The following is a 56,652-nucleotide window of genomic DNA, read 5'->3' as shown; positions in this document are numbered from 1 at the left end:
CGTATCGGCGTTGGCGATGTTGTCGGCGATCGCCTGTTGGCGAAGCGCAGCGTAGCGAAGCCCTTGTTCAAGCCAACCGATCGTCGCTGAAAAGAGCGCCAATGGAATCCCCTCTTTTCTCCTATTTTTCGACAATTTCTGCTAATTTTCATTTTACGGGAAAGAAAACCTAATGTATAGACGGAACTTGGTACTATTTTTCGAAGATGCCATGACAGAAAAACGATGCCAAAGATGTTTGTCAACAACAAAAAACCCGCCGGGACAAAATACCCAGCGGGCTTAGGCAGCTATGCCGTTCAGCTTGATTTCAATTTTTCCAGTTCGCTTAAAAACTTGTCATTCAATACTTTAATGTACGTTCCTTTCATGCCGAGCGAGCGCGATTCGATGACGCCGGCGCTTTCAAGCTTGCGCAGGGCGTTGACGATCACCGAACGGGTGATGCCGACGCGGTCGGCGATTTTGCTGGCGACAAGCAGCCCTTCCGTTCCGTCAAGCTCTTCAAAAATATGTTCAATCGCCTCAAGTTCGCTGTAAGAAAGCGAGCTGATCGCCATTTGCACGACCGCCTTGCTGCGCGCTTCCTCTTCGATTTCTTCCGCTTTTTCACGCAAAATTTCCATGCCGACGACCGTTGCGCCATACTCGGCCAAAATCAGGTCATCGTTATCAAACTCGCGATCAAGGCGCGACAAAATAAGCGTGCCGAGCCGTTCGCCTCCGCCGTTGATCGGAACGATCGTCGTCAAACCGGTTTTGAACAAGTCACGATTTTCCACTGGAAACGCCGTATATTCGCTATTAATATCGATATTAGGGGACGTTTCCGTAATGTTGAACAAGTTTTTCGTGTATTCTTCCGGAAACTGGCGCTCCTCAAGCATCCGTTTCATCCGTTCGTTTTCAATCGACTGTTTAATGGCGAAGCCAAGCAGTTTGCCGCGGCGGCTGACGACGAACACGTTCGCTTCAATGACATCGCAAAGCGTTTCCGCCATCTCTTTGAAATTGACCGGCCGCCCGGCTGCCTTCTGCAGCATGGCGTTGATTTTTCGTGTTTTCTCTAGCAAGTTCATCGAGTCCATCTCCTCCTCATAAAATAAATTCGCTCAAATCTTTGTTTTTGACGATGCTGCCGAGTTTTTGCTCAACGTATTGCGGCGTGATGACGACTTTGTCGAGCCCGATATCGGGCGCTTCAAACAGCAAATCCTCAAGCAGTTTTTCCAAAATCGTATGCAGCCGGCGCGCGCCGATGTTGTCGGTCGTCTGGTTGACTTCGAAGGCCACTTCGGCAATCTTACGAATAGCATCGTCAGAAAATTCAAGACTTATACCTTCTGTTGCCAAAAGTGCCTGATATTGTTTAATGAGCGCATTATTCGGCTCGACCAATATACTTACGAAATCGTCAACCGAAAGTTTCGCCAACTCGACGCGGATCGGAAACCGGCCTTGCAGCTCAGGGATCAAGTCGGACGGCTTCGCCATATGAAACGCGCCGGCGGCGATGAACAAAATATGGTCCGTTTTGACCGGTCCGTATTTCGTCATGACCGTCGATCCTTCGACGATCGGCAAGATGTCGCGCTGCACCCCTTCGCGCGAGACGTCGGCCGAGCCGGACACCGCCCCGCTGCGGGCAATTTTATCAATTTCATCGATAAAGATGATGCCCGACTGTTCGGCGAGGCGGACCGCCTCTTGCGTCACTTCATCCATGTCGATCAGTTTTTGCGCTTCTTCATTGATGAGCACTTTGCGCGCTTCACTCACTTTCAGGCGCCGCTTTTTGCGTCGCTTCGGCATGAGGCTGCTCAAGGCGTCCTGCATGTTCATCCCCATCTGCTCAATGCCTGCCCCTTGCAAAAAGTCAAACCATAACGGCGTCTGTTCCTCGATTTCAATCGTGACCATCTCATTTTCGAGCTGGCCGTTTGCCAGCTGCCAGGCGACTTGACGCCGTTTTTGCTCGATTTGTTCGTCCTCATGGCCGTAGCTGTTGTCCGACGGATTCCCTTGGCCGCCAAACAACAGCTCGAGCGGGTTTTTGATCGTTTGTTTTTGTTTGCCCGGAACGAGCAGTTCAACGAGCCGCTTGTTCGCCTGTTGTTCAGCTCGGTCTTTCACCTCGTTCATTTTTCGTTCTTTCACGATCCGAACTGACGTTTCCACCAAATCGCGCACCATCGATTCGACGTCGCGCCCGACATAACCGACTTCCGTAAATTTCGTCGCCTCAACCTTGATAAACGGCGCGCCGACGAGCTTCGCGAGACGGCGGGCGATCTCCGTCTTCCCGACCCCGGTCGGGCCGATCATTAAAATGTTTTTCGGCATTACTTCATCGCGCAGTTTTTCATCGAGCAAACTGCGGCGGTACCGGTTGCGAAGCGCGATCGCCACCGCCTTTTTCGCCTCTTTTTGTCCGACGATAAACTGGTCGAGCTTCTCAACAATTTGCCGTGGAGTCAACGATTCCGCCATCATCGGCCTCCTCCTTTTTACAGCTCTTCGACAATAATATGGCTGTTCGTATAAACGCAAATGTCAGCGGCGATCTCCAGCGCCGCCTTGGCAATCTCCTTGGCGGTCATCGAGCCGCCGGCGTACTTCTTCAACGCACGCCCAGCAGCCAACGCATACTGACCGCCCGAGCCGATGGCGAGCATGCCGTCATCCGGTTCAATCACTTCCCCTGTGCCGGAAATCAGCAGCAAATGTTCCTTATCCATGACAATCAACATCGCCTCAAGGCGGCGCAGCACTTTATCGCTCCGCCACTCTTTCGCCAGCTCGACGGCCGCGCGCGGCAAGTTGCCGTTGACCTGTTCCAGCTTGCCTTCAAACATTTCAAACAGCGTAAACGCGTCCGCCACTGAGCCGGCAAAGCCGGCTAGCACTTTGCCTTGAAACAGGCGCCGCACTTTTTTCGCCGTATGCTTCATCACGACGGCGTTGCCGAACGTCACTTGGCCGTCGCCAGCCATCGCCGCTGCGCCGTTATGGCGGATGGCAAAAATCGTCGTTGCATGAAAGCGTTCCATCGCTTTCCCCTCCTTACATGCGGGCTATGCCCGCGGATGCGCCTGCAAATAAATACGCCGCAACCGGTCTTTCGTTACATGTGTATACACTTGCGTCGATGACAAATGCGCATGTCCGAGCAGTTCCTGCACCGAACGGAGATCGGCCCCTTCGTTGAGCAAATGAGTCGCAAACGTATGCCGAAGCACATGCGGGCTGATGTTTTGCGTCAGCGCAGCAGCTTCGACAATCCGATCCAAAATATGGCGCACTCCCCGAGGCGTGAGCGGATTGCCTCGGGCGTTGACAAATAAATAGCGGTGATCCGCCCGCAGCTTTCTGGTCAGCTCGCGTCGGCCCCCATGAATATACCGTTCAAGCGCTTCGCGGGCCGGACGGCCAAACGGAACGTAGCGCTGCTTGTTTCCTTTGCCGTGAATGAGCACAGTTTCCGCAACAAAATCGACATCAGACAGCTGTATGTGACAACATTCACTAACCCGAGCGCCAGTCGCGTACAACAACTCAAGCAGCGCCGCATTGCGCTGGCCGAGGGCCGTATTTTCATCATTGACAAGAAACAATGCTTCTAATTCTTTCGGGTATAAAAAATTAGGAATTTTTTGCTCTTTCTTCGGCAGTGTCGCAAGCGCAAACGGATTTTCGGCCGCCCGCCCTTCGCGCATCAAAAATTTGTAAAAGCTGCGCAAACTGGAAATTTTACGGGCGACCGAACGGCTGGCCAAATGCTGGCCATACAGTTTCGTCAAATATAAGCGGACGTCGCTGTAGGCGACTTGGTCAAGCTCATTGATCCCTTCTTCGTTCATGAACTGGAAAAACTGCTCAATATCGCGCCGGTAGCACGCAATAGTATATTGTGAATAATTTTTCTCGATTTGTAAATATTCCATGAACAATTGTAACGCAAATGTCGCATTTTTCATCGCCTCACCCCGCAATGCCTCTACATCGTACCATATGATTGGTTGCAGCGCAACTATTTTTTTCTAAAATTCTGAATTGTGTTCAACACTCCGTTATGTTTCCGGCTGTTCTTCATAATCGCAGGCCGTGCATTGCACTTGCACGCCTTTTTTTAACTTTTTCTCGACAAGCAGGCCGCCGCATTTCGGGCATGGGCGGGCAAGCGGCTTATCCCAGGAGACAAAATCGCACTCCGGAAAGCGGCTGCAACCGTAAAAGATCCGCTTTTTCTTCGTGTTGCGCTCGACAATCTCTCCTTCATGGCACTTCGGGCATTTGACGCCGATTTGTTTGACGATCGGCTTCGTATGGCGGCATTCGGGAAAATTGGAGCAGGCGATAAACTTGCCGAAGCGGCCCATTTTGTACACCATCGGGCTGCCGCATATGTCGCAGTCGATCCCGGCCGGCTCGTCTTTAATCTCCACTTCGCGCATTTCTTTTTCCGCCACTTTCAACCTTTTCTCGAACTCGCGGTAAAACTCATCGACGACTTTGATCCATTCCACTTTTCCCTCTTCAATTTCATCCAGCTCTTTTTCCATTTTCGCCGTAAACTCGACATCGATGATTTCCGGGAAAAACTCTAGCATCAGCTCGACAACGATTTCCCCGAGCTCCGTCGGGACGAACCGTTTGTTTTCCAACACGACGTAGTTGCGTTTTTGGATCGTATCGAGCGTCGGGGCGTAGGTCGATGGGCGGCCGATGCCGAGCTCCTCCAACGTTTTGACAAGGCGCGCTTCCGTATAGCGCGGCGGCGGCTGGGTAAAGTGCTGCTTCGGGTCGACCGCCTCGCTCTTGACCGTCTCCCCTTCCGTCAAGTCCGGAAGAAGCCGGTCTTGCTCTTCCGCTTGATCGTCCGTCCCTTCAATATACACTTTCATAAACCCCGGAAACTTCACCGTCGAGCCGCTCGCGCGGAACACGACGCCGTTGTTTTCCAGCTCGACGCTCATGGTGTCGAGCACCGCCGCCGCCATCTGGCTGGCGATAAACCGTTCCCAAATGAGTTTATACAACCGAAACTGGTCGCGCGTCAAATATGGCTTCACGTTCTCCGGATCGCGAAACGCCGAGGTCGGGCGAATCGCCTCGTGGGCGTCTTGGGCGTTCGCGCTGTTCTTTTCTTTCCGCTTCTCCTGACTGACGTACGCCGCGCCGAATTTGGCCTCAATGTACGCTGCCGCCTCTTGCTGCGCCGTTTCGGCGATGCGCGTCGAATCGGTGCGCATGTACGTAATGAGCCCGACCGTTCCTTCGCTGCCGAGGTCGATCCCTTCGTACAGCTGCTGGGCGATCATCATCGTCTTTTTCGTGCGGAAATTCAGCTTGCGCGCCGCTTCCTGCTGCAGTGACGATGTGGTAAATGGGGGCACCGGGCTGCGTTTTCGCTCCCGCTTTGTCACCGTTTTCACCGTAAACGCGGTCCCGCTCAAGCGGGCGAGCACCGCTTTGACGTCCGCTTCCGTTTTTAATTCCCGCTTTTCGCCGTCCATCCCGTAAAACGAAGCCGCAAACGCCTCATCCCCTTTTTGAAACGTCGCTTGAATCGTCCAATATTCTTCCGGCTGAAACTGGCGAATTTCTTTTTCCCGGTCGATGATGAGGCGCAGCGCAACCGATTGGACGCGGCCGGCGCTCAACCCTTTTTTGACTTTTTTCCATAAGAGCGGGCTGATGTTGTAGCCGACGAGGCGGTCGAGCACGCGCCGCGCCTGTTGGGCGTCGACAAGATTCATGTTGATGGAGCGCGGCTGCTGGAACGACTGCTGAATGGCATCCTTTGTAATTTCATGAAAAACGACGCGGCAGTCTGAGTGAATGTCTAAATCGAGCATGTGGGCCAAATGCCAGGCGATCGCTTCCCCTTCCCGATCCGGGTCGGCGGCAAGAAACACTTTTTTCGCCTTTTTGGCCGCCGTTTTCAGCTCCTTAATCACCTGGCCTTTGCCGCGAATCGTAATATATTTCAATGCGTAGCCGCGGTCTATATCAACGCCCATCTGGCTTTTTGGCAAATCGCGAACGTGTCCCATCGAAGCTTTGACCGTATATTTTTTTCCTAAGTACCGCTCGATCGTCTTCGCTTTCGTTGGCGATTCGACGATAACCAAGTAGTCTGACATCCATCTTCCACCCCTAGGAAGTAAATTGAAATCTTCATTATTATTAATGATTATTGCCGCATTTGTCAAACATGATCATTATACGTACGGGAATTCGACGATGATGTCTTCCGCTTCCTGCACTAGTTTTGCCCCGTGCTGAATAAGCGTATTCGGCCCGGCTGCCTCGGCCGCCCCGATCGGACCGGGGACGGCAAACACTTCCCGCCCTTGCTCGAGCGCATACGCGGCGGTGATGAGCGAACCGCTTTTCCGTTTCGCTTGCACGACGAGCGTGCCGAGCGACAGTCCGCTGATGATGCGGTTGCGCGCCGGAAAGTGCCATGCCTGCGGCTTCGTTGCCGGCGGATGTTCGGCGATGACAAGCTGTTCATTCATCAAATAGCGGGCGAAGGGCCAGTGCGCTTTCGGGTAAACATGATCCAGCCCGCCGGCGATGACGGCGATCGTCGTTCCGCCGTACTTGACGGCAAGTCGATGGGCATGAATGTCGATGCCGGCAGCCAGCCCGCTGACGATCGTCCATCCGGCGGCCGAAAGGGGCGGAACAAGCTTGTCAAGCGCTTCGAGCCCGTCTTTGGTCGGGCGCCGCGTGCCGACGATGCTGATCAACTTTGTTTGTTGAAGCAAGCCGGCGTTCCCTTTTGCATACAGCACCCATGGCGGCGCGTAAATATGCTTTAACAGCGGCGGATAGTGATCATCGAACACGGTTATGACGTGAATGCGGCGAGCTTGATACGTTTTGATGAGCCGGTGAAGATCAATGGAATGCAGGTCGCGGAAAAAAGCGGCGAATTGTTGAGAAGTAAGCGGAACGAGCGGGCGAAGGGATTGAGGGGGCATGAAAAATGGAGCGGCAAGCGTCGGGTCCGCGTCAAGCAGAGAGCGGATCGTCTTCCAGCCGGCTCCGCGGCAATGGTGAAGATGAATGAGCCGGTCGCGAACTGTATCGTACATACCATTCTCCTTTCTGCGTCAATGGCAAACAGCGCCCCGCACGGCAACGTGCGGGGCCCCATGTTAATGCGTTTTGCATTTTTCGTATAAACCGCGCTCTTTCAAGACCGAAATGAGCGTTTCGCCGATGACGGCCGGCGTTTCCGCTACTTTGATGCCGCATTCGGTCATTTTCTTGATTTTTTCCGCCGCCGTGCCTTTGCCGCCGGAAATGATGGCGCCGGCATGGCCCATCCGTTTGCCCGGAGGCGCCGTTTGCCCGCCGATAAAGCCGACGACCGGCTTCGTCATGTTCGCTTTCACCCATTCGGCCGCTTCTTCTTCCGCCGTGCCGCCGATTTCGCCGATCATAATGACCGCGTACGTCTCCTCGTCTTCGTTAAACGCCTTCAGCACATCGATGAAGTTCGTGCCGTTGACCGGGTCGCCGCCAATGCCGACCGCCGTCGATTGGCCGATGCCGGCTTGCGTCAATTGGTGAACCGCTTCATACGTCAGCGTGCCGGAGCGCGAGACGATGCCGACGTGCCCTTTTTTATGGATGTAGCCCGGCATAATGCCGATTTTGCACTCTTCCGGCGTAATGACGCCCGGGCAGTTCGGGCCGATGAGGCGAGTCTTTTTCCCTTCCATGTACCGCTTCACTTTCACCATATCGAGCACCGGAATGCCTTCGGTGATGCAGACGACAAGATCAAGCCCGGCGTCGACCGCTTCCATAATGGCGTCTGCAGCAAACGCCGGCGGAACGTAAATGACCGAGGCGTTCGCGCCTGTTTTTTCGACCGCTTCGGAAACGGTGTCAAACACCGGCACGCCTTCGACTTCCGTGCCGCCTTTGCCCGGCGTAACGCCGCCGACAATGTTCGTGCCGTATTCAATCATCTGTTTTGTATGAAACAGCCCTTGCGAACCGGTAATCCCTTGTACGATCACTTTCGTATCTTTATTGACAAAAACGCTCACGTGTCTCCCTCGCTTTCTTAACGTACTAGCTCGACGATTTTTTGCGCGCCGTCCGCCATCGATTCCGCCGCTGTAATGTTCAAGCCCGATTCTTCTAAAATCTTTTTCCCGAGCTCGACGTTCGTGCCCTCAAGACGGACGACAAGCGGAAGCGTGAGGCCGACTTGCTTCGTCGCTGCGACGATGCCGCTCGCGATGACGTCGCATTTCATAATGCCGCCGAAAATGTTGACGAAAATGCCTTTCACGTTCGGGTCCGACAAAATGATTTTGAACGCTTCCGTCACTTTTTCCTCGCTGGCGCCGCCGCCGACATCGAGGAAGTTGGCCGGCTCGCCGCCGTAATATTTGATGATGTCCATCGTCGCCATCGCCAAGCCGGCGCCGTTGACCATGCAGCCGATGTTGCCGTCAAGGGCGATGTAGTTCAAGTCGTATTTCGATGCTTCAACCTCTTTCGGATCTTCTTCGTCCAAATCGCGGTATTCGAGCACGTCCGGGTGGCGGTACAACGCGTTCGAATCAAAGTTCAGCTTCGCGTCAAGCGCCATCACCTTGCCGTCGCCGGTGACGACAAGCGGGTTGATTTCGGCGATCGAGCAGTCTTTGTCGACAAACACTTGGTACAAGCCCATCATAAATTTGACCGCTTGGTTGACGAGATGCTTCGGAATGTTGATGTTGAACGCCAAGCGGCGCGCTTGGAACGCCTGCAGCCCGACGGCCGGGTCAATGTACTCTTTGAAAATTTTCTCCGGCGTTTTCGCCGCGACTTCTTCGATTTCCGTGCCGCCTTCTTCCGAGCCCATCAACACGACGCGCGAGGTGGCGCGGTCGACGACAAGGCCGATATAGTATTCTTTTTGGATGTCGCACCCTTCTTCAATCAACAGCCGTTTCACTTCTTTTCCTTCCGGGCCGGTTTGGTGGGTGACGAGCACTTTGCCGAGCAGTTCGCTGGCGTATGTACGGACTTCCTCTAAGCTTTTCGCCACTTTCACCCCGCCCGCTTTGCCGCGCCCGCCGGCATGAATTTGCGCCTTGACAACGCATACCGGCGTGCCGAGCGCTTTGGCGGCTTCCACTGCTTCATCAACCGTGAACGCGACGCGGCCGTTCGGCACGCTTACGCCATAGCTTCGCAAAATTTCTTTTGCTTGGTATTCATGAATGTTCATGCGCCAACCTCCTATGTATGAAACTGAAAAAGTCTTAGCGCTTTCATTTTATACCTAACATTTCCCGCTTGTCCACCGTTTCGCCGCAAAATTGAGAAATTAGGAGATTGGAAAATCATCCCTTTTCCCCCTCCGTTTCCTGTTTCGCCGCCTGATCCAGCTGATAAAGGAACGCAAACAACTCCGCCACAACCGCATACAGCGCTTCCGGAATCGTGTTATCGATTTCCACTTTGCTGAGAAGTTCAACGAGCGACGGGTCCTTTCGAATCGGCACGCCATGCTGTCGGGCGGCAGCGATGATCGCTTCCGCCGCCGTTCCCGCTCCCTTCGCTTTCACGACAGGCGCTTCGTGAACCGCCGCGTCATAGGACAGGGCGACCGCTTTTTTCCGCTCCTCGCTCATACGCGCCAATCCACCTCGCTGCTGCAGCCGGCAAACGGCAGCACGGAAGGGGCCGGGGGACTAGCTTCGGCCGCTTTCACATCAATGCCCGACAGCAGATAACCGTGCGCCTGAAGACGCTCTTTCACCAGCGGGGCAAAGCGATGAGCGAGCTCCGGCAGCCTCGGATCATCGTGAAAAAGGGAAATGTGGACGATCCGCCGCTGCACACGCATATCGATCAAAATCCCGCCCAGTTGTTCGAGCGTGACGCTGCAAACGATGCGGCTATAATCGGGATCAAGCGCCCCTCCATCCTTCCGCCGCCCTTGCCAATAAACCGAAAAATCGTGGTTGCGCCCGCCCAGCGGCAAAGGAAAAGAAATCCAAATGTGCCCGACAGGCCCATCGCTTCCGGCGATGACGGCCATTCCGTCAAGGCGGTCAAGAAACGCTTCCGCCGCGGCTTCTGCCTCTTTGCTTCCCGCTCCGCCGAGCAGATGAAGAAGCAGCCGTCTCAACGAAGGAGCCATCGGCGGCGCGCCTCTTGTTTTCAACGCTTCGGCGAGCATCGCCTCATCCTCAAGCCCGAGGCGGCCAGCGATCCGCCTCAACCAATGAAACAGCGACAGCGCCGGGTCGCCGGCCGTGCGGACAGACGTCCACAGCTTCGCTTCCGCCTCTGACAGCGCACCGCTTTTGTAGGCGGCATCGACAGCGGCAAAGCGCGCGAAAAACGCTTCCTCGTCCGTCAGGCCGAGCAGCTTCCCGACTTCAGCAAACTGCCGCTGCTGCATGGCGTTCTGAATGGCGGCCATCCGTCCTGCCGGCAGCGGAACAAGCCCGAGGCGGAAAAGAAGCGCATGAGCCGGCCCCTCCGCTCCTTCTTCCGCTGTCAACAACAGGCGCACCGCTGCCTCATAGGCGAACAGCGGCGGCGAAAGAAGACGGTCGGCCGCCTGCTTGAACACCGGCGCCATCGGGCCTGAAGAACGTTCAGTGAACACCGCTTTTAGCCTTTCAAGCTGCACTGCGAGCGGCTCTCCGGTCCGCGCCGCCCACAGTGCGCGAAATACGGCGGGAGACGGCGGGAGGCGGCGGTGGAACAAATAAGCAAGCACCTCCTCCGCGTCGGCCGGCCGGCCGGTTTTCCGCACCGCTGCGGCCAGTTCCGCCGCTTCTTCTTTCGTTACGGCCGCGCCTGCCTTCAGCGCTTGGCGAAGCACCGGGAGCGCGGCCTCGGGCAGCTTCCACGCCTGCTGCCATCGGCGGACGACATCTTCACGGGGAACCGCCTGCTCCGGTTCGGAAAGCGCGACCGCTTTCCAGTAAACGTTGCTGCCGCTTTCCTTGATTTCAAACAAGTACGTGCGCCCGGCGGCAAGCGGCGCCTCGAGGCGGGCGCGCACGAGGCGGCCGCCGGTGCGGACAAGCGCTGTCCGCTCCCCCGTCTCCGCCTCTTCCACCCGCTCGATTCGGCCGACAACCGCCTGCCCCGGCCGAAACTGTCCGCTTGACGCCGCATCACGGACGGCGGCTACAGGAACGGTTCGTTCCATCCGCTCCACCATTTTGCTTTCCCCCTTTCGTCCCGGCCCGCATCCCAGCCGTGGGGCCGGCTAATTTTCAACGCCCGCCGCTTCCTTTACCGGCGCGAACGAGCGGCGATGCTCCGGCGTTATGCCGTAACGGCGGATCGCCTCGAGATGCTCCGGCGTCCCGTAGCCCATATGGCGGGCAAACCCGTACTGCGGATAGCGGCGGTCGAGCTCTTTCATCAGCCGGTCGCGCGTCACTTTGGCCATAATGGAAGCCGCGGCGATCGAAGCGCTGTTGGCATCGCCTTTCATCAGACGCCGCTGCGGCAGCGCGCACGGCACCGCCATCGCATCAACGAGCAAGTAGTCAGGCGGCGGCGACAGCGCGCTGACCGCCTTTGCCATCGCCTGTTTCGTCGCCTCGTAAATATTCCGCTCATCAATTTCCGCCGCACTGACAATGCCGATGCCGACCGCAACCGCACACGCCTCGATTTGCGCAAACAACGCCTCGCGCTTGGCTGCTGTCAGCCGTTTCGAATCGTCAAGCCCTGGCAAGTAGGCGTCAGGCGGCAAAATGACCGCCGCCGCGACGACCGGGCCAGCAAGCGGCCCGCGCCCGGCCTCGTCAATGCCGGCGATTCGTTCGATGCCGGCGGCGTACAGTTCACGCTCATAGCGCATCAACTCCTCCCAACGCCGCCGCATCGCTTTTTCCCGCTCTTTTTGTTTCACAAAACGGGCAAGCAGCGCCTGCACGCTTTTCCGTTCATCGCGCCGCAGCATCTCCCAGCGCGGGTCATCCTCGCCGCCAAGCTCCGGAAGCAGCGCTTCGATTTCTTTTACCGTGTACTCCTTCATGTTTCTCTCCCTTTTCTACTTATACTATCGGCCATGTTCAGCCGGCTGTGAAGCAAAAAACGCCCGCCGGACGCCATTACGTCCAGGAAGCGGGCGTTTCAAAACTCAACCGTCCTAATTTTTCGGTGCGAATGTCGTATAAGACAATGTCAGCGACCTTGTCATAGTCAATGCCGCCGCCCGCTGTCAGGCAGCCGCGCCGCCGGCCGATGGCGTCAAATAAGGCGACGATGTCATCGGGGATGCTGTCAAGGCGGTAGCGCTCCGACAGCCGTTCCGGATAATGGACTGACAAAAAGCGGAGCGCATAGGCAGCGACGTCTTGCAAGTTCAAAATTTCATCTTTGATCGCTCCGGTGACCGCGAGCTTGAAGCCGACGTCTTCATCCTCGAACTTTGGCCATAAAATCCCTGGCGTATCAAGCAGCTCCATTTCTTTGCCGACTTTGATCCATTGCTGGGCTTTCGTCACCCCCGGCTTATCGCCGGTTTTGGCGATATGGCGGCCGGCGAGCCGGTTGATGAGCGTCGATTTGCCGACATTCGGGATGCCGACAATGAGCGCCCGCACGGGGCGTGGATTTTTAATGCCCTTCGCCCGCATTTTCTCAAATTTCTCTTTTACCATTTCTTTGGCAATGAAAGCGATTTGCCTGACCCCCGTCCCGCTTTGCGCATCGATGGCGATGGCTGTTCGGCCTTGGCCGCGGAAATAGCGGATCCATTGCTCAGTCACGGCCTCATCGGCCATATCCGCCTTATTGAGCAAAATGAGGCGCGGCTTTTGTCCGAGAATGTCATCGATCATCGGGTTGCGCGATGACATCGGCAAACGGGCGTCAAGCAGCTCAAACGCTACGTCGATCAACTTTAATTTTTCTTGCACTTCCCGCTTCGCTTTTGCCATATGGCCGGGAAACCATTGAATCACTGTCATTGGCATCACCTGCCTCGTTTATTTCACAATCCGGGCGTCAGAAAGCGGCCAATACACAAGATTCGCCTTGCCAACGACTTTTGACATCGGAATGAAGCCGATATGGCGGCTGTCTTTGCTGTATCGGCGATTGTCGCCCATGACGAACAAATGCCCTTCCGGCACCGTGCTCCGCCCGGTCAATTCCTCAAGTGTAAACGGCTCGGTCAGCGGCCCGTCGGCAACCTGCTTTTTACGTTCGTCCAAATACGGCTCTTTATACGGTTTGCCGTTTACGTACAAGGTATCATTTTTGTACTCGATCCGGTCGCCCGGCAAGCCGATCACCCGTTTAATATAGTCTCTCCCTTCCTCGGCATGAAACACAATAATATCGAAACGATGCGGCATGCCGATTTTGTAGGCCAACTTATTGACAATCATCCGCTCGTGATTATGTAACGTCGGCATCATCGAAATGCCGTCGACGATAATCGGGGCAAAAATAAAGTAGCGGATGCCCCCGGCGAGCAAGACGGCAACGACGATCGCTTTCATCCATTCACGCCATTCGCTTTTTTTCTGTTCCATTGTCCACCCACCTAAATCAAAGTTTGCAGTCGTGGATCACTACCGTAATCATCATTGGCGGTAGTGAAAAAAGGAGCTTGAAAGCAAGCTCCTTTTCCGCTGTGATCCACCGTTGTCCATTATTGCGCTGCGTTCGTATTTTCCTTGATGCGCGCCGCTTTGCCGCGAAGTTCACGCAAGTAGTACAATTTCGCACGGCGAACTTTCCCGCGGCGGATGACTTCCAATTTTGCGATTTTCGGCGTATGCACCGGGAATGTGCGCTCAACGCCGACGCCATAGGACACTTTGCGGACAGTGAACGTTTCGCTGATGCCCGCTCCGCGCCGTTTGATGACGACACCTTCAAACACTTGGATGCGTTCGCGGTTGCCTTCCACAACTTTCACGTGGACGCGCACCGTGTCGCCCGGGCGGAAATCCGGCAAGTCGGTCCGCAATTGTTCTTTCGTGATCTCTTGGATTAAATGATGCATCATTTTCCACTCCTTCCACAGATGTTCATGCCAATGCGTTTGATCATTGCAGCGGAACATCGTTTTCCGTCCTTAAGCGGACTGCTTCAGTCACACAAAAGATATGATAGCATAAACGCCGGGCGCAAGCAATAGTTATTCGCATTGAGAGCCGCTGTTTTCCGTTTCGCGTTCATGTTCCCACTCTTTCAGCCATTGCTTTTGTTTCTCGGTGAGCGGATAGCCGGCGAGCAAATCCGGGCGGCGCAAAAACGTGCGCCGGAGCGACTCCTTCTCGCGCCATTCGGCAATGAGCTGGTGGTTCCCGGAAAGCAAAATGTCCGGCACTTTCATGCCGCGAAAGTCGGCTGGCCTTGTGTATTGCGGATACTCCAGCAGGCCGGAACTGAACGAGTCGTCAACCGGCGACGCTTCGTTGCCGAGCACGCCGGGCAGCAGGCGGACGACGCTGTCGACGATGACCATGGCGCCGAGCTCCCCGCCTGTTAAAATGTAATCGCCGATCGAAATTTCATCGGTCGCCAAATATTGGCGGATGCGCTCATCATATCCTTCGTAATGGCCGCAAATAAGCACCAAATGCTCTTCTTGGGCGAGCTCTTCTGCCTTTTTTTGCGTGTAGCGCTCGCCTTGCGGGCAAAGCAAAATAATGCGCGCGCCAGGCGAGCCGGCTGTCACATGTTCCACCGCGTCGAAAATCGGCTGCGGCTTCAGCACCATGCCGGCGCCGCCACCGTACGGGTAATCATCAACCGTCTTATGCTTGTTGTCGGCAAATTCGCGGAAGTCAACAAGCCGGATGTCCACCGCCCCTTTTTCTTGCGCCTTCTTTAAAATCGACTCATTCAATACGCCGGAAAACATGTCGGGAAACAGCGTCAAAATATCGATCCGCATCATTCAAGCAGCCCTTCCATCGGTCGGATGATGATCGTTTTTTGCGCCGGATCGACGCGAAGAACGACTTCGTCGATGTACGGAATGAGCGCATCGGTGCCGTCGCCGCGCCGGACGACCCAGACGTCGTTCGCCCCCGGCGTTAAAATTTCCCTGACCGTGCCGATCGTTTCTCCTTCTTCCGTTACGACGGTACAGCCGATGATTTCATGGAAATAATACTCGCCTTCCGCGAGTTCACCGAGCTGGCTTTCCGGCACTTTCAGCATCGCTCCTTTAAACGGTTCGACATCGTTGATGCTGTCATAGCCTTCAAACGACAGCAAGTCGAACGATTTATGGACGCGATGGCTTTTCACCGTCACTTCGATCGGCTCGCTGTCGCGTTCGCGGAAAATGTACAGCTTGTTTCCTTTTTTGTATCGCTCTTCCGGAAAATCGGTGCGGGAAATGACGCGCACTTCGCCGCGAATGCCGTGCGTATTGACGATTTTGCCGACGTTAAACCATCGTTCCATTCTTTGCTCCCTCCTTAGCGAATCTCTTTCACGACGCCGTCTTCAACGATAATGGCGCGCGTTTTCGTCACCTCTTCCCAGCGGTCGCCGACGTTCACCTCAATGAGCGCCTCGACTTCCCGCTCTTTCAATTCACTTCCTAACGGTAGCATATGTAACTGTTCAAGCTGAAACTCAAGCAGCTTGATTTTCTCCATCCGGTCGTCGATTTCTTTGGCAAAATATTGCTTTACAAGACTAGCCGGGTATTTCCCGCTTTTTTCCATCCGCTTTTGCTCGAAGCGAAGCTGGCCGCACTCGCGCTCCAACTGCTGCTTGCGCGCCGCAAATGCCGCCGCAAGCTCTTGTTTGCTCCGCTCGGTGACAACTTGCCGCACTTCGACCGTTTGAATGAGCTTCATCCCCATCCCCCTTTACGGCGATATCAAAAAAGGGAGAGGAACATCCTCACCCTTTTTCTTTCACGTGCACAATCACCCGCTTGGGCGATCCAGCGGCGGCGGCATAGACGACCGTGCGGATCGCATGGATCGTCCGTCCTTGTTTGCCGATCACTTTGCCGATATCGTCATCGTGCACCGACAGTTCATAGATGACGGCCGTCTCTTCCTCACGGGTTTCGACCGCCACCGCCTCCGGATGATCGACAAGCGCCTTGACGATCGTTTCAATGAGCGGTTTCATGTGCATCCCGCTTATTTGCCGTATTTCAAGTTATGGAACTTCTCTAAAATGCCTTGTTTCGACAGCAAGCTGCGCACCGTGTCGGACGGTTTGGCACCGTTTTGCAGCCATTTGAGCGCCAGCTCTTCATCGATTTTGATTTCGGCTGGCTCCGCAACCGGATTGTATGTGCCGATCGTTTCAATGAAGCGGCCGTCGCGCGGCGAGCGGGAATCCGCCACAACAATGCGGTAAAACGGTTTTTTCTTTGCGCCCATGCGTTTTAAACGAATTTTTACTGCCATAGTTTGTACGCACCTCCGTATAGTGTTCACACAAGATAGTATATTAACAATTCTTTTTCCGTTTGTAAAGGTTTTTCGCTTAACAGAACATCATTTACATAAATGGGAAGCGAAATCCTTTTTTCTTCCCTTTGGGCATATTCGTCATCATTTTCATCATTTTTTTCATGTCATCAAATTGCTTGAGCAGCCGGTTGACGTCTTGCACGGTCGTGCCGCTCCCTTTGGCGATCCGCCTTTTGCGGCTAGCGTTGATGATTTCCGGATGCATTTTCTCCTCTTTCGTCATCGAGCGGATGATCGCTTCGACGCGGGCGATTTGCTTTTCATCGACTTGAATGTTGGAAAGCCCTTTGATTTTATTGGCTCCCGGCAGCATTTTAATCAGTTCGTCAAGCGGTCCGAGCTTGCGCACTTGGCCGAGCTGCTCCAAAAAGTCGTCAAGCGTGAAGGTGGCCGTGCGCATTTTTTGTTCGAGCTCTTTCGCCTTCTCCTCATCAACGGCGGCCTGCGCTTTTTCAATGAGCGTCAAGACATCGCCCATCCCTAAAATGCGGGACGCCATCCGCTCCGGATGAAACGGCTCGAGCGCATCCAGTTTTTCGCCCATCCCGGCGAACTTGATCGGCGCTCCCGTCACGGCGCGAATCGACAGCGCCGCCCCGCCGCGCGTGTCGCCATCGAGCTTCGTCAAAATAACGCCGGTGATGCCGAGCTGTTCATGGAAGCTTTGCGCGACATTGACGGCGTCTTGACCGGTCATGGCGTCGACAACGAGGAAAATTTCGTCCGGCTTGACCGCCTCTTTCATTTGCTTCAGTTCATCCATGAGCGCCTCATCAATGTGAAGGCGGCCGGCCGTGTCGATCAGCACATAGTCGTAATGCTCTTCTTTCGCCCGCTCGAGCGCCTGTTTCGCGATCTCGACTGGATTGGCGTCCTCGCCGAGCGAAAAGACAGGAACGTTCAGCTGTTTGCCGAGCGTCTCCAGCTGCTTGATCGCCGCCGGGCGGTAGACGTCAGCAGCGACCAGCAGCGGCTTCCGGTTATGGCGCTTGCGCAGCAAGTTGGCGAGCTTCCCGGTCGTTGTCGTCTTCCCAGCCCCTTGCAGTCCAACCATCATGACGACCGTCGGCGGCTTTTTGGCGACCGCGATTTTGCTCTGTTCGCCGCCCATTAACGCCGTCAGCTCCTCTTTGACCACTTTAATCACCTGCTGGCCCGGCGTCAAGCTTTTCATCACTTCCTGCCCGACGGCCCGTTCGCCCACCCGTTTGATGAAATCTTTGACGACTTTAAAGTTGACGTCAGCCTCGAGCAAAGCGAGGCGCACTTCGCGCATCATCTCTTTGACATCCGCTTCGGTGACTTTCCCTTTGCCGCGGATGCGGTTCATCACCTGCTGCAAACGTTCGGACAATCCTTCAAACGCCATGGCGGCCACCCCCTTTTTTTAATCAAGTTCATCCAGCTCGCGGACAAGCGCCGCCAATTCGGCGTCAGCGCCGTAATGCCGGCTGATGTAGTCTTTCAGCCGCTCGATGGCCTGCCGCCGCTGTTCATATTTTTGCAGCAGCCCGAGCTTCTCTTCATACTGCTCAAGCATCGCTTCTGTGCGCCGGATGTTATCGTACACCGCCTGGCGGCTCACCTCATATTGTTCAGCAATTTCCCCGAGGGAGTAGTCGTCCAAGTAGTACAGCGCCATGTAATTGCGCTGTTTCGGCGTCAGCAGCGCGTGATAAAAATCATACAAATAGTTCATGCGCATCGTTTTTTCGAGCACCGAACGCTCCCTCCCCCGTTGTTAAGTAAATTCCCTTTACAAGTGAGTGTACTTTGTTTTCCGGCTCTTGTCAAGATGAGGACGATTTTTCCCCCCATAAAAGCAAGGCTGGGGCGCGGTTGGCCGCCAGCCTGGCGGGAAAACACGGATGCAGGCCGCGCCGATGCCGTACGAGCCGCTAAACGGCATGCAACTGGCCAACTAGCCGTTATTGTTCATCGAACAAACCGGCAAACAGTCCGTATACATATTTTTCTGCATCAAACGGCTGCAAATCGTCCATCTTTTCGCCGAGGCCGACGAATTTCACCGGGATGGCCAGCTCGTTGCGAATGGCGAGCACGATGCCGCCTTTTGCCGTTCCGTCGAGCTTTGTCAACACGATGCCGGTCACATCGGTCGCTTCTTTAAACAGCTTCGCCTGACTCATCGCATTTTGCCCGGTCGTCGCATCAAGCACAAGCAGCACTTCATGCGGAGCGCCCGGGATTTCGCGGCTGATGACGCGCTTCACTTTTTCAAGCTCTTTCATTAAGTTCACTTTGTTTTGCAGCCGCCCGGCTGTGTCGCACAACAACACGTCAACGCTGCGTGCTTTTGCCGCCTGAATGGCGTCGTACATAACGGCCGCCGGGTCGGAGCCGGCCGCCTGCTTAATGACATCGACCCCAACGCGTTCGCCCCATACTTCCAACTGCTCGATCGCTCCGGCGCGGAACGTGTCGCCTGCGGCCAAGAGCACCGATTTCCCTTCCGATTTCAGCTTATGCGCCAGTTTTCCGATCGTCGTCGTCTTGCCAACGCCGTTGACGCCGACGAACAATATGACCGTCAGCCCTCCTTCTTGCATATTCAAGGCGGAAAGCTCGTTGTCATCGGCGCCGGCGCGGTAAATGTCAATCAGTTTTTCCGCGATCACGTCGCGCATTTGCGCCGAATCTTGAATGTTGCGGCGCTTCACTTCCATTTTCAGCTCATCGACCAGTTCCATGACGGTCGCCACGCCGACGTCAGCGGCGATTAAAATTTCCTCCAGCTCTTCGAAAAATTCCTCATCGACTTTCCGGTAGCGGGCGATCAAGTCGTTCACTTTCCCGGCGAGTGAATCGCGCGTTTTCGACAGCCCTTCCTTAAACTTTTCCGTGACGGCATCCGCCTGTTTTGTCCACTTTTCTTTCAACTTTTGAAAAAAGCCCATCGAGGCTCCTCCTTTCTATGACGACACGAGTTGCTTGGAGTCTTCCAAACGGACGGAAACGAGCTTCGAGACGCCCGATTCTTGCATCGTGACGCCATACAGCACGTCCGCCTCTTCCATCGTCCCTTTCCGGTGGGTGATGACGATAAATTGCGTATCGCGGCTGAACCGCTTCAAATATTGGGCGTAGCGCTGCACGTTCGCTTCATCAAGCGCCGCCTCGACTTCATCGAGGACGCAAAACGGCACTGGGCGCACTTTTAAAATCGAGAACAAAAGGGCGATCGCCGTCAACGCCCGCTCACCGCCTGAAAGCAGGCTTAAGTGCTGCAGCTTTTTCCCCGGCGGCTGGGCGACGATCTCCACCCCGGTTTCAAGCAAGTCGTTCGGGTCAGTCAGGCGCAAATCGGCGCGCCCGCCGCCGAACAGCTCGCGGAACACCTCGCCGAAATGAGCGCGGATTTGTTCGAACGTTGAAAAAAACCGTTTTTTCATTTCCTCGTCCATTTCGTCGATCACTTGATGGAGCGTCGCTTTCGCCTCTTCCAAATCGGCTTTTTGCTCGCTCAAAAAACGGTGCCGTTCGGAAACGCGCTCATATTCATCGATCGCTCCTAAATTGACGGTGCCGAGCTCATCGATGGCGCGCTTGATCAGCTTCACTCGCTTGCGCGCCTCTTCGGCCCCGATTTCAAGCGGATAGGCCAAACGGGCCGCCTCAAACGACATTCCATACTCTTCGCCAAGCCGGGTGAGCAAGTTATCAAGCTCAACGTCCAGCCGGTTCAACTTCACTTCTTCGTCTTTGACCACATCGACAAGCTGTTTATGCTGGCGCTTCGCTTCTTTCCATTCCCGCTCCAAATGCTCAAGCCGCCCTTGGCAGTCAAGCCGCTGTTCGCGGCGGCTGGCGATGAGTTCAATCGTTTTTTGCTTGTCTTCTAGCTTTTGCTGCCGCTGTTGCTCCAGTTCGTCCTCGTTCCAGGACGGCGCGTTCATTTCGGCGGCAAGGGCGGCGCGCTCCCGTTCGGCTGCTTCGAGCTCGCGGGCCGTTTCAGCCAATTCCGTTTCAAGCTCCTCCACTGTCCGCCGCGCGTGTTTCACCCGTTCTTTCGTCTCGGCCAAAGCGACTTTTTGTTCTGTGATCGCGGCTTGCAGCGCTTCTTTTGTCGTTTGCTCCGTCTGTTTTTGCGCCTGCAGCCGGCTGATGTCGTCGTCAATCGCTTGCAGCTTTCCGGCAAGCTGCTCAAGCTGTCTGTCAACGGCGACGAGACGGCGGTTGAGTTCCGCCGCTTCACGCTCATCGTTCGCTTTTTCTTCATCGTACAGCGCGAGCCGCTCGTCGATCCGCTTTTTTTGCCAGTCGAGTTCGCGTTGTTCGTCTTTTTGCGCCTGCAACGACTGCTGCAGCGCCGCCATCTTCTCTTGCAGCGCAGCCGCCTCCCGTTCCCGCTCCGCCCGCTCTCGCTCTTTCCCTGCGATATCGCGCTCGAGCCGGGCGATCGTTTCATCCATTTCACGCAATTTGGCAGCCATCGCCTCGAGCTCGCGGGCTCGGCCCAACAGCGAAGCCGTCTTTTTCGCCGCCCCGCCGCCGGTCATCGCGCCGCCCGGACTGACGACATCGCCGTCAAGGGTGACGAGCCGATAGCGGTACTGAAGGAGTTTGGCGAGTTCATTGGCTCCTTTTAAGTCCGCCGTGACGATGACGTGGCCAAGCAAATGGGCGATCGCCGCCTGGTGGGCGCGATCGTACTCGACCAGCTCGCTTGCGATGCCGACAAACGCCGGATGGCCGCTGATCATCGCCCGCTCCCGCTCCGACAGGGCGCGCGCTTGAATGACGTCAAGCGGCAAAAACGTCGCCCGCCCATGGCCGTTCGTTTTCAAATAGTGGATGGCTTGCCGCGCCGCCGCTTCGCTGTCGACGACGATGTGCTGCATCGCGCCGCCGAGCGCCGTTTCGAGCGCCGTTTCGTAGCGGTCCGGCACGCGGATCAGCTCGACGATTGCGCCATGAATGCCGGGAAGCCGGTCGCGCGCTTTTAATACTTCCTTCACCCCTTGGAAAAAGCCGGCATAATCGTGTTGCATCTCTTCCAGCCATTGCTTGCGCGCTTTTGTTTGCTGCCGGTATTGACGCGCCTGCTGCAAAAGCGACTCATTCCGTTTGAGCTCCGCCTTTTGTGCCGCAAGTGCGGCCGTCATATGAGCCAGCTTCCCGCTCGTCTCAGCGATGGCTTGTTCAAGGCGGGACTGCTCAGCGCGCGAAGCCGCCAGTTTTCGTTCTATCTGCTCGCGTTCAGCAAGATGGTGGCGGTTCGCTTCGTCGAGCGCCGCCCGCTTGGCCTGCAGCTTGCCGATCGCCTGCTCCACATGCGTGCGCTCGTTTTTCAACGCCGCTTGTTCGTGGACAAGGTCGATATAATCGCCCTTTCGCCGCTCGATCTCCTCCTCAAGATCAACCTCATACTCGGAAAGCGACATTTGTTTCTCTTTCAGCTCTTTCTCCAGCGCCGCGGCAGCGCCCTCAAGCCGGGCGAGCTCAGCCCGCTCTGCACGGAGCCGTTCGGCCAGGCGGCGCTGTTTCGCCGTTAAAGCGGCGGCAGTCTCCTCAAGCTGCTCTTTCCGCTTTTCTGCATTTTTTTTCCTCTCTTTTAACACTTCCTTCCGGCCTTCGAGTTTTTCAAGCTCCTCGCTTGCCAACAGCAGCACTTGCTGCAGGCCGTCGATCGACTCGTCAATGGCCGCCATTTGGTCGCGCAGCTGTTCGATATGGGCTTCCATTTTGTGCAGCGCCGCCGCCAGCGCTCCTTCCTCTTGCTGGTGCCGATCAAGCGCTTCCTTCAGTCCGCTCCATTGCCGGTGCAGCTCCTCGATGTCGTGCACCATAAGCGCCACTTCAAACCGCTCGAGCTCCTCGCGTTTTTCCAAATACTCTTTGGCGATTGACGCCTGCATCCGAAGCGGTTCAAGCTGCTGTTCGAGCTCATGCAAAATGTCGTTGACGCGATGCAAGTTGTCTTGTGTTTCCGCAAGTTTTGTTTCCGCCTTTTTTTTGCGCAGCTTGTATTTCAAGACACCGGCCGCTTCTTCAAAAATCGTACGCCGCTCTTCCGGCTTGCTGCTTAAAATTTCTTCGACCCGGCCTTGGCCGATGATCGAAAACGCCTCCTTGCCAAGCCCGGAGTCCAGAAACAAATCGACAATATCTTTTAAGCGGCACGGCTGGCGGTTGATGAAAAACTCGCTTTCCCCGGAGCGGTAAACGCGCCGGGTGATGCTCACCTCTTGATACTCAAGCGGCAAAAAGCCATCTTCGTTGTCGAGCGTGATCGTCACTTCGGCGACGTTCAGCGGCTTGCGCGAGTCGCTGCCGGCGAAAATGACGTCTTCCATTTTTGCCCCGCGCAGCGATTTCGCCGACTGCTCGCCGAGCACCCAGCGGATCGCGTCGGTAATGTTGCTTTTGCCGCTTCCGTTCGGGCCGACAACCGCCGTGACACCGGGGACAAAATCAATCGATACGCGGTCGGCGAATGATTTGAAGCCGATCACATCTAACCGTTTTAGGAACATGATACGATGCTTCACCATCTTTCCGCTTTGATCTCGGCCCGCCGGAGCGGACCGGGACAGGCTGCTGTTTTCAATATACCACCACAGTGCGTCGAGAAAAAATGTTCATACAAAAAGACTGACGTAAAAGCGCCAGCCTTCTATGGCCGCTCGGCAGCCCGCAGCGTCTCAAGCGCCATTTGTGCCGCATGCTGCTCGGCTTCCTTTTTGGAGCGGCCGACACCGATGCCGAGCTCTTGGCCGTTTAACGCCACGCGGGCGACGAACTCTTTGTTGTGGGCCGGTCCTTTTTCTTCCAAAATGGTGTATTCAAGCGTCCCGCTGCCGTCGCGCTGCACGAGTTCCTGCAGCTGGCTTTTAAAATCCATCACATGAGAAAAAGCACCTTCATCTATTTTGGGAAAGATCGTTTGCCCTAAAAAATGGAGGACCGCCTCCATTCCTTGATCCAAATAAAGGGCGCCGATAAACGCTTCAAACACGTCAGCCAAAAGCGCCGGGCGCGTCCGTCCGCCGGTCAGCTCCTCGCCTTTGCCAAGCAAAACGAGTTCGCCAAACGACAGGGCGTTGGCAAATTTCACAAGTGACGGCTCGCAGACAATGGCCGCCCGCAGCTTTGTCAACTGCCCTTCGCTCATATGTGGGAATTTTTGAAACAAATATTGGGAAACGGTCAGCTCCAGCACGGCGTCGCCCAAAAACTCGAGCCGTTCATTATCCTCGTGAAGCCGCCGCCGATGCTCATTCACATACGATGAATGGGTGAACGCTTGCATCAACAGCTTTTCATTTTGGAAGGTGATCCCGATTTTCCTTTGCAGTTCTTGAAACTTCGCCCGCCTTTTTTCGTGGATGCGTTCTTTGTCTTTTTGTTTTGACATAAAAATGCCCTCCGACTTCGTTCCAGACAAAACTGGCCGTATACTATCCTTTATTATATCCGTTCACCATCCCGCTACGCGAGTGGCAAAGGCGCCTTTTTTCCGCGGCTAGGTCCCGTGCGCCTCTTAAAAAGCAGAGAAAGCCCCGTTCGGAGCAACGGGACTTTGCAAAAAAGCGGGATTACAGATGGCTTTTTATGTAGTTCACAGCATCTCCGACTGTGACAATTTTTTCCGCTTCTTCGTCGGAAATTTCCATGTTGAATTCGTCTTCGAGCTCCATGACCAATTCGACGATGTCGAGCGAGTCAGCACCCAAATCGTCTTTGAACGACGCCTCGAGCGTCACTTGCGATTCGTCAACCCCGAGCCGGTCGACGATGATTTTCGTGACACGTTCCAATACGTCTGCCATTCTGTTCACCTCCCTTCATGATTATAGTCGATTCTCAGGGAAAATACTAGCCGCCTTTTGTTACGGCATGACCATGCCGCCATCAACGTGAAGCGTCTGGCCGGTCATGTAGCCGGCGGCGTCGGACGCGAGAAACGCCACAACGCGGGCGACGTCATCCGGCTCGCCGAAACGGGCGAGCGGAATTTGTTTTAACATTTCCCCCTTCAATTCCTCGCTGAGCGCTTCGGTCATATCGGTTGTAATGAATCCCGGTGCGACGGCGTTGACGGTGATGTTCCGGCTGGCGAGTTCGCGCGCGGCCGTCTTCGTCAATCCGATGACGCCGGCTTTGGCCGCCACGTAGTTCGCCTGCCCAGGGTTGCCGATGACCCCGACGACGGAGGCGATGTTGATGATCCGGCCGCCGCGCTGCTTCATCATCGGCCGTGTCACAGCCTTCGTACAAAGAAATACCCCTTTTAAGTTCGTATTAATCACCGCATCCCATTCTTCTTCTTTCATCCGCATGAGCAAATTGTCGCGCGTAATGCCGGCGTTGTTCACCAAAATGTCGAGGCGGCCGAACTGGTCGAGCGCTGTTTTCACCAAGCGCTCCACCTCCTCCGCCCGGGCGACGTCCGCCTGGACGGCGATCGCTTCGCGGCCGAGCGAGCGGATCATCTCAACGACTTCATTCGCTTTTGCCTCGCTGCCGGCATAGTTGACAACGACGTTCGCCCCTTGACGGGCGAGCTCCAAGGCAACCGCCCGGCCGATGCCGCGCGACGCCCCGGTAACGAGGGCGATTTTTCCTTCAAGCATTGTTTTGTTATTCTCCTTTCAGCGCCGCAATGGTCGTTTCCAAGGAAGCGAGATCGTTTACCGCATAAACACGGGCGTTGCGGTCGATTTTTTTCACGAGGCCGGACAACACTTTCCCCGGTCCGATTTCGACAAACGTGTCGACCCCAAGCGCCAACAGCGTGCGCACCGACTGTTCCCAGCGCACCGGCGAATAGAGCTGTTCAATAAGAAGCCGGGCAATGTCCTCTTTCTTCGTCACCGGCTCGGCCGTTACGTTGGCGATGACGGGAACAGCAGCATCTTCAATGGCCAGGCTGTCAAGAACAGCCTGCAGTTTTTCCGCCGCCGGCTTCATGAGCGACGAATGGAACGGTCCGCTCACTTCCAGCGGAATGACGCGTTTCGCGCCGCGCTCTTTCAAAAGCTGCCCCGCCTTTTCCACTCCCGCTTTCGAACCGGAGATGACGATTTGCCCCGGGCAGTTGAAATTGGCCGGCTCAACCGGATGGCCTTGGGCGGCAATTTCGTTCGTCACCGCTTCGAGCGCCTCTGCCTCCATCCCTAATACGGCAGCCATCGTCCCTTCGCCGGCCGGCACCGCTTCATCCATCAGCTCGCCGCGGCGGCGCACCGCATAGACAGCGTCGGCAAACGACATGGCGCCGGCGGCCACGAGCGCCGTGTATTCACCCAAACTATGGCCGGCGACGTAATCGGCCTTCAAGCCTTCTCCGTCTACGAGCTGAAGCAAGGCGATGCTGGCGGTCAAAAGCGCCGGCTGGGCGTTGTACGTCAGCGTCAGCTCAGCTTGCGGCCCGTTGAACATGAGCGAAGAAAGCGGAAATCCGAGCCGCTCGTCAGCCGCCTCAATCACCGCACGGGCGCGGGCGTCGCGGTCGGCGGCGTCCTTGGCCATGCCGACCGTTTGCGACCCTTGTCCCGGAAATAAAAAGGCGATTTTACCCATTTTGCTTCCTCCTTTATCCATTATGCCCGCTCGAGCTCCGCTTTGATCGTGCCAATGACATCATGGGCCACCATCTCGCGCGCTTGGCGGACGGCATGGAAAATAGCGTTCGCATCGGATGAGCCGTGCGCTTTAATGACCGGAGCGTTCAAGCCGAACAACGCCGCCCCGCCGTATTCGGAGTAGTCCATCATCTTTTTCAGTCCGGCGAGCTTCGGCTTGAGGACAGCGGCGGCGAGTTTTGCGACCGCGCCGCTTGTCAGCGTCTGCTTGAGCAACGAAAAAAGCGCCATCGCCGTTCCCTCGATCGTTTTTAAGGCGACATTGCCGGCAAACCCATCAGCGACAACGACATCGGCCACGCCATTCAGCAAATCGCGCGCCTCCACATTGCCGATGAAATGAAGGTTCGTTTCTTTCAGCAAGGAGAACGCCCGCTTCACGGTTTCATTCCCTTTTTGATCTTCGGTGCCGACGTTGAGCAGGCCGATGCGCGGCTTGGCGATGCCCCGCACTTGTTGGGCATACACGTGCCCCATAATCGCATATTGCTGCAAATGCTCCGGGCGGGCGTCGACATTGGCGCCGACATCCAAAAAGACAAACCCCCGCCCGTCCAGCGTAGGCAATGTCGGCGCGAGCGCTGGCCGGTCGATGCCGGCAATCCGCCCAACGACAAACAGCCCAGCCGCCATCAACGCACCAGTATTGCCGGCCGATATGCACGCGTCAGCGCGCCCTTCTTTCACTTCTTCCGCCATGCGCACCAACGACGAGTTTTTTTTGCGCCGCACAGCCCGCACCGGCTCATCGGTCGCTTCAATCACCTCATCGGCATGGAGGATCGACAGGCGCCCTCCGTCCGGCACATGCGGACGGATTTTCGCTTCGTCGCCGATAAGCGTAATATGAATGTCGGGAAAATGCGCGGCGGCTCGAGCCGCCCCAAGGACGATTTCGCGTGGAGCATGGTCGCCTCCCATGGCATCAATCGCGATGTTCATTGCTGTCGCCATCCTTTTTCTCTATGTTTGAACGATACATCTCGAACGTTCCGGAAAACACGAGCTCTTGGCCGACGTAGCTGTTTACGTCGACAATCGTGCGCCCGTTCGCCGTTTTGCCGGTCACCTTCGCCTTCGCCACCACCCGTTCGCCTTCCTTGACTTGACGAACAAAGCGGATCGTCGCTTTCGCCGTCAGCGCCAATTCGTCATGGATTACGGCAACGGCGAGCGAATTCGCCTGGGCGAACAAATGATGGCCGCGGGCGATGCGGGTGCGCCGGAACACATGATCTTCTTTCACATCGAAAATGGAAATGGCGCTCTCATCCGGCTCAATGTCGATAATATCGCCGATCACTTCCTCAAGCGGCAGCGCCCGCACTTTATCCGCGAACGACTGGCGGGCGACATGTTTAATGCGCTCGCGCAGCTCCGGAATCGACAGTTCAAGCCGGTCGAGGCGGATCGTCTGCACGCTGACTGAGAACTTTTCTGCCAGCTCTTCGTCGGTAATAAACGGATTTTCCCGGATCGTCTCCTGCAGCAGCCGTTGCCGTTCGCGTTTGCTTTTTCTCATCGATTCGTTACACCGTCCGGTTTTATGACTAGGTACTAAAAGTAATATATAATATCAAAAAACGGAATGCAAGCAGAAAAAGTGAAAAGCGGTCACATTTTGCCGCCTGCCTATTAATCTAGCTTTTCTCCATCGAGCACGCCGGACGCCTCAAGTTCGGCGCGCAGCCCCGCGTACGCTTCATCACGCCAAAACGCCGTCGTCGACACGAGTTTGGCGGCATCGCGGCGCGCGACTTCCAAGATGCGGTAATCATGCACCGGATCGCCAAATTGAAACTCCGGAAGCCCGCTTTGTTTCGTGCCGAAAAAATCGCCTGGACCACGCAGCTCCAAATCCTTTTCCGCCAGCACAAACCCGTCCGTCGTCTCCGTCATGATGCGCATCCGTTCTTTGCCGACTTCCGATTTCGGGTCGGCAATTAAAATGCAGTATGACTGGGCGTCCCCCCGCCCGACCCGGCCGCGCAGCTGATGAAGCTGGGCAAGTCCAAACCGTTCGGCGTCATAGATGACCATCACGGTGGCGTTCGGCACATTCACCCCGACTTCCACGACCGTTGTCGAAACGAGCACATGAATGCGGTTTTCACTGAACGCTCGCATCACCGCTTCTTTTTCATCGGCCGACAGCCGGCCGTGCATGAGGCCGATCTCATATTTCCCGCGGTAGTAGTGGACGAGCTGACTATGAACATCAATGGCATTTTGCACATCCAATTTTTCCGACTCTTCAATAAGCGGACAAATGACGTACGCCTGATGCCCCCGGCGAAGCTCTTTTTCGATAAAATCGAGCACACGCGCGAATTGATGATGCTTGACCCAATACGTTTCCACTTTCTTCCGCCCGGCCGGCATTTCGTCGAGCACTGATACGTCCATATCGCCGAACGCCGTGATCGCCAGCGTGCGCGGAATCGGCGTCGCCGTCATCATCAGCACGTCCGGGGCATGCCCCTTTTCGCGCAAAATGCGACGCTGCTCGACGCCAAACCGGTGCTGCTCATCAGTAATGGCGAGGCCGAGCCGGCGAAACTGTACACCTTCTTGAATCAACGCGTGCGTCCCAATGACGATGTCGATCGCCCCTTCCTCCAATTCCGCAAGCAGCTCTTTGCGCCTCTTCCCTTTCACGGAGCTTGTCAACAGCGCCAGCGTGACATCTGTGCCGGCAAACAGGTCGGCGAGCGAGCGGGCATGCTGCTCAGCCAAAATTTCCGTCGGCACCATCAGCGCTCCTTGAAAGCCGGACAATACCGCCGCATACAGCGCCACGGCGGCCACGACCGTCTTGCCGGAGCCGACATCGCCTTGCAAAAGACGGTTCATTTGCCTTGGCGCCCGCATATCGGCCAAAATCTCCTTGATGACGCGCCGCTGGGCGTTCGTTAATGAAAACGGCAAAGCGGAAAGAAACGCCGCCAGCCGCTCTTCGGAAAACGAATGGGCGACGCCGTGCTGCCCGTCGCGCACAATTCGCCGAAACGCCTGCATTTTCAGCTGGTACAGCAAAAACTCTTCATAGACGAGCCGGCGTCGCGCCTGGTGCAACTCTTCACGCGAGCGCGGAAAATGAAGGGCGCGAACCGCCTCCTGCTTGTCGACAAGACGGTAGGCGCGGCGCAAAGCGGGCGGCAGCGGGTCGGGAATGTGCGCGCCAAACTGGGCGAACGCCGCCTTCATGAGCCGGCGCATCGTTTTGACCGTCAGCGGGCTGCGCACCGAATAGACCGGTTCAATGCCGGCCGTCTCCGGGGCGGCCCCGAAACGAAGCTCATAGGCGTTGATCGCCTGCCGGTGCCGGTCCCATTTGCCGATTACGGTCACCGTTTCATTGAAGGCGAGTTTTTCTTTCAAATACGGGCGGTTGAAGCAGACAACCGTGATTAAATAGCGGCCGGAAAGCAGGCGAAAGGAAAGGCGCGACTTTTTTTTTCCGTAATACGTTACAAGCGGGGCGCTGTGCACCTTCCCTTCCACTGTCACTTTTTCTTCATGGCGGGCGGCGGCTAGATCTTTTTGTTCGTAATCGTCATACCGGTACGGCGCATACATGAGCAGGTCGCCGACGGTTGTGATGCCGATGTCGGCGAGCGCCGCAGCCGTTTCTTCACCGATGCCTTTGACCGCCGTCACCGGCTGTTGCATCGTTTCGTTCACTTCGATGCCGCAGAAGCGCCGAAAATGCGGGCCGCGATGGCGCGGCCGGTCGGCGTCGCGGCCAACCCCCCTTGCGCAGTTTCTTTCAGCGCCACCGGCATGGCCGCGCCGATGCGATACATCGCCTCGATCACTTCATCACACGGAATGCGGCTTTTTACACCGGCCAGCGCCATATCAGCAGCGATCATGGCGTTGGCCGCCCCCATCGCATTCCGTTTGACGCACGGCACTTCGACCAAGCCAGCGACAGGATCACATACTAATCCTAGCATATTTTTTAAGGCGATCGCCATCGCTTCGGCTGCTTGAGCAGGCGTTCCGCCGGCCAGCTCAACGAGCGCCGCAGCCGCCATGCCGGCTGCCGAACCGACTTCGGCTTGACAGCCGCCGGCCGCCCCTGAGATGGAAGCATTGTTGGCGACGACATAGCCGAACGCCCCAGCGGTGAACAAAAATTCGACCATTTCTTTTCTCGTCGGCTTCAACCGCTCTTTCACGGCAAACAGCGTCCCGGGGACAACGCCGGCTGAGCCCGCTGTCGGCGTCGCACAAATGACGCCCATGGCCGCGTTCACTTCATTTGTCGCCATGGCTTTGCTGACGGCATCCAAAATCGTTTCCCCGGACAAAAAGCGGCCCTGCTCGATATAGCGCTGCACCCGCACCGCATCGCCGCCTGTCAGCCCCGAGCGGGAAACGACTCCTTGCAGCCCTCTTTCAACAGCCCGCTCCATCACTTCGAGGTGGCGCTCCATTTGCGCCATAATCTCCTCCCGGCTGCGCCCGCTCACTTCGACTTCTTGGCGGATCATCACCTCAGCGATTTTGATTTGCTCTTTTTCCGCCAATGCAACAAGCTCGGCAACATTGCGAAACATTCTCTTTTCCCCATCCTTCCTGTCCGTCATCATAGCTGTCTTCGCAAAACATGGAACCGCTTTCGCTTTAATCAACGAGTTTGGTTACTTGAATAATGTTAGGCAGCTGCTCCAACTCTTGCAAAAGCTCGTCGGTCAACGGTTGATCGACTTCGATCGTCATCAGCGCTTCCTTCCCTTTTTCCTTGCGCGATACTTCCATATGGCCGATATTAATGGCATGCTTCGCCAGCGCGCTGGCCACCGCCCCGATCGTCCCGTAACGGTCGTTATGCATGATTAATAGCGCTGGGTGATGGCCCGACAACTTTAACTCGAACCCGTTTAACTCGATGATTTCAATTTTCCCTCCGCCAATGGACACGCCGACAAGCTCAAGCTCCCCTTTTCCGTCGCCAATGCGCACACGCGCCGTGTTCGGGTGATGCGGAATCGCCTCTTCGGCGGAAAACGAGACGTCCATTCCCGCAGCCTGAGCGATCGCCAGAGCGTCCGGGATGCGCTCATCAAACGTATCAAATCCAAGCAACCCGGCGACGATGGCCACATCGGTCCCATGCCCCCGGTACGTTTCGGCAAACGAGCCGTAAAACGAGATGCGCGCCCATTCAGGCTGTCTTCCAAACAGCTTGCGCGCGACGAGGCCGATGCGAGCCGCCCCGGCGGTATGCGAGCTTGACGGTCCGACCATCACCGGGCCGATGATGTCAAAGACGCTTTTATATTTCATCGGTGCCTTTCCTCCGTTCGCATAAAAAATAGAAGGGAATGCTCCCTTCTATTATTTTAACATATTATTCGACGGAAATGATAAACGGATAGAGCGGCTGCCGGCCGTTGTGCACTTCGACTTCCACTCCATCATATTCCGTTTCCAGATAGGCGACAACAGTTTCCACTTCCACTTCGGTCGCATCCTCGCCGTACAAAATGGTGACAATTTCACTTTCCTCGTCAATGAGCGCATCAAGCAGCCGCTTCGTCACGGCCAACTTGTCCTTATCGGCGACGACGATGCGGTCATCGAACAGCCCCATGTAGTCGCCTTTTTCGATTTCGACGCCATCGATTGTTGTATCGCGCACGGAAAACGTCACTTGCCCCGTTTTCACCCGCGAAAGCGCCGCCGTCATCGCCCGCTCGTTTTGCTCGGCTGACTGCGCTGGATTGAACGCCAAGAGCGCCGCCATGCCTTGCGGAACGGTTTTCGATGGGATGACGATCACCTGCCGCTCGGAAAGCTCGGCCGCTTGTTTGGCCGCCATCACGACATTTTTGTTGTTCGGCAGCACGAACACCGTCTCCGCGTTGACGCGGCGAATGGCCTCCGCGATTTCTTCGGTGCTTGGGTTCATCGTCTGTCCGCCTTCAATGACCGCGTGCGCGCCGATGCTTTGAAACAATTCGGCCACGCCGGCGCCCATCGCGACGGCAACGATGCCGTACGGCTTCGCTTCTTCCGCGCCGGCTTGCAGCGGCCGTTCCGCCTCTTTGCCGACGATGTTGGCATGCTGTTCGCGCATGTTTTCAATTTTAATGTTGATGAGACTTCCGTAGCGCTGGCCGTAGGTCAACACCTCGCCCGGCGTTTCCGAATGAATGTGCACTTTGACAAGCTCGTCGTCGGCGACGACAAGCAAAGAATCGCCAAATCGGCTCAAGTCGCGGCGAAACACTTCTTCGGAAAACGGATGCTGGGCCAGTTTGTCCTTCTCAAACCGAACCATGAATTCCGTACAGTAGCCAAACTCAATTTCGTCGGTATGAATATGGCTTTGCGCGCTTTGATGATGAGCCATCTTTACAAGCTCTTCCATCGGCACTTCGGCGGGAGCGGTGCTGACAGCTTCTCCTTTCAAAGCGGCAAGGAATCCTTCGTACACGTACACAAGCCCTTGGCCGCCGCTGTCGACAACCCCGACTTCCTTTAAGACCGGCAGCAGCTCCGGCGTGCGCTTGAGCGCGGCTTTCGCCTCCGCAAGCGCCGCTTCCATCACCGCTACGACATCGCGATCTTTTTTCGCTGTTTCAATTGCCTTGCGCGCCGCCTCTCTCGCTACGGTGAGGATCGTTCCTTCGACCGGCTTCATCACCGCCTTATAGGCCGTATCGACCCCCGCTTGCAGGGCGGCGGCAAATTCGAAGCCGTCCACTTGCGGTTTGCCTTCCACCGCTTTGGCAAACCCGCGGAACAACTGCGACAAAATAACGCCGGAATTGCCGCGCGCCCCCATCAACAATCCTTTCGCCAGCGCCGCGGCGACGTTGCCGATATGGTCGGAGGCATGCGCCTTCACCTCTTTCGCTCCGGACGTCATCGACAAGTTCATGTTTGTTCCTGTATCGCCATCTGGAACCGGAAAGACGTTCAGCGCATCGACCGCCTTGGCGTTGTTCGCCAAATGCGCGGCTCCTTGCTGCACCATATCGGCAAACCGTCTTCCGTCAAGCGTCCTCATTGCCACCGGCTGATTCCCCCTTACTACGGATTCACCACCCGAACCCCTTGGACGTAAATGTTGATGGACTGAACCGCCAATCCAAGCGTCTGATCGAGTGTATATTTCACTTTCGACTGCACATTGTGGGCGACTTCGGAAATTTTCGTCCCGTAACTGACGATGATGTACATGTCGATATGTACTTCGCCGTTTTCCTCGCGGACGATAACTCCTTTGGAAAAGTTCTCACGGCGCAAAATTTCCGACAGCCCGTCGCGAATTTGATTTTTCGACGCCATTCCGACAATGCCGTAGCAATCGACGGCCGCTCCCCCGGCAATCATGGCAATGACCTCATTGGCAATTTCAATGCGCCCATATTTTGTTTGCCATTCAATTGACATGTTCGTTCCCCCTTTGCGTATCTCGCACAGCTACCCCCATTGTACTATAACGTTTTCTGTTTTCAAAGCGCTTCCCGGCCGCCCACTAGTATTATTTAGCCGAAAACTGAAATATATGTCAAGGACATTTTCTTGAAAGAGAAAGAGCGCGTCTATTGCAATCCCTTCCGTTGTATGATAAATTATAATAGTGTTTTTAGAGGGATGTAAAAGCAAGGAGGGAAAAACGATGGCGAAATGCTTCATTACCGGCAAGAAAAAATCGTTCGGCAACACACGTTCGCACGCCATGAACGCCAGCCGCCGCACGTGGAAAGCCAACTTGCAAAAAGTGCGCATTTTAGTCGACGGCAAACCGAAACGCGTTTGGGTTTCGGCGCGCGCCCTGAAATCCGGAAAAGTGAAACGCGTCTAACCGTTCAACAAAAAAAGCACCAAAAATGGTGCTTTTTTCTTACCCTTTTTTAAACGCGTTCAACACCGCCCGCACAATTCCGCCTAAAAATTTCGGCAGCTTGATCGTATAAAACTTCATCCCGATTCCCTCCTCACACCCGTCATATCACGCGCTTCCCGCCATTTCCTTATCCAGTATATTCCGTTGCTGACCAATCGCAACTACGGACAGCCGGCAAAATCGCTGCTCCTTATCATCATTAATATGCCTTCCGAAAACGAAAAAGTACCGGAAGATTGGATAAGTTCGTTACTAATACATAGTGTGGAACCGCGGGAAATATGACAGTCGGCCAATGGATATTTAAATCCAATAAGCGTGAGCCCCGCCACCGTTTCAGAAATCGGGATGTAAGACACATAGCGGTATCGATCGTCGCGTGTGATCGTATGCACGCCGGGCAGATGGACGGTCAACACATTTTGCCGGTCGACGATTTCAATCGGCCGGCCGGCGTATTTCAGCAACAGCTCGACATTGCCAAACAGATGGTCAAGACGTCCGCCGGTGGCGCCAAACAGACGGATGTGGCAGGCGGGCTGTTCCACCGCCCAATCAAGGGCGATCTCCATATCTGTTTTGTCTTTTTCTGCCGGCCATATTTCCAAATCCGGAAGCATTTGCTGAAGCTTGGCCACTTCTTCAGCCGGCACGGAATCGAAATCGCCAAACGCCCGCACCGGCTGGAGGCCGGCTTCAAGCAGCGCCGTTGTGCCGCGGTCGACGCCGACCCAATGCACATCCGCGCCGTCATAGCGGCGCAAGCTAGGGAGAAGCTCACGCGGGCCGCCGCCGACAATATGGATCACCATTCCCCTTCCCCCTTCGCCTTTTTCAATAAGAAAAAGCCTTGTTTCGCCTTGCCTGGCTTTTCCGGCGCTCACCGCCTACCGTTGCAGCGGCTGCCGGATGCAAGAGCCCGTTCTCTACTTGGCGCACGCTTCTCGCAAAGCGCGAATGGCCGCCGCCCGGTCCGCCTCATTGTAAATGGCCGACCCGGCGACGAGCACATTCGCCCCGGCTTCGGCGCAAAGCGGCGCTGTTTTCGCGTTGACGCCGCCGTCCACTTCGATGTCCAGCGCCTTGTTTTGTTCGCCGGCCAAACGGGCGACTTCGCGAATTTTCGGCACGACGGACGGAATGAACGCCTGCCCGCCAAACCCCGGGTTGACTGTCATCAATAGGACAAGATCGACGTCGGCGATGACATGGCGGATTGTCTCAACCGGCGTATGCGGATTCAACACGACCCCGGCCTTGACACCTTGCTCTTTAATAAAGTGAATCGTCCGGTGCAAATGCACGCACGCCTCGGCGTGGACGGAGATGATGTCCGCCCCGGCTTTGGCGAACGCCGGAATGTATCGGTCAGGGTCGGCGATCATTAAATGAACGTCAAGCGGCAGCTTCGTCACCGGGCGAATGGCGGCAACGACCGGCGGCCCGATCGTGATATTCGGCACGAACCGTCCGTCCATGACATCGACATGAAGCCAATCGGCTCCGCCTTCTTCCACCGAACGGATTTCCTCGGCCAAACGGGCAAAATCAGCTGACAAAATCGATGGCGCAATTCGAATCATCGTTCAATACCTCGGCTTTCGTTCTTTCATTTCCGCAACAAAACTTAAATAATGGTCGTAGCGGTACGGCGGAATGTCCCCGGCCTCAGCCGCCTCGCGGACCGCACATTTCGGTTCGGCCACATGAAGGCAGCCGCGGAACTTGCACCCTTCTCCGTATTCCCGGAATTCCGGAAAATAGCGCGGCAGCTCGTCAAGTTCAATATCGTCGAACTCGAGGGCGCTAAACCCCGGTGTGTCGGCGACGAGCCCGCCGGCCACCTCCAGCAGCTCGACGTGGCGGGTCGTATGTTTGCCGCGCCCTAAATGGGTGGAAATATCGCCGGTTTTCAGCCGCAAATCCGGGCGAAGCGCATTTAACAGCGATGACTTGCCGACGCCGGACTGTCCGGCAACGACCGAGACGCGGCCGCGCAGGTGCGCCGCCAGCTTATCGAGGCCGTCTTTTGTCACGGCCGACGTCTCAATCACCTCATAGCCAATGCGCCGGTAATCACCTGCATAACGGGCGATCGCGTCTTTCGCCTCGCCATCGAGCAAATCCATTTTGCTAATGACGATAATCGGCGCAATTTCCTTCGATTCGATTAAGACGAGAAAGCGGTCCAACAGCTTGGCGCTAAAGTCCGGGCTTACGGCAGAAAAAACTAAAATCGCCTGCTCGACGTTGGCGATCGGCGGCCGCACCAGTTCATTTTGCCGCTCGCGAATGTCCAAAATGTAGCCTTCCGTCTCGCTTGTCGCCGTAAAGACGACGCGGTCGCCGACAAGCGGCGTCACTTTTTGCTTGCGAAACACACCGCGCCCGCGGCACTGAAACACATTCCCTTCCGAGAGCACGTAATAAAATCCGCTCAACGCTTTGATGATTTGCCCTTCTGCCATAGCCTCACTCCTTTTTTCCGCCGTGTTCTGGATATGGAATCGATCCTTCGTCTTTGACAACATTGTTGACAATAACGCGATAATACGCCGTCTCCCCGTATGGAATTTCAAACTCTACGATCTCCGTGGCCGGCCCTGTCAGCCGGTACGTTTTATATGGCGTTGTCATGTTATGGTTCGCATCTTGAATGTAAAGCTGGGCTTCCACCACCTGTCCGTTTTCCGCCGGCTCGTATGGGATGACGATTTCTTTGATGACCGTTTTGGATGGCTTCGGCTCCGGGCCGCGGGAAATGACGACCGTAACAGTCTCGCCTTTTTCCACCTGCTCATTGGCTGCCGGAGTTTGCGAGATGACAAGCCCTTTCGGCACTTCATCGGAATACTTGTACTTCACTTCAATGCGCAGCCCTTGGTCTTCGCCGTAGTCGCGCACACTTTTTTCCGTATAGCCGCTCAAGTCTTTGAGCGTTACGGTTTCCGGACCGAGGCTGACCGTGAACATCACTTCCGTTTCGCTCGGCACGACTTCATCGCCGGCGTACGGATATTGATCCAAAATCGTCCCTTCCGGCTTATCGCTATGGCGGCCGTTGCGCGTAATGCGAGTGAACCCTTCCGCGCGCAGCTCCTCCTCGGCGGCCGAAATATCGTCGCCGATAAAGCTTGGAAACTCGATTTTCTTTTTGCCGGCGCTCTTATAGATGACAATGCCGGCCCCTTGCTTCACCGTCATTCCGGCTTCCGGGTCGGTGCGCACGACTTTTCCTTCTTCTATTGCATCATCTTCGACATCGATCGTGTCTTTGATTTCCAAGCCGAGCGCCGACAACTGTTCAACAGCTTCGTCATAGTCTTTATTGACGACATCCGGCACCGTCACTTCCTTTGGAAAGAACACGTCCGGAATCCATGTGAGCGCGCTCACGCCGGCCGCTCCAAGCAATAGGATGACGGCGGCAAGCCAGGCGATCCAGACCCGCTTCCGTTTCGGCTTCGCCTTTGGCTCGTCATCCGCTTTGGCCGGCTCGTTCGCCTTTTCCTCATAGACAAGCGTCTCCGGCTCAAGCGCGGCGCTTTCCGGATGTTTTATGATCGGGATGGCCTTCGTCGCTTCATCGCCGTCATCCGGGATCGTGAATTTGGCCTCGTTGCGCCGCCTCGGGTCCAGCGCCGTCCGGATGTCCTCGTTCATGGCGCGCGCCGATTCATAGCGGTAAAACGGGTCTTTCGCCGTCGCTTTTAAAATAATATTTTCGACGCTTTGCGGAATGTCGGGATTCCACGCCTTGGGCGACGGCGTTTCCGCCTGCAAATGCTTCAGCACGATCGAAACGGCCGATTCGCCGGAAAACGGCAGCCGGCCGGTGACAAGCTCAAACATGACGATGCCAAGCGAATAAATGTCCGACTTTTCAGTGGCAATGCCGCCGCGCGCCTGCTCCGGCGACAAATAATGAACCGAACCGAGCACCGAGTTCGTCTGTGTAATCGTCGTTCCGCTCATCGCCACCGCGATGCCGAAGTCGGTCACTTTCACGTTGCCGTGCTCATCAAGCAAAATGTTTTGCGGTTTAATGTCGCGGTGGATAATGCCGTTCTCATGGGCATGGGCGATGGCCGACGTCAGTTGGTCCATGATGCAAAGCGCCCGCTCGACCGGAAGCGGGGCATGCTGCTGAATGTACTGTTTCAGCGTCGAGCCGCGCACATACTCCATCACGATATAATAAAGGCCTTCTTCCTCGCCGACGTCGTAAATCGGCACAATATGCTCATGATTTAAGCTCGTCGCCGCCTGCGCTTCGCGGCGGAACCGTTTAATAAACCTGTCGTCGTTGGCAAAATCAAGGCGGAGCACTTTCACGGCGACATCGCGCTCCAAAATGATGTCGCGGGCCAAATAGACATTCGCCATGCCGCCGCCGCCGATCAGGCTGATGATTTTGTAGCGGTCGTTCAATCGCTTTCCGATAAGCACGCCGATCACCCACCTTCACGTTCCACTGAAAAATCAACGACTGCAAGCGAAATGTTGTCTTCCCCGCCCCGCCCGTTCGCCAATTCGATGAGCGCCTGCGCTTTTTCTTCAAGCGCGCCGGCGCCGGTCAAAATTTGCACGATGTCTGCCTCGGGCACTTTGTTTGACAATCCGTCCGAGCATAGCAGGAGCATATCGCCGTCATCGATGGAAACGGTTTTGATATCGACCTTCACGGCCGGTTCGGTGCCAAGCGCCCGCAAAAGCACGTTTTTGCGTGGATGGTGTTCGGCGTCCTCTTTGGAAATTTGCCCGCTTTTGACCAGCTCATTGACAAGAGAATGGTCATCGGTCAACTGTTGAATTCCGTTTTGGTTCAATAAGTAGCAGCGGCTGTCGCCGATATGCGCGATGGTGGCAAACGGCCCAGCGCAAATGGCGCCGACGACCGTCGTTCCCATCCCTTGGCATTCCGGATGGGAGAGGGCGTAGCGAAACAGCCGCTCATTGGCGGCTGCGATCTGCACTTTCAGCCACTGCTCCGCCTCAGCCGGCGAGGAAACGCACGGCGCTTGCTCCCATTGCTCTTGCAAGTGCGCCACCGCCATCGCGCTCGCCACATCGCCGGCGCGGTGACCGCCCATTCCATCGGCGACAACCGCGAAATATTGGCCGCTTTCGTTGACAAATACACCGCCGTTGTCTTCGTTATGCTCGCGAATTTGGCCGATATCAGTTCGGAAAACGGCTCGCATCCGATTCACCTCGTCTCTTCTTTCCGCTCCTTCGCGCGAAGCTGTCCGCAGGCGGCATCGATGTCGTGTCCGTGTTCGCGGCGAATGGTGACGTTGATTCCATGTTTTTTCAGCGCCCGTTCAAAGGCAAAAATTTGGTTGCGCGGCGTGCGCACATAATTTCGCTCCGGCACATAGTTGACCGGAATCAAATTTACATGGCATTTCAGCCCTTTAAGCAGCTCGGCCAGCTGCTCGGCATGCTCAAGTTGGTCATTCACTCCGCCGAACAATCCGTACTCGAACGTCACGCGCCGTCCAGTTTTTTCAATGTAGTATCGGACCGCCTCCATGAGCTTCGGCAGCGGATACGCCTTATTAATCGGCATCAGCTTCGTCCGCAGCTCGTTCGTCGGTGCATGCAGCGAAATGGCGAAATTGATTTGCATGCCTTCGTCAGCAAATTGATAGATTTTCGGAATAATCCCGCTCGTTGACACGGTGATATGGCGGGCGCCGATGTTCAACCCTTTCGGATGGTTGACGATGCGCAAAAATTTGATGAGCGCATCGTAATTGTCAAACGGCTCGCCAATGCCCATCACGACGATGCTGCTGACGCGCTCATTGGTCTCATCGAGCGCCTTTTGCACGTGTACAACTTGAGCGACGATTTCGCCCGCTTCCAAATGACGCTTCAGCCCACCGAGCGTCGAGGCGCAAAACGTGCAGCCGATGCGGCAGCCGACTTGGGTCGTCACGCACACCGAATTGCCGTAGTTATGGCGCATGAGCACGGTCTCGATCGAATAGCCGTCATGGAGCTCAAACAAAAACTTGATCGTCCCATCTTTGGACGTTTGCTTGACAATCGTTTTGAGCGTCGTGATCGAAAACGACGCCGCGAGCTGTTCGCGCAGCCGTTTCGGCAAGTTCGTCATCTCGGCAAAATCGGTGACGCGCTTTTCATACAGCCATTCGTAAATTTGTGTGGCGCGAAACGGCTTTTCGCCTTGAGCAGCAAGCCATTCTTTCCACTCGTCAAGCGTGAGCGAATAAACAGACGGCAACGATGGCGGCTGCCCGCCGCTGGAGGCCCGGCGGACAGCGGTCTGGACGATTTCCACTCCATTTACACCTTCTTTCGTAGTAATGCGATAAAAAACCCGTCGGAATCAAAATAATGCGGCAACAGCTGCAGCATTCCGCTTCGCACGCGCGGCCGCACCGGCTCTGGCATCCGCTCGGCGAGACGGTCGTCAAGGGCAAAATCCGGATGGTCGGCCAAAAAACGGGCGATCGCGTCTTCATTCTCTTCGCGCTCGATGGTGCACGTGCTGTAAACAAGCACGCCCCCTTTTTTCAACAGCGGCGCGGCCGCCCGCAAAATGGCTTGCTGCACCGCAACGAGCGCGGCGACGTCGTCTTTCCCTTTCGTGTATTTGATCTCCGGCTTGCGGCGAATGACGCCGAATCCGGTGCACGGCGCATCGACCAAAATGCGGTCAAACGACTCAGGGGCAAACCGCTCGCCGAGCCGGCGGCTGTCAAGGGCGAGGGGGGTGATGCAGCGAAACCCAAGCCTTTGCGCCTGCTGCTCAATGAGCTTCACTTTATGCTCATGAACATCGACGGCGACCACTTCACCGCGGCCGCCCATCCGCTCGGCGATATGGGTCGTCTTCCCCCCGGGCGCCGCGCAGCAGTCAAGCACCCGCTCGCCGGGAGCCGGATCAAGCGCCCGGGCGACAAGCATCGAGCTTTCATCTTGGATCGTCAGCAAACCGGCGCGAAACGCTTGCGTATGCGCCAAATTTCCTTTTTCCGCGCGGACGGCCTCCGGCGCGAGATGGCCGGGAGCAGCTGCCATGCCTTCAGCACGCAGCCGGTCAAGCGCTTCCTCCACCGTCGCCCGCAGCCGGTTGACGCGGGCTGTTGACTGCGGCGGGCGCAAATTCGTCTCGCACATGCGCGCCGTTTCCTCAAAACCGTATTGGCCGATCCAGCGCCGGACAAGCCATTCCGGATGGCTGGTGGCGACGGCGAGCCGTTTTCCGGAGTCGTGAATCGCCTCAAGCGAAGGCAGACCCTCACGGCCGATCGTGCGCAAAACGCCGTTGACAAGCGAGGCGATGCCGCGATGGCCGCGCCGCTTGGCGATCTCGACCGCTTCAAAAATGGCGGCGTGATCCGGGACGCGGTCCAAATACACCATTTGGTACAGCGTCAACCGGAGCAGCATGCGCACCCACGGCTCCAGCCGGCGCGCCTTTCGCAAAAACGGAGCTAAATAGTAGTCAAGCGTATCACGCCGCTGCACCGTGCCGTAGACGATCTCCGTCAGCAACGCCGCATCGCGCCCGTCAAGCCGGCCTTTGCGAATCGCTTCATTGAGCTCCAGATGGCTGTAGGCTCCTTGTTGTTCAATTGCCAACAATGTCTCCAACGCAAGTTCACGTACGTTCATGATCCTCTCCTAGCTTCATGCCGACCGAAAGACGGCTGCCGGCGCCGCGCAAAAACTCGCCGGCGGCCATCCGCTTTTTGCCGGCCGGCTGCAATTCGGTGATGCGAATGGCTGTCTCATTGCCGGTGGCCACGACAATGCCGTTTTCCTCGAGCGCCACAATCGTGCCCGGCGGCGCCGCTTCTGGTGTCGGCACTTTTTCTCCCCACCAAACTTTCCAAACGTTCCCGCTGTGTGTCGTATACGCAACCGGCCACGGATGGAAGGCGCGAATATGGTTGTAAATGGCTTCGCCAGGCTGCGTCCAGTCGATCCGCTCCTGCTCGCGGCGAATGTTCGGCGCATACGTCGCTTTCTCCTCATCTTGCGGAACGGGCGTAACGTTTCCTTCCAATAAAAGTGGAAGCGTTTCTGATAATAGTTTAGCCCCGGCGGCGCTCAATTTATCATGGAGCGTGCCGACCGTGTCCGTTTCAGCAATCGGCACCTCGACTTGCGCCAACATATCGCCGGCATCCAGCTTCTCGACCATATACATGATCGTGACGCCCGTTTTCGTTTTTCCTTGCCAGATGGCATAATGGATCGGCGCCCCGCCGCGCAGCTCGGGCAGAAGCGAGGCATGGACATTGATGCAGCCGTATTTCGGCGCTTCCAGCAGCGCTTTCGGCAAAATTTGCCCGAACGCCGCCGTCACAATCAAATCAGGCGCAAACGCCAACACTTGTTCGTATTGCTCCGGCTCGCGAATTTTTGTCGGCTGCAGCACCGGGATGCCGTGGCGCTCCGCTTCCACTTTCACCGGGGGTGGCACGAGCTGGCGCTTCCGCCCTTTTGGCTTATCCGGCTGGGTGACAACCGCCGAAACATGATAACCGTCGTCAAGAAGCTGCCGCAAAATCGGCACGGCAAAATCAGGAGTCCCCATAAACACAATGTTCGTCATCGGCATCTATCCTTCCAATTCCTCAAGATCACAGTAACGGATCACTTTTGATGTAAACAGCACACCGTGCAAATGGTCGATTTCATGCTGCAACGCGCGCGCCAAAAAACCGGCGGCCGAAAGCGTAAACGAACGGCCGCGCCGGTTTTGCGCCCGCACGTTCACAAATTTCGCGCGCGGCACTTCGCCAAACAGGCCGGGAAAGCTCAAACAGCCTTCCACATCGACCTCTTCGCCGCGCGCCTCGAGGATAACTGGGTTGATGAGCTCAATCCGGCCGTGTTCATCGCCGACGTCAATGACGGCGATCTGCTTGGCGATGCCGACTTGCGGGGCGGCCAAGCCGACCCCGTCAGCGGCAAGCATCGTATCGTACATGTCGTCAAGCAGCCGGGCAAGCTCGCGGTCAAACGTTGTCACCGGGGCGCACGGCTGCTCCAAAATCGGGGCGGGATATGTGACAATCGGCAATATTGGCAACGTCATTTCCTCCATTTTCACATCATCATATACGGGTTCGTATCGACGGTGATGGCCGCTCCGCCATGGGCGGCATCGGCTTGGTAGCGGTCGATGACCGCTTTGAGCGCCGCCGTTACATTCGGTTCCCGTTTGTATTTTATCATGCACTGGTAACGATATCTATCGTGAAGGCGGGCGATCGGCGAGGCGACCGGACCGAGAACGACCGCCTCGTTTGACAGCTGTTTGCGCATGTAGGCGGCGATTTTTTCCGCCGTCTTGGCGGCAGCCGGCGCTTCCTGGTGGGCGACCGTGATGAGCGTCAAGTAGTAGTACGGCGGATAACCGTGCGCTTTGCGCAGCATCATCTCCCGCCGATAAAAGGCGCGATAGTCATGGCGGGCGGCAAGCTCGATGCTGTAATGGTCGGGCGTGTACGTCTGAATGACGACTTCACCCGGCAGCTCATGCCGTCCGGCGCGCCCGCTCACTTGTGTCAGCAGCTGAAACGTTTTTTCCGCGGCGCGGAAATCGGGCAAATGCAGCATCGTGTCAGCCGCCAGCACGCCGACGAGCGTGACGTTTGGAAAATCGAGCCCTTTGGCAATCATTTGCGTGCCGAGCAAAATATCGGCTTCCTTGGCAGCAAAACGGGAAAGCAGCTCTTCATGCGCCCCTTTGCGGCCGGTCGTGTCGACATCCATGCGGATGACGCGCGCTTTCGGCAGCAACCTCGTCAGTTCTTCTTCCACTTTTTGCGTGCCAGTGCCAAAAAAGCGGATGTGTTCGCTTCCGCACGACGGACAGCGGGGGGCAAGCGGCTCTTCATGCCCGCAATAATGGCATTTCATCCGCTCGCCGGCGCGATGGTACGTAAGCGAGATGTCGCAATGCGGACAACGGATGACGTAGCCGCAGCCGCGGCACATGACAAACGTTGAATAGCCGCGCCGGTTTAAAAACAGCACCGCCTGCTCGCCGCGTTCGAGCCGCTGTCGCAACCCGTCAAGCAGCCGGCGTGAAAACATGGAGCGGTTGCCGCTGCGCAGTTCCTCGCGCATATCGACGACATGGACCGACGGCAAACCTTGGCGGCTGACGCGCTCCGGCAGCTCAAGCAGCTCGTACACCCCTTTGGCGGCGCGGGCGAACGTCTCAAGCGAGGGGGTGGCGCTGCCAAGCACGACCGGGCAGCTGTGGCGGCGGGCGCGGTAAATGGCGACATCGCGCGCGTGGTAGCGCGGCATTTCTTCTTGCTTATAGCTCGTCTCATGTTCTTCGTCGATGATGATCATCCCTAAGTTTTCAAACGGGGCAAACACGGCTGAGCGCGCACCGACGACAAGCTGCACTTCTTTCCGGTGAATTTTCCGCCATTCGTCGTATTTTTCCCCGATGGACAGCCCGCTGTGGAGCACTGCCACCTTCGGACCGAACCGCCCCTTAAACCGCTCGACCATTTGCGGCGTCAGTGAAATTTCCGGGACAAGGACGATCGCCTCTTTCCCTTGGCGCAGCACTTCGTCGATCGCCTGCATGTACACTTCCGTCTTCCCGCTCCCGGTGACGCCGTAAAGCAAAAACGTGCGGTGCTCTCCGGCGCGCACCGAAGCGGCGATTTTCGCCAACGCCGCTTCTTGTGCCGGAGTGAGCGCCGGCGGCTCACTCGGCTGAAACGTGCGATGTTCGTACGGGTCGCGGTACACCTCGACATCGTTCAGCACCACCAATCCTTTGTCGACGAGCGCTTTCAGCGGCGCTGAGGAAACGCCAAGCGCCGCTTGCAGCTCGGCAACCGGCACCGCTTCCCCTTTTTCAAGCAAAAACGAAAGCACGTCCTTTTGCCTTGAAGGCAGCGCCGCCAGCGCGTCGTTTGCCTGTTTGTCCGGAACGGCCAAACGCGCATGCTTCACCGTTTTCTTGCCTGCTTTTTCTTTCACTTCGTAAACGGCTTCAAGCACACCTTGCTGCACCGCTTTTTGCGCCGCCCGCCATAAGCTGGCGGCTTCAATGTCTTTCCAAGCCACTTCCATTTGATGGACAAACAGCGGCTTTAGGTCGTCCGGCAATGCTTCCCGATTTCGTTCATCCGTCAAGCGGAGCGTTTTTTCATATTTCGCCCGCATCGCCGCCGGCAGCATCGCCTGGTACGCCGAGATGGCGAAACAGAGCGTCGTTTCCGTTAAATAGCGGCCAAGATCCAGCAGCTCTTCGTTTAACACCGGCACGACATCAAGCACATGCTCAATCGGTTTCAGCTGCTTGATGTCGGAATGGTCTTTCACCTCGACGACAAACCCTTGCAAACGCCGCGCCCCAAACGGCACCGTCACCCGCATGCCCGGCTGGATGACGCCTTGCCAGCGCTCCGGGATCGCATAATCGAACGGGCGGTCCGTCTGCCGGGACGGAACATCGACAATCACGGAGGCGACTTTCATCGAATCCCCTCGATATAGGCGTGTATTTCTTTTAAAATTTCCTCGGCCGCCTCGCGTTTTGTCATGAGCGGCAGCGGCCGAACGACGCCGTCGCGGCGGAAGATGGTGACGATGTTCGTATCGCCGGCAAACCCTGCGCCTTCTTCGGTGACATTGTTGGCAACGACCATATCGAGCCGCTTTTCTTCCAGTTTTTTTAACGCATACTGCTCAAGGTTGTCCGTCTCAGCGGCAAATCCAACCAAAATCTGCCCCGTTTTCCGCTCGCCAAGCGCCTTCAAAATATCGACCGTCCGCTCCATCTCGACGACATAACCGCCCGGTTGCTTTTTAATTTTGGAAGCTGCGACATATTTCGGCCGATAATCGGCGACCGCCGCCGCTTTGATCACGATGTCCGTTTCCGCAAAGCGAGACAAAACCGCTTCATACATTTCTTCCGCCGATTCAACCGCCACCGTCTCGACGCCATCGGGCGATGGGAGCGCCGTCGGTCCGGAGACGAGCGTCACCGAAGCGCCGAAGCGGGCCGCCGCTTCGGCGATGGCGTAGCCCATTTTTCCGCTCGAATAGTTAGAGAAATAGCGGACTGGGTCGAGCTTCTCCCGCGTCGGCCCGGCGGTGACAAGAATGCGCTTCCCGCGAAACAGCGGCGGATCGCCGGCAAAAAACCGCTCGATATGGGCAATGATGTTCTCCGGTTCCTCGAGACGCCCTTTGCCGATGTAGCCGCACGCCAAGTAGCCTTCCGACGGTTCGATGAACCGGTAGCCGAACTCACAGAGCCGCTCCATGTTCGCCCGAACGGCCGGATGCTCGTACATATGAACGTTCATCGCCGGAGCGATCCAGACGGGCGCTTTCGTCGCCAAAATCGTCGTCGTCACCATATTATCGGCGATGCCGGCGGCCAGCTTCGCCATCGTATTGGCCGTCGCCGGCGCAACGAGGACGAGATCCGCCCAGTCCGCCAAATCGATATGGGCGATGACGGCCGGGTTGTTTTCGGCAAATGTATCGACATACACTTCCTGGCGCGACAATGCTTGAAACGTGAGCGGTGTAATGAACTGGCAAGCCCCTTCGGTCATAATGACCTTCACTTCTGCGCCGCGCTGGACGAGCTGGCTGGTGAGCATCGCCGCCTTGTACGCCGCCACCCCCCCGGTCACACAAAGCAAAATATGTTTTCCCTTGATCATGTTGGCCACCCCCCGACATTGAAAAAAATAACAACCTAAAGCTAGGTTGTTATTTTTCCTCTTCCACTAATTCGACCTTGTCACCGGCAATTTCCTCGAGCGCCTGGCCGACAAATTTTTTCGACACCGGCTTTTTCACCATCAGCTCCGCACCGTCCTGCAACTCGCGTGCCCGTTTGGCCACCACCGTGACAAGCTTATACTTGGAGTCCACTTTTTGCATCAGCAAATCGATGGAAGGATACAGCATCGTCATTCCACCCCCAACATCCGTTTATATCGCTCGGCGACGCGTTCGCGCCGGCAATGCTCAGCCGTGACAATCGCCTTGATCCGCTCGCAGGCGAGCTCGACTTCATCATTTTCCACGACATAGTCGTACGCATCCATCATTTCAAGCTCCTCTTTCGCCGCCCGCAGCCGATTTTCAATCAGCTCTTTCGACTCGGTGCCGCGTCCGATGATCCGCTTTTCAAGCTCCGTGAGACTTGGCGGGGCCAAGAAAATGAAGAGCGCCTCTGGAAACGCCCGCCGCACTTTCATCGCTCCTTGCACTTCGATTTCCAAAAACACGTCTTTCCCTTCGGCGAGCGTTTTTTCCACATAATCAATCGGCGTCCCATAATAGTTGCCGACATACTCGGCCCATTCGAGCAGCTTGTTTTCCCGAATCATTTGTTCAAACTGCTCGCGCGTCCGAAAGAAATAGTCGACGCCTTCCACTTCGCCTTCGCGCGGCTTGCGTGTTGTGACCGACACCGAATAATGAAGTTTGATGTCCGGGCGCGAAAACAGCGCTTTGCGCACCGTCCCTTTGCCAACGCCGGACGGCCCTGACATGACGATTAACAATCCACGTTCGCTTTTCAACGTTGAAAACCCTACCCTTCCTCGGAGAAATCATCGCTTCCGTACAAGCGGTTCGCCACCGTTTCCGGCTGTACGGACGATAAAATGACGTGATCGCTGTCCATAATGATGACGGCGCGCGTCCTCCGCCCGTGCGTCGCGTCAACGAGCTTGCCGCTTTCGCGCGCATCTTGGATGATCCGTTTAATCGGCGCCGAATCAGGGTTGACAATCGTAATGATGCGGGTGGCCGACACCATATTTCCATACCCAATGTTAATAAATCTCATCATGACGCGCCCACCTGCCATATGTCATAGTTTTGCCGCCGGCAAGCCGCCTTAAACGGTTTATTCCACGTTTTGCACCTGCTCGCGCATTTTCTCAAGCACGCTTTTCATCTCAACGACTTGCGCGGCGATCAAGCTGTCGTTCGCCTTGGCGCCGATCGTGTTCACTTCGCGGTTCAGCTCTTGCACCAAAAAGTCAAGCTTCCTCCCGATCGGTTCGTCCGCCTCAAGGACGTCCGTCATTTGCGCCAAATGGCTGCGGATGCGTTTCAATTCCTCGTGAATGTCCGCCTTTTCCGCAAACACCGCCACTTCTGTGAGCAGCCGCGCTTCATCAACCGGAGAAGGCGCCCATTCGCGCAGGCGGCGCGCAAGCCGCTCGCGGTATTGCTCGACTACAAGCGGCGCCCGCTGCTCAATGGCTTCCACCCCGGCTTCGACTTCATGAAGGCGGGCGCGCAAATCCGCGGCCAGCGCCTCCCCTTCGCGCCGGCGCATGGCCACAAGTTCCTTTGCCGCTTCATCGACAGCGGCCAAAAGCAGCGGCTCGACCTGCTCGTTCGCTCCTTCCTCTTCCACCACTTCGACGGCCCCATCAAGCCGAAGCAGCTCGGCCGCCGTCACGCTGCCGTCAATGGCAAATCGCTTTGCGGCTTCCTGCACTCCGGCCCAATACTGGCCAAGCAAATCCCAATCGATATGTACGCTCCGTTTCACAAGCCCTTCTCCGGCGATCGTGACGAACACTTCCACTTTTCCGCGTCGCACGTACGGTGAAATTGCTTTTTTTATTTTATCCTCAAACACGAGCCATTGTCTAGGGAGGCGAATGGAAATTTCACAAAACCGGTGGTTGACCGATTTCATTTCCACCGCCACCGTCAAGCGGTCCGTTTTTTTCGTGCTCGCGCCAAAACCAGTCATGCTGTAAACCATGCCATCACATCCGTTGCGTCGTTGATGAAAAAGAAAAGGTCATAGAGCGCTCCTCTATCACCTTTTTTATTATAACATATCCATCCTTTTATTTTCTCGTAAAAAGCGAGCCGGCAAACAAAAAGGTCGGCAAGGCGGACAAACCGATGATGAGCAGCCAATCGACGGCCGCAAGCGGCTTCGTATGGAACACGGCAGCCAGCGGCGGGTAGTAGATCACGACCAGCAGCAACAGCAGCGACACGATCACCGCTGCAACGAGATACATGTTGCCGAACGGACTGCGGTCAAAAACCGAACGATCGCAGCGGCAGTCGAACACATGGATCAATTGGGCCAACACAAGCGTCGCAAACGCCGCCGTCTGAGCGTAAACGAGATCCGCGCCGCTCCGTTCATAGGCGGTCAGAAACGCAGCCAGCGTAACAACGCCGATCAAAAAGCCGCGGCTTACGATTTTCCAGCCGAGCCCGCGGGCGAACACCCCTTCATCCGGACGGCGCGGCGGCCGCTTCATGACATTTTCCTCCGGACGGTCGAGCCCAAGCGCCATGGCTGGCAACCCATCGGTCACGAGATTCACCCATAAAATTTGAATCGGCACGAGCGGCAGCGGAAGCGAAAGTAGCATCGCAAACAACATGACGAGAATTTCCCCGACGTTCGAGGCGAGCAAGTAGCGGATAAACTTGCGGATGTTTTCGTAAATGTTGCGCCCTTCTTCAATCGCGGCCTCAATCGTCGCAAAGTTGTCATCAAGCAGCACGAGCGACGCCGCCTCTTTCGCCACTTCCGTCCCCGACCGGCCCATCGCGACGCCGATATCCGCCGCTTTCAACGCCGGCGCGTCGTTCACCCCGTCGCCGGTCATGGCGACAATATGACCGCGGCGCTTAAAGGCGTTGACAATTTTCAGCTTATGCTCCGGGGAGACGCGGGCAAACACGTAAATATTATCGACCTCGCGTTCGAGCTCGTCGACCGACAGGCGCGATAACGTCGCCCCGTCCATCACTTTTCCGCCGGGCGGGAGCACGCCAAGCTGTTTGGCGATGGCCGTTGCGGTCAACACATGATCCCCGGTGATCATCACCGTTTTCATCCCCGCCTCTTTGCATCGCGCCACCGCCTGCTTCACCTCCGGCCGCGGCGGATCGATCATGCCGGCGACGCCGAGAAACCGAAGCTTCGTCTCCGCCTCCTTCTCCGATCCGATCCGCTCCGTTTCCGCAAGCGGCCGATACGCAATGGCAATCGTGCGCAAGGCGGAAGACGCCATCTGGCGAATCGCCTTCTCAATCGTCTCTTTCCACGCCGGGGTCAGCGCCTGCTCGCGCCCGTTCCATTCCAGGCGGTCCGCCCGCTCAAGCAGCACATCGGGCGCCCCTTTCGTCACAACGAACCGCCGCCCGTTCCGGTCGCGAATGATGACCGTCATCATTTTCCGCTCGGAATCAAACGGAAACTCCTGTTCGATCGTGTACTCACGCAAAAGCATTCCTTTCGCCAATCCAGCTTTGGCCGCCGCGACCAGCAGCGCTCCTTCCGTCGGATCGCCGTCGACGTAACGCCGGCCGTTTTCCTCTTTCAACTCCGAACCGTTGCAAAGCACCCCCATTGTCAACAGGCGAGCGAGCTGGGGAACGCGGTTCGGATCAACCGTCCGGCCGCGTTCAGAAAACTCGCCATCCGTTTCAAGACCAACGCCGCTTACCGCAAATGTCCGCCCGCCTGCCCATACTTGCGTGACGGTCATCATGTTTTCCGTCATCGTCCCCGTTTTGTCGGAACAAATGACCGAAGCGCAGCCGAGCGTTTCCACCGCCGGAAGCTTGCGGACGATGGCGTTTCGTTTGATCATCCGCTGCACGCCAAGCGCCAAGACGACCGTCACAATGGCCGGCAACCCCTCCGGAATGGCGGCGACCGCGAGCGACACACCAGCCAAAAACATTTCATACAGGTCGTGCCCTTGAATGACACCTACGGCCACGACCGCTGCCGTCAGCGCCAAGGCGACGACAAGCAAAATTTTCCCAAGCTGCTCGAGCCGGCGCTGGAGCGGGGTTGCCCCCGCATCCGCCTCTTCGAGCATCGTTGCGATTTGTCCCATCGCTGTTTTCATCCCAGTGGCGATGACAATCCCGACCCCATTCCCTCTTGTCACGAGCGTCCCCATAAACGCCATATTGTGCAAATCGCCCAACGACGCCTGTTCTGTATGAAGCGGGGCGGCGGATTTGGCCACCGGCACTGATTCGCCCGTCAGCGCCGACTCCTCGATTTCCAGGCCGGCCGCCTCAATCAAGCGGATGTCGGCCCCGACCCGGTCGCCGCTTGCAAGTCTCACCACATCGCCGACAACAAGCTCGCGCGTGGGGACTTTCACCCACTCCCCGCCGCGCAACACAACCGCTTGTGGAGCGGACAACCGTTTTAAGGCGGCAAGCGACTTTTCCGCCCGCCGCTCCTGGATAAACCCCAGGATGGCGTTCATGATCACGATGACGACAATCGCCACCGCATCCACATACTCGCCTAAAAACGCGGAAATCACCGTCGCCAAAAGCAACACAAGCACCATAAAATCTTGAAACTGGCGAAAAAAGACAACGATGGCCGACTCCTTCTTCCCTTCCGCCAGCTCGTTGTACCCGAACTGCCGCAGCCGTTTTTCCGCCTCCGCCGCAGTAAGCCCGGTCTTGACATTCGTCTTCGTCTCGTGCGCGACATCGCTTGCCGCGAGCGTATGCCATTGCATCTGTCTCCCTCCGTCCTTCCATTTTTTCGCACGCCGTTCCCGCTTCTCTATGCTTATTCATACATGTCCCAAAAAATGATAGTCCCCGCCATGATGTTTAGCGACACAAACATAAGGAGTCGTGGGGCCCTTTGCCACGCCATCTCCCCCATAAGGGAAAAAATCGTGTCAAAAAAGCGGGCCTCCCCATTTTATGCAACATGTTCGTCGGGCATCTTCGTCCGTCTTCAGGTAATATTCAAAGAAATGTTCAAAACGGCGGGTCGTATGGTAAGATCGAAATAGCAAACAAACGAAATAGAAAGGTGTTTTCCATGTCCTTTGACGGAGTGTTTACGTACGCCATTGTCGGTGAACTCGAAGAGGCGCTTGCGGGCGGGCGGATCACGAAAATCCACCAGCCGTCGGCGTATGAGATCGTGCTGCTTGTGCGCGCCCGGGGCCATAACCATAAAGTGATGCTGTCGGCGCATCCGACGTACGCCCGCGTCCATTTGACAAACGAAACGTACAACAACCCATCCGAGCCGCCGATGTTTTGCATGCGGCTGCGCAAACAGTTGGAAGGAAGCGTCATCGAAGCGGTCCGCCAAGTCGATTTTGACCGCATCATCGTCATGGACACAAAAGGCCGCGACGAACTCGGCGACGTGCAGACAAAGCGGCTCATCATTGAAGTGATGGGCCGCCATAGCAACATCATCCTCGTTGATGCATCGACCGACACGATCATCGACAGCTTGAAACATTTGCCGCCGTCGGTCAACCGCTACCGGACGGTGCTTCCCGGGCATCCGTACGTCGCCCCACCGACGCACGGCAAGCTGAACCCGCTTGAAGCGACGGAAGAAACGGTGCTGAAAAAAATCGACTTTCACGCCGGCAAGCTCGCCCATCAGCTCGTTTCCACCTTCAGCGGCATTTCGCCGCTATTTGCCAATGAGGCGGTGTTCCGCGCTGGACTCGCCAACCGGACGACGCTGCCAAAAAGCTTTCTTTCGCTCATCGATGACGTCCGGCACCGCCGCTTTGCCCCGATGATGTACACGAACGGGGAAAAAGAATGGTTTTACGTGTTGCCGCTTACGCACATAAAAACCGAAGGCCAACCGTTTGCGAGTGCAAGCGAGCTATTGGACCGCTTTTATTTCGGCAAGGCCGAGCGCGACCGCGTCAAGCAGCAAGCGCATGACATCGAGCGTCTCATGGCGAACGAAAAGGCGAAAAACGAGAAAAAGCTCCTAAAGCTCGAACAGACGCTCGAAGAAGCAAAGAAAGCCGACGTTTATCGACTGTACGGCGAACTGCTCACCGCCCATTTGTACGCCATAAAGCGCGGCATGACGGAAATCGAGGTCGCAAACTACTACGACGAAAACGGAGGCACCATCACCATTCCGCTCGACCCGCAAAAATCGCCGTCCGAGAACGCGCAACAGTACTTTCAAAAATACCAAAAAGCGAAAAACTCGTTCGCCGTCGTACAAGAACAAATCGAGCGGACGAAAGAAGACATCGCCTATTGCGACACGATTTTAAGCCAGCTCGAAACCGCCTCGCCGAAAGATGTCGAGGAAATCCGCGACGAGCTCATTGAACAAGGCTATTTGCGCCCGCGCGCGGCGAAAGGAGCAAAAAAGCGCAAACCAACCGCACCCGAGCTTGACCGCTACGTCGCAAGCGACGGCACGGAAATACTCGTTGGCAAAAACAACAAACAAAACGATTATCTCACAACAAAGCTGGCCCATAAGGACGATGTTTGGCTGCATGTGAAAAACATTCCCGGCTCGCACGTCGTCATCCGGAGCAAGCAGCCGTCTGACGAGACGCTCTTGGAAGCGGCGAATCTTGCCGCCTACTTCAGCAAAGCGCGCCATTCCGGCTCCGTGCCTGTCGACTACACGCGCATCCGCTATGTAAAAAAACCGAGCGGCGCCAAGCCGGGATTTGTCATTTACGAAAACGAGCAAACGCTCTACGTCACACCGGATGAAGAACTCGTCCGCACCATGAAACAGAGGCAAAAAGAACAAGCGGCGAAACCATCGTAAACGCGCCCCAATGGCCGCCCAACACGGCATCGGGCGATTTGCGCGAACTCCCGCAAACCGAAACGGTCTAGTGCCGCATAAAAGACAGCGGGCTGTCTGTAAGACCAGCTGCATTGGCCTTACGGACAGCCCGCTTTGCAAACTTGTCGAGTCAACCACAAGCCGCCATCACGAATGCAACTCCATGCACGTCTCGCCATCCGTCTCAACGAAACACATCCTCAAGAGCCACTTCAAGCCCAGGAAAGCATGCCGACTGCACCACACCCGTTCCCGCTTTCACATCCGCCTGCTCATACAGTCCTTCCTCGTTCAGCGTATAGACGGTAATCGCCTCTTTCATCGGATTGACGATCCAATACTCTTTCACACCGTACGCCATATACAAATTGAATTTGGTCACTAAATCGTGCGCCTGGTTGGAAGGGCTCAAGATCTCAACGATAAGAGTAGGCACGCCGACATACTTCGTTTCCGTAAACCCTTTTGAATCGCAAATAACGCTTAAATCCGGAATGACGACTTTGCGATCGGGAAACTTGTCGCTAGCCAGTTCGATATCGGTCGGCGCCGCAAACACGTTGCACGGCTTCCCACGAAAATAAAGGCCCAATTCGGTATGAAGGTTGCTCGAAACAAGCTGATGCTTGATGCTTGGCGACGGAGCCATATACACAGCGCCATCAATATATTCAAGCCACTCATCGCTTTGTTCCCGCAACGCCCAATATTGCTCGTACGACACATTGGAAAACCGAGGCAAGGACATCGGCATCTTCTCCTTTGTCGCTTACATATTCCCCAAAAGAAGAACGCAACAGCCGTAATGGCCGGCTATTCCTCAAGCATCTTATCCAACTTCTTATCAAAAGTATACACTTGATATCCCTTCACTTTGTTATAAGCGTATAAAAGGGTATCGACAAAGTCCAAGCGCCTTTTGCCAAACAGAGCAAGCGCCTCCTCTACGACCTCGATATCATCCACCTCGATATTATCGTATTTGAGCAATTCTAAAAGAATATCGCTGATCTCGTCATTTTTTACGTTGTACACTTTTTCAAGAACATAAACAACTTCAACGATTACTTCTCTTAGCAACAATACTTTGTTATCTTCAATAATCGTTGCGGCTTTGCCCGACAACTCATCATGGTCATTAAGCAGATATCTTAAAATAATATTCGCATCAATGATTTTCATATTGATCCACCACAGCTTTAGACCAAGCATCGCTTTCTCGGGCTTGCAAAGTCTCATTTTTATATTTGGACAGAGCCCCTCTTAGATTCCTTTTTTTTGGCTGTTCCAAATCTTCTTTATCTGCATAAGGAAGAATAATGACTTCCACTTTTCTATTTTTTAATGATTGAGGCAAATCGATGATCTTTTCTAAGTCATTGCTGTTTTTGATTACTCTTACAAAATCCATAACGTTTTCACTCCTTTCAAGGAAGATGGATCCTTTTAAACATATTATACCCGTTCATTGTACATCATGAGATGAAAATTCACTTTACGATCTAATGACAAAAAGATTTCGTCACCATCGAAGGGATGAAAATGCCGCTATGTCGAACTCTGAAACCTTGCACATTTTGAAGTTCGGGTATTTTCAGGATAGAAAAACTTTTTTAACGTCAGATATCCCTTCTTCAATCATACGTGTACTCTTTCTTGTTTCCTTTCTTATCGTACTCGCTTAACAAGTTTCCTACGGCATCATAATTCTTTTTCGCCACATAGCCTTCTTCATCCACTTCTTCCGTGACATCATTTCCGCTGGCATCATACTTGTTTTTCGTCACGACGTTTCCTTCCATTAAACGGATCGCGTCAAACCATACCGTTCCCGTGTAATTGCCGCGGAAGACAGCGGATATATCGATTTTATCAATTGGCTTGGAAGGTTGAATCGAAACGGCGGCACGGTTCCAATCTTGATTGCCAGCAGGGAAATCCGCAGGTGTGAGTAAAATATTTGTAGGTGAAATGGAGAATGCGAATGGTTGCTTGTGATGATGATCGTGACCACTAAGCGAAATGCTGTAAATGATCATTTTATTTGAATGCCAAGCCACCCGTTTTTTCTGTGAACATAACCATCCACGAATGGTTATGTTCATGCTTGGTGGTGAGCGAAACTTGCTCATGTTCAGAAAACCCACGAAATATTGACGACATTAGACGCTGTCGCACTCCGTTTTTCCCCATGGAATGACGCCGATGGCGAGTGAGTCATCTCCCCGCTTCGTCCATGACAAAAGCGCGAACCATCCTTTGGTCCGCGCTCCTCTTTTCCTCTTTTAGCTCCCCCACTCCTCCGGATTCTCCCGCCATTTTCGCAATGTCGCCAGATCGTGTTCGCTGACGGCGCCAAGGCGAACGGCCGTTTCGATGAGGGTGTTGTAGTCCGTAAGCGTGTAGGCAGGCAAATTCTCTGCGGCAAACGCCTGTTTCGCTTTTTCGAGCCCGTATGTGAAAATGGCGGCGACGCCCAGCACCTCGCAGCCCGCCTCTTTCAAGGCGCGGACGGCCGCAAGCGAGCTGCCGCCCGTCGAGATCAAGTCTTCGATAACGACCACGCGCTGGCCCGGTTCGGCTTGGCCTTCAATTTGTTTTCCTTTGCCGTGCGCTTTCGCCTGGCTGCGGACGTAGCACATCGGCAGCTCAAGCCGCTCGCTCACCCAGGCGGCGTGCGGGATGCCGGCGGTCGCTGTGCCGGCGATGAGGTCCGCTTTAGGGAAATGGGTGCGGATGAGTTCGGCGAGGCCGTCGGCGATCGTGCGGCGCACGTCGGGGTAAGCGAGCGTCAGGCGGTTGTCGCAATAAATCGGCGATTTCAAGCCCGAAGACCATGTAAACGGCTCGTTCGGCTGCAGGGCGACTGCCCCGATTTGAAGCAGTTTGGCGGCGATGTCGTGTTTCATCCTATTTCGCGCAGGAGACTCCCACTTCAACGACCAAAGGGAGTAAGTGGGAGAGGAATGCGCGTTCCCCCCTTTCTTTTGTGTATGATCGAATAAAGGCGTGGAGAAAACCGTTCAATAAAGGCACTCCAATCACGGCTACTCGATGTATGGAGTTGGTTACAGGAAACGTTGTAACCGTAAAACATCG

General features: G+C 55.8%; 59 protein-coding genes (1 of these 59 only partly in view). 2 read left to right on the top strand and 57 right to left on the bottom strand.

The annotated features are described in order from the left end of the window. The 35 genes from flgB to CV945_RS00130 form a co-directional block, all read right to left on the bottom strand. Nucleotides 1-102 carry the 5' portion of a flagellar basal body rod protein FlgB gene (flgB, locus tag CV945_RS00300; protein ID WP_100658903.1) on the bottom strand. Its footprint begins 288 nt before the window's first position, so the window shows 102 of its 390 coding nt (coding positions 1-102); its start codon is at nt 100-102; the stop codon falls past the left edge of the window. Nucleotides 103-299: 197 nt separating this feature from the next. After that, nucleotides 300-1,079: a GTP-sensing pleiotropic transcriptional regulator CodY gene (codY, locus tag CV945_RS00295; RefSeq protein WP_033008156.1), complete on the bottom strand. Its 780-nt coding sequence runs from the start codon at nt 1,077-1,079 to the stop codon at nt 300-302. A gap of 16 nt (nt 1,080-1,095) precedes the next feature. Beyond that, nucleotides 1,096-2,493, bottom strand: a complete 1,398-nt coding sequence (gene hslU / locus CV945_RS00290) for an ATP-dependent protease ATPase subunit HslU (RefSeq protein ID WP_100658902.1) — start codon at nt 2,491-2,493, stop codon at nt 1,096-1,098. Nucleotides 2,494-2,507: 14 nt separating this feature from the next. Continuing rightward, entirely contained in the window at nt 2,508-3,050 is a 543-nt protein-coding gene (hslV, locus tag CV945_RS00285; protein ID WP_033008157.1) for an ATP-dependent protease subunit HslV, read from the bottom strand. 24 nt (nt 3,051-3,074) lie between these two features. Then, complete coding sequence (gene xerC / locus CV945_RS00280; RefSeq protein ID WP_044741308.1) at nt 3,075-3,977, bottom strand: tyrosine recombinase XerC; 903 nt, start codon at nt 3,975-3,977, stop codon at nt 3,075-3,077. A gap of 93 nt (nt 3,978-4,070) precedes the next feature. Continuing rightward, nucleotides 4,071-6,146: a type I DNA topoisomerase gene (gene topA, locus CV945_RS00275; RefSeq protein ID WP_050368499.1), complete on the bottom strand. Its 2,076-nt coding sequence runs from the start codon at nt 6,144-6,146 to the stop codon at nt 4,071-4,073. A 78-nt stretch (nt 6,147-6,224) separates the two neighbouring features. Next, entirely contained in the window at nt 6,225-7,106 is an 882-nt protein-coding gene (gene dprA / locus CV945_RS00270) for a DNA-processing protein DprA (RefSeq protein WP_033008162.1), read from the bottom strand. 63 nt (nt 7,107-7,169) lie between these two features. Then, entirely contained in the window at nt 7,170-8,072 is a 903-nt protein-coding gene (gene sucD / locus CV945_RS00265; RefSeq protein WP_015374401.1) for a succinate--CoA ligase subunit alpha, read from the bottom strand. Nucleotides 8,073-8,089: 17 nt separating this feature from the next. Beyond that, a complete protein-coding gene (gene sucC / locus CV945_RS00260; RefSeq protein ID WP_020278184.1) occupies nt 8,090-9,250 on the bottom strand; it encodes an ADP-forming succinate--CoA ligase subunit beta in 1,161 nt (386 codons plus the stop codon). 115 nt (nt 9,251-9,365) lie between these two features. Beyond that, nucleotides 9,366-9,656: an EscU/YscU/HrcU family type III secretion system export apparatus switch protein gene (locus CV945_RS00255; protein ID WP_061580839.1), complete on the bottom strand. Its 291-nt coding sequence runs from the start codon at nt 9,654-9,656 to the stop codon at nt 9,366-9,368. Beyond that, nucleotides 9,653-11,206, bottom strand: coding sequence for a cytosolic protein (locus tag CV945_RS00250; RefSeq protein WP_100658901.1), 1,554 nt, complete (start codon nt 11,204-11,206; stop codon nt 9,653-9,655). Before CV945_RS00250 ends, CV945_RS00255 begins: the two co-directional genes overlap by 4 nt. Before the next feature lie 48 nt (nt 11,207-11,254). Next, entirely contained in the window at nt 11,255-12,034 is a 780-nt protein-coding gene (locus CV945_RS00245) for a ribonuclease HII (RefSeq protein ID WP_050368498.1), read from the bottom strand. A gap of 76 nt (nt 12,035-12,110) precedes the next feature. Then, on the bottom strand, nt 12,111-12,977 hold the full coding sequence (gene ylqF / locus CV945_RS00240; protein ID WP_033011146.1) for a ribosome biogenesis GTPase YlqF: 867 nt from the start codon (nt 12,975-12,977) through the stop codon (nt 12,111-12,113). A gap of 12 nt (nt 12,978-12,989) precedes the next feature. Then, nucleotides 12,990-13,541, bottom strand: coding sequence for a signal peptidase I (lepB, locus tag CV945_RS00235; protein WP_014195438.1), 552 nt, complete (start codon nt 13,539-13,541; stop codon nt 12,990-12,992). Nucleotides 13,542-13,660: 119 nt separating this feature from the next. Next, complete coding sequence (rplS, locus tag CV945_RS00230; protein ID WP_013145772.1) at nt 13,661-14,017, bottom strand: 50S ribosomal protein L19; 357 nt, start codon at nt 14,015-14,017, stop codon at nt 13,661-13,663. Between the two features lie 135 nt (nt 14,018-14,152). Then, entirely contained in the window at nt 14,153-14,914 is a 762-nt protein-coding gene (trmD, locus tag CV945_RS00225; RefSeq protein ID WP_162839645.1) for a tRNA (guanosine(37)-N1)-methyltransferase TrmD, read from the bottom strand. Then, nucleotides 14,914-15,432, bottom strand: coding sequence for a ribosome maturation factor RimM (gene rimM, locus CV945_RS00220; RefSeq protein ID WP_033011151.1), 519 nt, complete (start codon nt 15,430-15,432; stop codon nt 14,914-14,916). Before rimM ends, trmD begins: the two co-directional genes overlap by 1 nt. 14 nt (nt 15,433-15,446) lie before the next feature. Further along, entirely contained in the window at nt 15,447-15,833 is a 387-nt protein-coding gene (locus CV945_RS00215; protein ID WP_033011152.1) for a YlqD family protein, read from the bottom strand. 46 nt (nt 15,834-15,879) lie between these two features. Beyond that, nucleotides 15,880-16,116, bottom strand: a complete 237-nt coding sequence (locus CV945_RS00210; RefSeq protein WP_014195433.1) for a KH domain-containing protein — start codon at nt 16,114-16,116, stop codon at nt 15,880-15,882. Nucleotides 16,117-16,127: 11 nt separating this feature from the next. After that, a complete protein-coding gene (rpsP, locus tag CV945_RS00205; RefSeq protein ID WP_033011154.1) occupies nt 16,128-16,400 on the bottom strand; it encodes a 30S ribosomal protein S16 in 273 nt (90 codons plus the stop codon). A gap of 94 nt (nt 16,401-16,494) precedes the next feature. Further along, a complete protein-coding gene (ffh, locus tag CV945_RS00200) occupies nt 16,495-17,835 on the bottom strand; it encodes a signal recognition particle protein (protein ID WP_100658900.1) in 1,341 nt (446 codons plus the stop codon). 18 nt (nt 17,836-17,853) lie between these two features. Beyond that, entirely contained in the window at nt 17,854-18,186 is a 333-nt protein-coding gene (locus tag CV945_RS00195; RefSeq protein WP_033011156.1) for a putative DNA-binding protein, read from the bottom strand. 208 nt (nt 18,187-18,394) lie between these two features. Continuing rightward, entirely contained in the window at nt 18,395-19,384 is a 990-nt protein-coding gene (ftsY, locus tag CV945_RS00190; protein WP_033011157.1) for a signal recognition particle-docking protein FtsY, read from the bottom strand. Between the two features lie 15 nt (nt 19,385-19,399). Beyond that, nucleotides 19,400-22,963: a chromosome segregation protein SMC gene (gene smc, locus CV945_RS00185; RefSeq protein ID WP_100658899.1), complete on the bottom strand. Its 3,564-nt coding sequence runs from the start codon at nt 22,961-22,963 to the stop codon at nt 19,400-19,402. Between the two features lie 140 nt (nt 22,964-23,103). Then, nucleotides 23,104-23,844: a ribonuclease III gene (gene rnc / locus CV945_RS00180; RefSeq protein WP_033011161.1), complete on the bottom strand. Its 741-nt coding sequence runs from the start codon at nt 23,842-23,844 to the stop codon at nt 23,104-23,106. A gap of 181 nt (nt 23,845-24,025) precedes the next feature. Further along, on the bottom strand, nt 24,026-24,259 hold the full coding sequence (locus CV945_RS00175) for an acyl carrier protein (RefSeq protein ID WP_020959317.1): 234 nt from the start codon (nt 24,257-24,259) through the stop codon (nt 24,026-24,028). Between the two features lie 60 nt (nt 24,260-24,319). Beyond that, complete coding sequence (fabG, locus tag CV945_RS00170) at nt 24,320-25,063, bottom strand: 3-oxoacyl-[acyl-carrier-protein] reductase (protein WP_033011164.1); 744 nt, start codon at nt 25,061-25,063, stop codon at nt 24,320-24,322. Between the two features lie 7 nt (nt 25,064-25,070). Further along, nucleotides 25,071-26,012 carry an ACP S-malonyltransferase gene (gene fabD / locus CV945_RS00165; RefSeq protein WP_047818120.1) on the bottom strand — a complete coding sequence of 314 codons (942 nt, stop codon included), beginning with the start codon at nt 26,010-26,012 and terminating at the stop codon, nt 25,071-25,073. A gap of 20 nt (nt 26,013-26,032) precedes the next feature. Then, complete coding sequence (plsX, locus tag CV945_RS00160; RefSeq protein WP_063330718.1) at nt 26,033-27,016, bottom strand: phosphate acyltransferase PlsX; 984 nt, start codon at nt 27,014-27,016, stop codon at nt 26,033-26,035. Continuing rightward, a complete protein-coding gene (gene fapR, locus CV945_RS00155) occupies nt 27,000-27,596 on the bottom strand; it encodes a transcription factor FapR (RefSeq protein ID WP_033011168.1) in 597 nt (198 codons plus the stop codon). Before fapR ends, plsX begins: the two co-directional genes overlap by 17 nt. A 113-nt stretch (nt 27,597-27,709) precedes the next feature. Beyond that, the gene (recG, locus tag CV945_RS00150) at nt 27,710-29,758 is read right to left on the bottom strand and encodes an ATP-dependent DNA helicase RecG (protein WP_033011169.1); all 2,049 of its coding nucleotides are present in this window, start codon (nt 29,756-29,758) and stop codon (nt 27,710-27,712) included. Further along, nucleotides 29,755-30,639, bottom strand: a complete 885-nt coding sequence (gene sdaAA / locus CV945_RS00145) for an L-serine ammonia-lyase, iron-sulfur-dependent, subunit alpha (RefSeq protein WP_033011171.1) — start codon at nt 30,637-30,639, stop codon at nt 29,755-29,757. The genes recG and sdaAA overlap by 4 nt, the downstream gene beginning before the upstream one ends. A 67-nt stretch (nt 30,640-30,706) precedes the next feature. Beyond that, nucleotides 30,707-31,369 carry an L-serine ammonia-lyase, iron-sulfur-dependent subunit beta gene (gene sdaAB, locus CV945_RS00140; RefSeq protein ID WP_047818118.1) on the bottom strand — a complete coding sequence of 221 codons (663 nt, stop codon included), beginning with the start codon at nt 31,367-31,369 and terminating at the stop codon, nt 30,707-30,709. Between the two features lie 64 nt (nt 31,370-31,433). Next, nucleotides 31,434-33,104 (bottom strand): DAK2 domain-containing protein, encoded by a 1,671-nt coding sequence (locus CV945_RS00135; protein WP_033011176.1) that lies wholly within the window; start codon nt 33,102-33,104, stop codon nt 31,434-31,436. Nucleotides 33,105-33,121: 17 nt separating this feature from the next. Beyond that, nucleotides 33,122-33,484, bottom strand: a complete 363-nt coding sequence (locus tag CV945_RS00130) for an Asp23/Gls24 family envelope stress response protein (RefSeq protein WP_033011178.1) — start codon at nt 33,482-33,484, stop codon at nt 33,122-33,124. A gap of 229 nt (nt 33,485-33,713) precedes the next feature. On the opposite strand from CV945_RS00130, the gene rpmB reads away from it, so the two are divergent. Continuing rightward, the gene (rpmB, locus tag CV945_RS00125) at nt 33,714-33,899 is read left to right on the top strand and encodes a 50S ribosomal protein L28 (RefSeq protein ID WP_033011180.1); all 186 of its coding nucleotides are present in this window, start codon (nt 33,714-33,716) and stop codon (nt 33,897-33,899) included. A gap of 39 nt (nt 33,900-33,938) precedes the next feature. On the opposite strand, the gene spoVM is transcribed toward rpmB, so the two are convergent. The 17 genes from spoVM to CV945_RS00040 form a co-directional block, all read right to left on the bottom strand. Further along, complete coding sequence (gene spoVM / locus CV945_RS00120) at nt 33,939-34,019, bottom strand: stage V sporulation protein SpoVM (protein WP_033011182.1); 81 nt, start codon at nt 34,017-34,019, stop codon at nt 33,939-33,941. Nucleotides 34,020-34,102: 83 nt separating this feature from the next. Beyond that, nucleotides 34,103-34,753, bottom strand: coding sequence for a thiamine diphosphokinase (locus CV945_RS00115; RefSeq protein ID WP_100658898.1), 651 nt, complete (start codon nt 34,751-34,753; stop codon nt 34,103-34,105). Nucleotides 34,754-34,867: 114 nt separating this feature from the next. After that, nucleotides 34,868-35,524: a ribulose-phosphate 3-epimerase gene (rpe, locus tag CV945_RS00110; protein ID WP_033011186.1), complete on the bottom strand. Its 657-nt coding sequence runs from the start codon at nt 35,522-35,524 to the stop codon at nt 34,868-34,870. Nucleotides 35,525-35,527: 3 nt separating this feature from the next. Next, nucleotides 35,528-36,409, bottom strand: a complete 882-nt coding sequence (gene rsgA, locus CV945_RS00105) for a ribosome small subunit-dependent GTPase A (RefSeq protein WP_033011188.1) — start codon at nt 36,407-36,409, stop codon at nt 35,528-35,530. A 4-nt stretch (nt 36,410-36,413) separates the two neighbouring features. Next, nucleotides 36,414-38,390, bottom strand: a complete 1,977-nt coding sequence (gene pknB, locus CV945_RS00100; RefSeq protein ID WP_100658937.1) for a Stk1 family PASTA domain-containing Ser/Thr kinase — start codon at nt 38,388-38,390, stop codon at nt 36,414-36,416. A gap of 5 nt (nt 38,391-38,395) precedes the next feature. Then, nucleotides 38,396-39,145 (bottom strand): Stp1/IreP family PP2C-type Ser/Thr phosphatase, encoded by a 750-nt coding sequence (locus tag CV945_RS00095; RefSeq protein ID WP_033011190.1) that lies wholly within the window; start codon nt 39,143-39,145, stop codon nt 38,396-38,398. A 5-nt stretch (nt 39,146-39,150) separates the two neighbouring features. Continuing rightward, the gene (gene rlmN / locus CV945_RS00090; RefSeq protein WP_033011194.1) at nt 39,151-40,251 is read right to left on the bottom strand and encodes a dual-specificity RNA methyltransferase RlmN; all 1,101 of its coding nucleotides are present in this window, start codon (nt 40,249-40,251) and stop codon (nt 39,151-39,153) included. Between the two features lie 5 nt (nt 40,252-40,256). Then, the gene (rsmB, locus tag CV945_RS00085) at nt 40,257-41,591 is read right to left on the bottom strand and encodes a 16S rRNA (cytosine(967)-C(5))-methyltransferase RsmB (protein ID WP_047818116.1); all 1,335 of its coding nucleotides are present in this window, start codon (nt 41,589-41,591) and stop codon (nt 40,257-40,259) included. After that, a complete protein-coding gene (gene fmt, locus CV945_RS00080) occupies nt 41,578-42,537 on the bottom strand; it encodes a methionyl-tRNA formyltransferase (protein WP_044741250.1) in 960 nt (319 codons plus the stop codon). Before fmt ends, rsmB begins: the two co-directional genes overlap by 14 nt. Before the next feature lie 6 nt (nt 42,538-42,543). After that, a complete protein-coding gene (def, locus tag CV945_RS00075) occupies nt 42,544-43,017 on the bottom strand; it encodes a peptide deformylase (RefSeq protein WP_033016092.1) in 474 nt (157 codons plus the stop codon). Nucleotides 43,018-43,034: 17 nt separating this feature from the next. Next, a complete protein-coding gene (priA, locus tag CV945_RS00070; protein ID WP_100658897.1) occupies nt 43,035-45,440 on the bottom strand; it encodes a primosomal protein N' in 2,406 nt (801 codons plus the stop codon). Next, entirely contained in the window at nt 45,437-46,642 is a 1,206-nt protein-coding gene (coaBC, locus tag CV945_RS00065) for a bifunctional phosphopantothenoylcysteine decarboxylase/phosphopantothenate--cysteine ligase CoaBC (protein ID WP_100658896.1), read from the bottom strand. Before coaBC ends, priA begins: the two co-directional genes overlap by 4 nt. 49 nt (nt 46,643-46,691) lie before the next feature. Further along, a complete protein-coding gene (gene rpoZ, locus CV945_RS00060; protein WP_011230668.1) occupies nt 46,692-46,892 on the bottom strand; it encodes a DNA-directed RNA polymerase subunit omega in 201 nt (66 codons plus the stop codon). A gap of 2 nt (nt 46,893-46,894) precedes the next feature. Continuing rightward, on the bottom strand, nt 46,895-47,512 hold the full coding sequence (gene gmk, locus CV945_RS00055) for a guanylate kinase (RefSeq protein WP_080706534.1): 618 nt from the start codon (nt 47,510-47,512) through the stop codon (nt 46,895-46,897). 11 nt (nt 47,513-47,523) lie between these two features. Next, complete coding sequence (gene remA / locus CV945_RS00050; protein WP_100658895.1) at nt 47,524-47,802, bottom strand: extracellular matrix/biofilm regulator RemA; 279 nt, start codon at nt 47,800-47,802, stop codon at nt 47,524-47,526. Between the two features lie 39 nt (nt 47,803-47,841). Then, the gene (locus CV945_RS00045; RefSeq protein WP_063330459.1) at nt 47,842-48,717 is read right to left on the bottom strand and encodes a YicC/YloC family endoribonuclease; all 876 of its coding nucleotides are present in this window, start codon (nt 48,715-48,717) and stop codon (nt 47,842-47,844) included. 88 nt (nt 48,718-48,805) lie between these two features. Next, on the bottom strand, nt 48,806-51,478 hold the full coding sequence (locus CV945_RS00040; protein WP_100658894.1) for a calcium-translocating P-type ATPase, SERCA-type: 2,673 nt from the start codon (nt 51,476-51,478) through the stop codon (nt 48,806-48,808). A gap of 314 nt (nt 51,479-51,792) precedes the next feature. On the opposite strand from CV945_RS00040, the gene CV945_RS00035 reads away from it, so the two are divergent. Continuing rightward, on the top strand, nt 51,793-53,532 hold the full coding sequence (locus tag CV945_RS00035; protein ID WP_100658893.1) for an Rqc2 family fibronectin-binding protein: 1,740 nt from the start codon (nt 51,793-51,795) through the stop codon (nt 53,530-53,532). A gap of 205 nt (nt 53,533-53,737) precedes the next feature. Here CV945_RS00035 and CV945_RS00030 read toward each other — a convergent pair whose 3' ends face one another. The 5 genes from CV945_RS00030 to pyrE form a co-directional block, all read right to left on the bottom strand. After that, a complete protein-coding gene (locus CV945_RS00030) occupies nt 53,738-54,301 on the bottom strand; it encodes a Uma2 family endonuclease (RefSeq protein ID WP_013145802.1) in 564 nt (187 codons plus the stop codon). A 65-nt stretch (nt 54,302-54,366) separates the two neighbouring features. After that, a complete protein-coding gene (locus CV945_RS00025) occupies nt 54,367-54,735 on the bottom strand; it encodes a type II toxin-antitoxin system VapC family toxin (protein ID WP_033012322.1) in 369 nt (122 codons plus the stop codon). Next, entirely contained in the window at nt 54,722-54,964 is a 243-nt protein-coding gene (locus tag CV945_RS00020; RefSeq protein ID WP_011230660.1) for a hypothetical protein, read from the bottom strand. The genes CV945_RS00025 and CV945_RS00020 overlap by 14 nt, the downstream gene beginning before the upstream one ends. 223 nt (nt 54,965-55,187) lie before the next feature. After that, nucleotides 55,188-55,685 (bottom strand): RHS repeat domain-containing protein, encoded by a 498-nt coding sequence (locus tag CV945_RS17410; protein ID WP_190304882.1) that lies wholly within the window; start codon nt 55,683-55,685, stop codon nt 55,188-55,190. Nucleotides 55,686-55,838: 153 nt separating this feature from the next. After that, a complete protein-coding gene (pyrE, locus tag CV945_RS00010; RefSeq protein ID WP_100658892.1) occupies nt 55,839-56,462 on the bottom strand; it encodes an orotate phosphoribosyltransferase in 624 nt (207 codons plus the stop codon). Between the last annotated feature and the right edge of the window lie 190 nt (nt 56,463-56,652).

Source organism: Geobacillus sp. Manikaran-105 (assembly GCF_002809955.1).
Taxonomy (GTDB): domain Bacteria; phylum Bacillota; class Bacilli; order Bacillales; family Anoxybacillaceae; genus Geobacillus; species Geobacillus thermophilus.
Note: the sequence above shows the minus strand (reverse complement) of the source record. Positions and strands in the feature narration are given on the sequence as shown.

What these genes read in the sequence shown, in the direction of transcription:
- codY (WP_033008156.1), bottom strand. Translation starts at nt 1,079, where the DNA reads ATGAACTTGCTAGAGAAAACACGAAAAATCAACGCCATGCTGCAGAAG.
- hslU (WP_100658902.1), bottom strand. Translation starts at nt 2,493, where the DNA reads ATGATGGCGGAATCGTTGACTCCACGGCAAATTGTTGAGAAGCTCGAC.
- hslV (WP_033008157.1), bottom strand. Translation starts at nt 3,050, where the DNA reads ATGGAACGCTTTCATGCAACGACGATTTTTGCCATCCGCCATAACGGC.
- xerC (WP_044741308.1), bottom strand. Translation starts at nt 3,977, where the DNA reads ATGAAAAATGCGACATTTGCGTTACAATTGTTCATGGAATATTTACAA.
- topA (WP_050368499.1), bottom strand. Translation starts at nt 6,146, where the DNA reads ATGTCAGACTACTTGGTTATCGTCGAATCGCCAACGAAAGCGAAGACG.
- dprA (WP_033008162.1), bottom strand. Translation starts at nt 7,106, where the DNA reads ATGTACGATACAGTTCGCGACCGGCTCATTCATCTTCACCATTGCCGC.
- sucC (WP_020278184.1), bottom strand. Translation starts at nt 9,250, where the DNA reads ATGAACATTCATGAATACCAAGCAAAAGAAATTTTGCGAAGCTATGGC.
- CV945_RS00255 (WP_061580839.1), bottom strand. Translation starts at nt 9,656, where the DNA reads ATGAGCGAGGAGCGGAAAAAAGCGGTCGCCCTGTCCTATGACGCGGCG.
- CV945_RS00250 (WP_100658901.1), bottom strand. Translation starts at nt 11,206, where the DNA reads ATGGTGGAGCGGATGGAACGAACCGTTCCTGTAGCCGCCGTCCGTGAT.
- CV945_RS00245 (WP_050368498.1), bottom strand. Translation starts at nt 12,034, where the DNA reads ATGAAGGAGTACACGGTAAAAGAAATCGAAGCGCTGCTTCCGGAGCTT.
- ylqF (WP_033011146.1), bottom strand. Translation starts at nt 12,977, where the DNA reads ATGCCAATGACAGTGATTCAATGGTTTCCCGGCCATATGGCAAAAGCG.
- lepB (WP_014195438.1), bottom strand. Translation starts at nt 13,541, where the DNA reads ATGGAACAGAAAAAAAGCGAATGGCGTGAATGGATGAAAGCGATCGTC.
- rplS (WP_013145772.1), bottom strand. Translation starts at nt 14,017, where the DNA reads ATGCATCATTTAATCCAAGAGATCACGAAAGAACAATTGCGGACCGAC.
- trmD (WP_162839645.1), bottom strand. Translation starts at nt 14,914, where the DNA reads ATGCGGATCGATATTTTGACGCTGTTTCCCGACATGTTTTCCGGCGTA.
- rimM (WP_033011151.1), bottom strand. Translation starts at nt 15,432, where the DNA reads ATGGAACGATGGTTTAACGTCGGCAAAATCGTCAATACGCACGGCATT.
- CV945_RS00215 (WP_033011152.1), bottom strand. Translation starts at nt 15,833, where the DNA reads ATGAAGCTCATTCAAACGGTCGAAGTGCGGCAAGTTGTCACCGAGCGG.
- CV945_RS00210 (WP_014195433.1), bottom strand. Translation starts at nt 16,116, where the DNA reads ATGAAACCGCTCATTGAAACGATCGTCAAGGCGCTTGTCGATCATCCG.
- rpsP (WP_033011154.1), bottom strand. Translation starts at nt 16,400, where the DNA reads ATGGCAGTAAAAATTCGTTTAAAACGCATGGGCGCAAAGAAAAAACCG.
- ffh (WP_100658900.1), bottom strand. Translation starts at nt 17,835, where the DNA reads ATGGCGTTTGAAGGATTGTCCGAACGTTTGCAGCAGGTGATGAACCGC.
- ftsY (WP_033011157.1), bottom strand. Translation starts at nt 19,384, where the DNA reads ATGGGCTTTTTTCAAAAGTTGAAAGAAAAGTGGACAAAACAGGCGGAT.
- smc (WP_100658899.1), bottom strand. Translation starts at nt 22,963, where the DNA reads ATGTTCCTAAAACGGTTAGATGTGATCGGCTTCAAATCATTCGCCGAC.
- rnc (WP_033011161.1), bottom strand. Translation starts at nt 23,844, where the DNA reads ATGTCAAAACAAAAAGACAAAGAACGCATCCACGAAAAAAGGCGGGCG.
- CV945_RS00175 (WP_020959317.1), bottom strand. Translation starts at nt 24,259, where the DNA reads ATGGCAGACGTATTGGAACGTGTCACGAAAATCATCGTCGACCGGCTC.
- fabG (WP_033011164.1), bottom strand. Translation starts at nt 25,063, where the DNA reads ATGCTTGAAGGAAAAATCGCCCTCGTTACCGGGGCGTCGCGCGGCATC.
- fabD (WP_047818120.1), bottom strand. Translation starts at nt 26,012, where the DNA reads ATGGGTAAAATCGCCTTTTTATTTCCGGGACAAGGGTCGCAAACGGTC.
- plsX (WP_063330718.1), bottom strand. Translation starts at nt 27,016, where the DNA reads ATGAACATCGCGATTGATGCCATGGGAGGCGACCATGCTCCACGCGAA.
- fapR (WP_033011168.1), bottom strand. Translation starts at nt 27,596, where the DNA reads ATGAGAAAAAGCAAACGCGAACGGCAACGGCTGCTGCAGGAGACGATC.
- sdaAA (WP_033011171.1), bottom strand. Translation starts at nt 30,639, where the DNA reads ATGTTTCGCAATGTTGCCGAGCTTGTTGCATTGGCGGAAAAAGAGCAA.
- sdaAB (WP_047818118.1), bottom strand. Translation starts at nt 31,369, where the DNA reads ATGAAATATAAAAGCGTCTTTGACATCATCGGCCCGGTGATGGTCGGA.
- CV945_RS00130 (WP_033011178.1), bottom strand. Translation starts at nt 33,484, where the DNA reads ATGTCAATTGAATGGCAAACAAAATATGGGCGCATTGAAATTGCCAAT.
- rpmB (WP_033011180.1), top strand. Translation starts at nt 33,714, where the DNA reads ATGGCGAAATGCTTCATTACCGGCAAGAAAAAATCGTTCGGCAACACA.
- spoVM (WP_033011182.1), bottom strand. Translation starts at nt 34,019, where the DNA reads ATGAAGTTTTATACGATCAAGCTGCCGAAATTTTTAGGCGGAATTGTG.
- CV945_RS00115 (WP_100658898.1), bottom strand. Translation starts at nt 34,753, where the DNA reads ATGGTGATCCATATTGTCGGCGGCGGCCCGCGTGAGCTTCTCCCTAGC.
- rpe (WP_033011186.1), bottom strand. Translation starts at nt 35,524, where the DNA reads ATGATTCGAATTGCGCCATCGATTTTGTCAGCTGATTTTGCCCGTTTG.
- rsgA (WP_033011188.1), bottom strand. Translation starts at nt 36,409, where the DNA reads ATGGCAGAAGGGCAAATCATCAAAGCGTTGAGCGGATTTTATTACGTG.
- CV945_RS00095 (WP_033011190.1), bottom strand. Translation starts at nt 39,145, where the DNA reads ATGCGAGCCGTTTTCCGAACTGATATCGGCCAAATTCGCGAGCATAAC.
- rsmB (WP_047818116.1), bottom strand. Translation starts at nt 41,591, where the DNA reads ATGAACGTACGTGAACTTGCGTTGGAGACATTGTTGGCAATTGAACAA.
- fmt (WP_044741250.1), bottom strand. Translation starts at nt 42,537, where the DNA reads ATGACGAACATTGTGTTTATGGGGACTCCTGATTTTGCCGTGCCGATT.
- priA (WP_100658897.1), bottom strand. Translation starts at nt 45,440, where the DNA reads ATGAAAGTCGCCTCCGTGATTGTCGATGTTCCGTCCCGGCAGACGGAC.
- coaBC (WP_100658896.1), bottom strand. Translation starts at nt 46,642, where the DNA reads ATGATCAAGGGAAAACATATTTTGCTTTGTGTGACCGGGGGGGTGGCG.
- rpoZ (WP_011230668.1), bottom strand. Translation starts at nt 46,892, where the DNA reads ATGCTGTATCCTTCCATCGATTTGCTGATGCAAAAAGTGGACTCCAAG.
- remA (WP_100658895.1), bottom strand. Translation starts at nt 47,802, where the DNA reads ATGGCAGGTGGGCGCGTCATGATGAGATTTATTAACATTGGGTATGGA.
- CV945_RS00045 (WP_063330459.1), bottom strand. Translation starts at nt 48,717, where the DNA reads ATGGTTTACAGCATGACTGGTTTTGGCGCGAGCACGAAAAAAACGGAC.
- CV945_RS00040 (WP_100658894.1), bottom strand. Translation starts at nt 51,478, where the DNA reads ATGCAATGGCATACGCTCGCGGCAAGCGATGTCGCGCACGAGACGAAG.
- CV945_RS00035 (WP_100658893.1), top strand. Translation starts at nt 51,793, where the DNA reads ATGTCCTTTGACGGAGTGTTTACGTACGCCATTGTCGGTGAACTCGAA.
- CV945_RS00030 (WP_013145802.1), bottom strand. Translation starts at nt 54,301, where the DNA reads ATGTCCTTGCCTCGGTTTTCCAATGTGTCGTACGAGCAATATTGGGCG.
- CV945_RS00025 (WP_033012322.1), bottom strand. Translation starts at nt 54,735, where the DNA reads ATGAAAATCATTGATGCGAATATTATTTTAAGATATCTGCTTAATGAC.
- CV945_RS00020 (WP_011230660.1), bottom strand. Translation starts at nt 54,964, where the DNA reads ATGGATTTTGTAAGAGTAATCAAAAACAGCAATGACTTAGAAAAGATC.
- CV945_RS17410 (WP_190304882.1), bottom strand. Translation starts at nt 55,685, where the DNA reads ATGAGCAAGTTTCGCTCACCACCAAGCATGAACATAACCATTCGTGGA.
- pyrE (WP_100658892.1), bottom strand. Translation starts at nt 56,462, where the DNA reads ATGAAACACGACATCGCCGCCAAACTGCTTCAAATCGGGGCAGTCGCC.